The 47,165-nt window shown below is 56.7% G+C and carries 46 protein-coding genes, 4 pseudogenes and 1 riboswitch; of the genes and pseudogenes, 20 read left to right on the top strand and 30 right to left on the bottom strand.

Annotated features, from left to right (window positions below; genetic code table 11):
• Positions 1–43 precede the first annotated feature (43 nt).
• Positions 44–813 (top strand): annotated as a pseudogene (locus HA48_RS14215) (heavy metal sensor histidine kinase).
• Between the two features lie 39 nt (positions 814–852).
• Here the strand turns inward: HA48_RS14215 and nfsB are convergent.
• The 11 genes and pseudogenes from nfsB to HA48_RS14270 form a co-directional block, all read right to left on the bottom strand.
• Positions 853–1,506, bottom strand: a complete 654-nt coding sequence (gene nfsB, locus HA48_RS14220) for an oxygen-insensitive NAD(P)H nitroreductase (protein ID WP_128601900.1) — start codon at positions 1,504–1,506, stop codon at positions 853–855.
• An 89-nt stretch (positions 1,507–1,595) separates the two neighbouring features.
• A complete protein-coding gene (locus HA48_RS14225; RefSeq protein WP_128601901.1) occupies positions 1,596–2,597 on the bottom strand; it encodes a zinc-binding alcohol dehydrogenase family protein in 1,002 nt (333 codons plus the stop codon).
• A 652-nt stretch (positions 2,598–3,249) separates the two neighbouring features.
• Complete coding sequence (locus HA48_RS14230) at positions 3,250–3,714, bottom strand: hypothetical protein (protein ID WP_128601902.1); 465 nt, start codon at positions 3,712–3,714, stop codon at positions 3,250–3,252.
• 168 nt (positions 3,715–3,882) lie between these two features.
• Positions 3,883–4,805: pseudogene (locus tag HA48_RS22950) on the bottom strand (ABC transporter substrate-binding protein).
• A gap of 15 nt (positions 4,806–4,820) precedes the next feature.
• Positions 4,821–5,555, bottom strand: coding sequence for an ABC transporter permease (locus HA48_RS14240; protein ID WP_128601903.1), 735 nt, complete (start codon positions 5,553–5,555; stop codon positions 4,821–4,823).
• A pseudogene (locus tag HA48_RS14245) lies at positions 5,539–6,204 on the bottom strand (ABC transporter ATP-binding protein); the annotation flags it as partial. The pseudogene HA48_RS14245 and the gene HA48_RS14240, both read right to left, overlap by 17 nt.
• A 44-nt stretch (positions 6,205–6,248) precedes the next feature.
• Entirely contained in the window at positions 6,249–7,217 is a 969-nt protein-coding gene (locus tag HA48_RS14250) for a HesA/MoeB/ThiF family protein (protein ID WP_128601905.1), read from the bottom strand.
• A gap of 9 nt (positions 7,218–7,226) precedes the next feature.
• Positions 7,227–7,985, bottom strand: coding sequence for a thiazole synthase (locus HA48_RS14255; protein WP_128601906.1), 759 nt, complete (start codon positions 7,983–7,985; stop codon positions 7,227–7,229).
• 3 nt (positions 7,986–7,988) lie between these two features.
• A complete protein-coding gene (gene thiS, locus HA48_RS14260; protein WP_128601907.1) occupies positions 7,989–8,186 on the bottom strand; it encodes a sulfur carrier protein ThiS in 198 nt (65 codons plus the stop codon).
• Positions 8,170–9,114 carry an FAD-dependent oxidoreductase gene (locus HA48_RS14265; RefSeq protein ID WP_128601908.1) on the bottom strand — a complete coding sequence of 315 codons (945 nt, stop codon included), beginning with the start codon at positions 9,112–9,114 and terminating at the stop codon, positions 8,170–8,172. Before HA48_RS14265 ends, thiS begins: the two co-directional genes overlap by 17 nt.
• A gap of 115 nt (positions 9,115–9,229) precedes the next feature.
• Positions 9,230–9,349: riboswitch (TPP riboswitch) on the bottom strand.
• Positions 9,350–9,386: 37 nt separating this feature from the next.
• Positions 9,387–9,884, bottom strand: coding sequence for a helix-turn-helix domain-containing protein (locus HA48_RS14270; protein WP_128601909.1), 498 nt, complete (start codon positions 9,882–9,884; stop codon positions 9,387–9,389).
• A gap of 403 nt (positions 9,885–10,287) precedes the next feature.
• On the opposite strand from HA48_RS14270, the gene HA48_RS14275 reads away from it, so the two are divergent.
• The 3 genes from HA48_RS14275 (at position 10,288) to HA48_RS14285 (ending at position 12,816) form a co-directional block, all read left to right on the top strand.
• Positions 10,288–11,199 (top strand): LysR family transcriptional regulator, encoded by a 912-nt coding sequence (locus tag HA48_RS14275; RefSeq protein WP_167377153.1) that lies wholly within the window; start codon positions 10,288–10,290, stop codon positions 11,197–11,199.
• Between the two features lie 284 nt (positions 11,200–11,483).
• Positions 11,484–12,140 carry an isochorismatase family protein gene (locus HA48_RS14280; RefSeq protein ID WP_128601910.1) on the top strand — a complete coding sequence of 219 codons (657 nt, stop codon included), beginning with the start codon at positions 11,484–11,486 and terminating at the stop codon, positions 12,138–12,140.
• A gap of 238 nt (positions 12,141–12,378) precedes the next feature.
• Positions 12,379–12,816 carry a 6,7-dimethyl-8-ribityllumazine synthase gene (locus tag HA48_RS14285; protein WP_128601911.1) on the top strand — a complete coding sequence of 146 codons (438 nt, stop codon included), beginning with the start codon at positions 12,379–12,381 and terminating at the stop codon, positions 12,814–12,816.
• A 195-nt stretch (positions 12,817–13,011) separates the two neighbouring features.
• Here HA48_RS14285 and HA48_RS14290 read toward each other — a convergent pair whose 3' ends face one another.
• Positions 13,012–13,221, bottom strand: a complete 210-nt coding sequence (locus HA48_RS14290; RefSeq protein WP_128601912.1) for a glycine zipper 2TM domain-containing protein — start codon at positions 13,219–13,221, stop codon at positions 13,012–13,014.
• 285 nt (positions 13,222–13,506) lie between these two features.
• Here HA48_RS14290 and HA48_RS14295 point away from each other — a divergent pair, with 285 nt between their 5' ends.
• The gene (locus tag HA48_RS14295) at positions 13,507–13,674 is read left to right on the top strand and encodes a DUF2256 domain-containing protein (RefSeq protein ID WP_128601913.1); all 168 of its coding nucleotides are present in this window, start codon (positions 13,507–13,509) and stop codon (positions 13,672–13,674) included.
• Positions 13,675–13,687: 13 nt separating this feature from the next.
• On the opposite strand, the gene HA48_RS14300 is transcribed toward HA48_RS14295, so the two are convergent.
• Entirely contained in the window at positions 13,688–15,139 is a 1,452-nt protein-coding gene (locus tag HA48_RS14300; RefSeq protein ID WP_128601914.1) for a sugar porter family MFS transporter, read from the bottom strand.
• Positions 15,140–15,347: 208 nt separating this feature from the next.
• Here HA48_RS14300 and psrA point away from each other — a divergent pair, with 208 nt between their 5' ends.
• Positions 15,348–16,247 (top strand): L-proline-binding transcription factor PsrA, encoded by a 900-nt coding sequence (gene psrA, locus HA48_RS14305; protein WP_128601915.1) that lies wholly within the window; start codon positions 15,348–15,350, stop codon positions 16,245–16,247.
• Here psrA and HA48_RS14310 read toward each other — a convergent pair.
• Entirely contained in the window at positions 16,222–17,028 is an 807-nt protein-coding gene (locus HA48_RS14310) for a substrate-binding domain-containing protein (RefSeq protein ID WP_128601916.1), read from the bottom strand. The two genes, psrA and HA48_RS14310, sit on opposite strands and share 26 nt — an antisense overlap.
• Before the next feature lie 14 nt (positions 17,029–17,042).
• Positions 17,043–18,338: an MFS transporter gene (gene tcuC / locus HA48_RS14315; RefSeq protein ID WP_128601917.1), complete on the bottom strand. Its 1,296-nt coding sequence runs from the start codon at positions 18,336–18,338 to the stop codon at positions 17,043–17,045.
• A gap of 484 nt (positions 18,339–18,822) precedes the next feature.
• Here tcuC and HA48_RS14320 point away from each other — a divergent pair, with 484 nt between their 5' ends.
• Positions 18,823–19,830: an alpha/beta hydrolase gene (locus HA48_RS14320; RefSeq protein ID WP_128601918.1), complete on the top strand. Its 1,008-nt coding sequence runs from the start codon at positions 18,823–18,825 to the stop codon at positions 19,828–19,830.
• A 116-nt stretch (positions 19,831–19,946) separates the two neighbouring features.
• Here HA48_RS14320 and HA48_RS14325 read toward each other — a convergent pair whose 3' ends face one another.
• Positions 19,947–20,672 carry a pirin family protein gene (locus tag HA48_RS14325; RefSeq protein WP_128601919.1) on the bottom strand — a complete coding sequence of 242 codons (726 nt, stop codon included), beginning with the start codon at positions 20,670–20,672 and terminating at the stop codon, positions 19,947–19,949.
• Between the two features lie 123 nt (positions 20,673–20,795).
• On the opposite strand from HA48_RS14325, the gene HA48_RS14330 reads away from it, so the two are divergent.
• A complete protein-coding gene (locus HA48_RS14330) occupies positions 20,796–21,677 on the top strand; it encodes a LysR family transcriptional regulator (RefSeq protein ID WP_128601920.1) in 882 nt (293 codons plus the stop codon).
• Between the two features lie 2 nt (positions 21,678–21,679).
• Here the strand turns inward: HA48_RS14330 and HA48_RS14335 are convergent, their stop codons facing one another.
• From HA48_RS14335 to HA48_RS14370, 9 genes are all read right to left on the bottom strand, one after another.
• Positions 21,680–22,426, bottom strand: a complete 747-nt coding sequence (locus HA48_RS14335) for an anti-sigma factor family protein (protein WP_128601921.1) — start codon at positions 22,424–22,426, stop codon at positions 21,680–21,682.
• On the bottom strand, positions 22,423–22,584 hold the full coding sequence (locus tag HA48_RS22880; RefSeq protein WP_341864981.1) for a sigma factor-like helix-turn-helix DNA-binding protein: 162 nt from the start codon (positions 22,582–22,584) through the stop codon (positions 22,423–22,425). The genes HA48_RS14335 and HA48_RS22880 overlap by 4 nt, the downstream gene beginning before the upstream one ends.
• Complete coding sequence (locus HA48_RS14340) at positions 22,575–22,925, bottom strand: sigma factor (RefSeq protein ID WP_341864982.1); 351 nt, start codon at positions 22,923–22,925, stop codon at positions 22,575–22,577. The genes HA48_RS22880 and HA48_RS14340 overlap by 10 nt, the downstream gene beginning before the upstream one ends.
• Complete coding sequence (locus HA48_RS14345; protein WP_128601922.1) at positions 22,922–23,476, bottom strand: cytochrome b; 555 nt, start codon at positions 23,474–23,476, stop codon at positions 22,922–22,924. The genes HA48_RS14340 and HA48_RS14345 overlap by 4 nt, the downstream gene beginning before the upstream one ends.
• Positions 23,476–24,522, bottom strand: coding sequence for a catalase family peroxidase (locus HA48_RS14350; protein ID WP_128601923.1), 1,047 nt, complete (start codon positions 24,520–24,522; stop codon positions 23,476–23,478). Before HA48_RS14350 ends, HA48_RS14345 begins: the two co-directional genes overlap by 1 nt.
• A gap of 148 nt (positions 24,523–24,670) precedes the next feature.
• Positions 24,671–25,615: an ROK family protein gene (locus tag HA48_RS14355; RefSeq protein ID WP_128601924.1), complete on the bottom strand. Its 945-nt coding sequence runs from the start codon at positions 25,613–25,615 to the stop codon at positions 24,671–24,673.
• Entirely contained in the window at positions 25,612–26,457 is an 846-nt protein-coding gene (locus HA48_RS14360; protein ID WP_425270669.1) for an ABC transporter permease, read from the bottom strand. Before HA48_RS14360 ends, HA48_RS14355 begins: the two co-directional genes overlap by 4 nt.
• 20 nt (positions 26,458–26,477) lie before the next feature.
• Entirely contained in the window at positions 26,478–27,398 is a 921-nt protein-coding gene (locus HA48_RS14365; protein ID WP_128601926.1) for an ABC transporter permease, read from the bottom strand.
• 19 nt (positions 27,399–27,417) lie between these two features.
• The gene (locus tag HA48_RS14370; protein WP_128601927.1) at positions 27,418–28,953 is read right to left on the bottom strand and encodes an ABC transporter substrate-binding protein; all 1,536 of its coding nucleotides are present in this window, start codon (positions 28,951–28,953) and stop codon (positions 27,418–27,420) included.
• A 300-nt stretch (positions 28,954–29,253) separates the two neighbouring features.
• Between HA48_RS14370 and HA48_RS14375 the strand changes: the two genes are divergently transcribed.
• From HA48_RS14375 to HA48_RS14385, 3 genes are read left to right on the top strand one after another with little or no spacing between them, the layout of a single operon-like run.
• Positions 29,254–30,387, top strand: coding sequence for an ROK family transcriptional regulator (locus HA48_RS14375; RefSeq protein ID WP_128601928.1), 1,134 nt, complete (start codon positions 29,254–29,256; stop codon positions 30,385–30,387).
• An 11-nt stretch (positions 30,388–30,398) separates the two neighbouring features.
• Positions 30,399–31,841, top strand: coding sequence for a M81 family metallopeptidase (locus tag HA48_RS14380; protein ID WP_128601929.1), 1,443 nt, complete (start codon positions 30,399–30,401; stop codon positions 31,839–31,841).
• Entirely contained in the window at positions 31,838–33,631 is a 1,794-nt protein-coding gene (locus HA48_RS14385) for an ABC transporter ATP-binding protein (protein WP_128601930.1), read from the top strand. The genes HA48_RS14380 and HA48_RS14385 overlap by 4 nt, the downstream gene beginning before the upstream one ends.
• A gap of 77 nt (positions 33,632–33,708) precedes the next feature.
• Here the strand turns inward: HA48_RS14385 and HA48_RS14390 are convergent, their stop codons facing one another.
• Complete coding sequence (locus tag HA48_RS14390) at positions 33,709–34,878, bottom strand: ROK family transcriptional regulator (RefSeq protein ID WP_128601931.1); 1,170 nt, start codon at positions 34,876–34,878, stop codon at positions 33,709–33,711.
• 262 nt (positions 34,879–35,140) lie between these two features.
• Here HA48_RS14390 and HA48_RS14395 point away from each other — a divergent pair.
• From HA48_RS14395 to HA48_RS14415, 5 genes and pseudogenes are all read left to right on the top strand, one after another.
• Positions 35,141–36,375 (top strand): annotated as a pseudogene (locus HA48_RS14395) (extracellular solute-binding protein).
• A 9-nt stretch (positions 36,376–36,384) separates the two neighbouring features.
• The gene (locus tag HA48_RS14400) at positions 36,385–37,296 is read left to right on the top strand and encodes a carbohydrate ABC transporter permease (RefSeq protein WP_128601932.1); all 912 of its coding nucleotides are present in this window, start codon (positions 36,385–36,387) and stop codon (positions 37,294–37,296) included.
• The gene (locus tag HA48_RS14405; protein WP_128601933.1) at positions 37,286–38,125 is read left to right on the top strand and encodes a carbohydrate ABC transporter permease; all 840 of its coding nucleotides are present in this window, start codon (positions 37,286–37,288) and stop codon (positions 38,123–38,125) included. Before HA48_RS14400 ends, HA48_RS14405 begins: the two co-directional genes overlap by 11 nt.
• Positions 38,125–39,075, top strand: coding sequence for a carbohydrate kinase family protein (locus HA48_RS14410; RefSeq protein WP_128601941.1), 951 nt, complete (start codon positions 38,125–38,127; stop codon positions 39,073–39,075). The genes HA48_RS14405 and HA48_RS14410 overlap by 1 nt, the downstream gene beginning before the upstream one ends.
• Positions 39,076–39,077: 2 nt before the next feature.
• Positions 39,078–40,160, top strand: coding sequence for an ABC transporter ATP-binding protein (locus tag HA48_RS14415; protein WP_128601934.1), 1,083 nt, complete (start codon positions 39,078–39,080; stop codon positions 40,158–40,160).
• Positions 40,161–40,245: 85 nt separating this feature from the next.
• Here HA48_RS14415 and HA48_RS14420 read toward each other — a convergent pair whose 3' ends face one another.
• The gene (locus HA48_RS14420) at positions 40,246–41,655 is read right to left on the bottom strand and encodes an MFS transporter (RefSeq protein ID WP_128601935.1); all 1,410 of its coding nucleotides are present in this window, start codon (positions 41,653–41,655) and stop codon (positions 40,246–40,248) included.
• 116 nt (positions 41,656–41,771) lie between these two features.
• On the opposite strand from HA48_RS14420, the gene HA48_RS14425 reads away from it, so the two are divergent.
• The 3 genes from HA48_RS14425 (at position 41,772) to HA48_RS14430 (ending at position 43,279) form a co-directional block, all read left to right on the top strand.
• Positions 41,772–42,623 carry a helix-turn-helix transcriptional regulator gene (locus HA48_RS14425; protein WP_128601936.1) on the top strand — a complete coding sequence of 284 codons (852 nt, stop codon included), beginning with the start codon at positions 41,772–41,774 and terminating at the stop codon, positions 42,621–42,623.
• A gap of 106 nt (positions 42,624–42,729) precedes the next feature.
• Positions 42,730–42,903, top strand: coding sequence for a hypothetical protein (locus tag HA48_RS22200; RefSeq protein ID WP_167377154.1), 174 nt, complete (start codon positions 42,730–42,732; stop codon positions 42,901–42,903).
• Positions 42,904–42,931: 28 nt separating this feature from the next.
• Positions 42,932–43,279, top strand: coding sequence for a thioredoxin domain-containing protein (locus HA48_RS14430; RefSeq protein WP_128601937.1), 348 nt, complete (start codon positions 42,932–42,934; stop codon positions 43,277–43,279).
• 37 nt (positions 43,280–43,316) lie between these two features.
• Here HA48_RS14430 and HA48_RS14435 read toward each other — a convergent pair whose 3' ends face one another.
• Positions 43,317–44,510: a zinc-dependent alcohol dehydrogenase gene (locus HA48_RS14435; RefSeq protein ID WP_128601938.1), complete on the bottom strand. Its 1,194-nt coding sequence runs from the start codon at positions 44,508–44,510 to the stop codon at positions 43,317–43,319.
• A gap of 264 nt (positions 44,511–44,774) precedes the next feature.
• On the opposite strand from HA48_RS14435, the gene HA48_RS14440 reads away from it, so the two are divergent.
• Positions 44,775–45,482, top strand: a complete 708-nt coding sequence (locus HA48_RS14440; RefSeq protein WP_167377155.1) for a phage antirepressor KilAC domain-containing protein — start codon at positions 44,775–44,777, stop codon at positions 45,480–45,482.
• Between the two features lie 160 nt (positions 45,483–45,642).
• Here the strand turns inward: HA48_RS14440 and HA48_RS14445 are convergent, their stop codons facing one another.
• Together HA48_RS14445 and HA48_RS22060 are read right to left on the bottom strand one after the other, a co-directional pair.
• Positions 45,643–46,824, bottom strand: a complete 1,182-nt coding sequence (locus HA48_RS14445; RefSeq protein WP_128601939.1) for an NAD(P)/FAD-dependent oxidoreductase — start codon at positions 46,822–46,824, stop codon at positions 45,643–45,645.
• A gap of 112 nt (positions 46,825–46,936) precedes the next feature.
• Positions 46,937–47,165, bottom strand: a 229-nt coding sequence (locus tag HA48_RS22060) for a hypothetical protein (protein WP_158086968.1), incomplete at its 5' end; no start/stop codon positions are given.

A 47,165-nucleotide genomic window follows, 5' to 3' on the forward strand; every position in this document is an offset into this window, starting at 1 on the left:
GGCGCCGCTGCGCCGGCTGGCCGCCGAAGTGGATGAGATAGATGTGCGCCGTCTGGCGCATCGCATTCAACTCGAACGGGCACCCGGTGAACTGCAACCCTTGCTGGCTGCGTTTAATCAGATGCTGAGTCGTCTGGAGACGGGCTATCAGCAGCTGAGTCAGGTGTCAGCGGATATGGCGCATGACCTGCGCACGCCAATCAATACGCTCATTGGCCAGACCGAAGTGGCGCTGACTCAGCCGCGCAGCATCAGCGACTACCAGGCGCTGCTGGGCTCCAATTATGAGGAGCTGGAGCGGCTGGCGAAGATGATCGACAACATGCTCTTTCTCGCTAAAGCGGAAGATGCCAGCCAGGCGATAGATCGACAGCCGATCGATCTGGCGCAGTTGGGTGAGAAATTGCAGGACTACTTCGAGGGGATGGCAGAGGAGCACAGCATGCCGCTGGTTATGGCACTGCAGGGTGAGCTGCATGCCGATCCGCTGCTGTTGCAGCGCGCGCTGGCCAACCTGATCGCCAATGCGCTGCGCTATGGCGAACCCGGTACGGCGATCTGCGTCTACAGCCAGACACAGACCACGAGCATGGCGCTGGTGGTGGAAAATCAGGGTCCGCCTCTGAGCGATGCACATCAGGCACGTATCTTCGATCGCTTCTGGCGCGCGAGGCGTCCCGCCATCAGGGCAGCAGCGGCCTCGGTTTATCCATCGTGCGTACGATTATGCAGCTGCATCAGGGCCGCTGTACGGTGAGCAGCTCGCAAGGCGTAAACCGCTTTAGTCTGCTGTTCCCACAACAACTGCCCTGAATATGCCCGGTGCGCAGGCGGGCGCACCGGAGCAGGGGATCAGATAAAGGTGAACACGTTATCCTGCGGCAAGCGCGATTTTGGCAGGGTGGCGTTGAAATCCGCATCGCTACGGTAGCCAAGCGAAACCAGCACCACGCTGGTAAAGCCCTTCTCCCGCAGGCCCAGCGCCTGATCGAGCACGCGCTGATCAAACCCCTCCATTGGCGTCGCATCGATTCCCAGCATCGCTGCGCCCAGCAGCAGGCCGCCCAGCGCCAGATAGACCTGCTTTTCCATCCACTGCGGGATATCTCGCTGCTCATAACGGTGCATATCGACATAGCTGCGACGGCTCTTATCCTGTCCCGCTTTCGCTTCAGGTTTGGCAAAACGACCATCACTCTCCTCCTGCGCCAGCACACTTTGCAGGTGAGCTTCATCCAGATCGGTGCGCATGCACAGGGCGATAACATGCGAAGCGTGCAGCACTTTTGGCTCGTTATAGACGAAGGCGCCACGAGTCGATTGCGCCATCAGCTCACGCCCTTCCGGCGTGGCGGCGACAACAAAGTGCCATGGCTGGGAGTTTACCGATGAAGGGCTGTTACGCAGCAGATTAAGCAGCGTGTCAATCTCCTCCTGCGGCAGGCTCTTACCGCTTTCAAACGCTTTCACAGTATGGCGACGGATAACAGCATCATTGAGTGTCATAAAATTTTTCCTGAGTAGTGAGCGTAACAGCGAGCCGCTACGATAACTGCCGTAGCGGGCTGCCGGGTAAAGCAAAGTGTTTCAACCGGTTAAAAGCCGCTAAGCACGATTTTTCCGCGCGCGCGTCCGCTCTCAATCAGCGCATGCGCTTTGCGCAGGTTTGCCGCGTTAATGGTGCCGTGATGCTCGCCGGCCGTCGTCTGCAGCGTCTGGTTATCAATCAGCTGGCTAATCTGCTGTAAAATCTCATGCTGACGCTGCATATCGCCGGTCTGGAACAGCGAACGGGTAAACATCAGCTCCCAGTGCAGCGAGATAGCTTTGCGCTTCAGCGGTACGGCATCCAGGGTTTCCGGATCGTCAATCAATGCCAGCTTGCCCTGCGGCGCCAGCACATCGATCAGCTGCGTGTAGTAGCTATCCGTATGCGTGAGTGAGGCGACGTAGCGCACCTCTTTGTGTCCGATGGCCGCCAGCTGCTCGCCCAGCGGGCGCTGATGATCAATCACATGGTGCGCCCCGAGCGCGCGTACCCACTCCGCGGTTTCCGCACGCGACGCGGTGCCAATGACCGTCAGGCCGGTCAGTTTTCGCGCCAGCTGTGTGAGGATTGAGCCCACGCCGCCGCCAGCACCGATGATCAGCAGTGCCGCATTATCCCCGGCTTTCACCTCAAGACGATCAAACAGCAGCTCCCACGCGGTCAGAGACGTCAGCGGCAGCGCAGCGGCATCCGCATCGCTGAGTGAACGCGGCTTGTGTCCGGCGATGCGCTCATCCACCAGCCCATATTCGGCGTAGCTTCCGGCGCGGGTAATATCACCGGCGTAGAACACCTCATCGCCCGGCTGGAACAGCGTGACGTCGGCACCCATTGCCTCTACAACGCCAACCGCGTCCCAGCCCAGGATGCGCGGTTTGTCTGCCGGTGAACCGGCACGCACTTTGGTATCCACCGGATTGACCGCAATGGCGCTGATTTTTACCAGCAGATCGCGCGGGCCCGGCTGCGGTTTAGCGAGATCCACCTCGTACAGGGCTTTTTCATCAGCAATCGGCAAGCCGTTTTGGGTGTAAACAATCGCTTTCATATCAGAGATCCTTTTTCTGTAGTCTTATGGCCGGTGACAGGCAGCATATCGGGGCGTGGAGAGCGAAAACATAGCGCTTGCAGGTGAACACTTTCACTCGCGGAGTGAAAATCTTTTACCGCGAAGCGTAGCGGCGGGATGCGCACCGCCAGGACGCTGGCGTTTATCGTGCACGCAGCAGTAAGAAATTAATTTTGCCGCCCGGAATGAACAGGGGAATTTAATAATTTCTTTGCGAAGCATCACATTAATCAAGACCAACCATTTATAAAGCGGGCCCTGGATTAATCTTTAAAACATAAAACTATTGCCATTAAAAATCATAATAAACTCAACGATTAGTATCAGAAATGATTTCGTAAGACTTGACGCAACTCTATGATATTAGTGGCATAGCATAGTAATCCTTATCTTAATCGGTAATAGTTAACAACACCTCTTACCGCTAATGTTAATTTTGGATAGATAATGTTGCGCACCAAAACCATTTCAATAAATCTGCTCAGCCATATCATTTTGTTCGTTGTGATGATTAATGCCATCGAGATGGTCTATGCCTTTCTGGAATAAACACCTGGCCGATGCAGATTATGAGTAACACGCTTAATAAGCCGGACGAGGCAGTGCTGGCGTTATGCCAGCACCGGAAATATCAGGAGTTGTTGGGCGCAGCGGCGGTTTCGCTGAACTGGGGTTTCTGACGGGTAACCGAGTAGACCACGTTTTTCGGGGTATTGGCGTCGGTGGTAATATCGACAGCCTGAATGGTTACCTTGCCAAAACCAAACAGCGTCTGCACATATCCTCCCACCTGATGCTTACCAGCCGGGACGTGGATCAGCCGGTTTTCACCTTTTTGCAGCATCCCCGCATCCTGACCGTCGACGGTCAGGTATACCGATGAGCCATCATCGGTGCGCGTAACCAGGTGCGAAACATTGATCACCGTAGGGCCGCTGGCAAAGGGCGAGGCGGAATCCTGATTCTCAATCGGTGCAGCGGCGGTAGCGGGAGCCGGGGCATCAGCTGATGCGCTGTTATCGGTAGCGGCGTGACGTGCACAACCGGAGAGCAGTAATGCGGCCGTTAATGTGGCCAGAGAGAAACGCGAAAACATCGTGACGTAAAAACCTCTGCTGAATGAGAAGTATTTATTTTAGCGTGCCTGCCGGAGTGATGACAGTCACAAAATTCCAGTATTATCCGAAAACCGTTTAGAATTCGTTTAAAAAGAGGCTGTTTAACCCAGCCTCTCGTTCCATCGCATCCTGAAACAGCGTAACTGCTACAACGAATAGCGCGTCATCGGTGCTACGTGCGTGATCAGCCCGTTCGCCTTCATATATTCACCGAATGCCTGGTAGCGCGCCTGGTCGAACTGCGCGCTGTGCGTGGCGAACCAGGGTAACGTCGCCCGCCAGGCCTGCTGATTCAGCGGCGTATTGAGCTCCGGATAGTGTTTAATAAATGCCTGCCACGCTTCATCAGGATGCGCGCGCAGCCAGGCAACGCCCGCGTCAAGGCCGCGCAGGAAGGCGCCAATGCGTTTGTCCTGCGCAGCCGAGTGCTGGTTCGCCAGAATGATCAGTTCATCATAGGCCGGTACACCGTAATCTTCCGGTCTGAACACCTGCGGCGTGGCGCCTCTGTCTTTTAAATCCAGTAACTCATAGTTACGATAAACCGTCATTGCGCCGTCGATTTTATGCGTCAGCAACGCCGATACCGCATCCATATTCAGGTTAATCAGCTTCACCGAATCCACATCAACGCCCTGAGACTTGAGCATGCTGCGGATCGCCACATCCTCAAAGCCCGGAATGGCGTATCCCAACGTTTGCCGGCAAAATCCCTGATCGAGTGGATATCGCCAGAGAGCGTTGTCAGCGTATTGAGTGGCTGATTGATCAGTGTGCCAACCCGTATTACCGGCACCGCTTTATCCACCAGCGTGTAGAGCTGCGGCTGATAACTGATGGCGAGATCGGCTTTGCCTGCGGCCAGCAGCAGCGGAACAGAGGCCGAATCAGCCGGTGCAATCATCTCCACCTCAATGCCCTGCTGCTTAAAAGCACCGCTGTATTGCGCCGCAAAGATTGCCGCATGGTTCGGATTCACAAACCAGTCCAGCAGCAGCCGTACCTTCTCCTCTGCGTGAGCGCTGGCGGTGATGAATAACAGGAGTGCCGTAAAAAGCGTACGTAACATAGTCAAAGTGCGTCCTTAGGATGAGTGCCAGAGAAATTTTTTGCGCAGCAGCGCGACGCAACCTGAAAGCAGCAGCGCCAGAGTCAGTAGCAGCAGCAGTGAAGCGAAACTGGTGGCGGTCTCCAGTCGGGCATTGGACTGCATCATCAGATAACCCAGCCCTTCGCTGGCACCGACCCACTCGCCTATTACCACGCCAATCGGTGCCAGCACCACTGCCATCTGCAAGCCGGAGAAGAAGTGCGGCAGCGCTGCCGGCCAGCGGACGTGCCAGAACAGGCGCCAGCGTGAGCGGTGCAGAGTCTGCGCCAGCTCCAGCCAGCCGCCAGGCGTACGGCACAGTCCGTCAAACAGTGATAAACAGAGAGGGAAGAACAGAATCAGCGCCGCCACAACAACCTTGGAGGCGACGCCAAACCCCAGCCATAACACCAGCAGCGGCGCCAGCGCAAAGACCGGGATCGCCTGGCTGGCCGTTACCAGCGGAAACAGCAGCCGGCGCATCACCGCGCTGGACGCCATCAGCACGGCCAGGCCGACCCCGCCCCCTACGCCAAGCAGCAAAGCAAGCACAATTTCCGCCAGCGTGAACAGTGCGTGATGCCACAGCAGCTGCCGCTTGTGCCACAGCGCGTCCAGTACCGCCTGCGGTGCGGGCAGCAGAAAATCGGGCACACCGTTGTGACGCGCCAACAGCCAGGCACCCAGCAACACGGCGATCAGATAGATTGCGCTACACAGTTTTTTCATAGGTATTGAGTCGGGAGAAGAGTTCGCTTTGCGCCTGTAACAGCGCTAAATCATCGATATCACGCGGCACGATACCTTCCGGCACCGGCCAGCGCTCAATCTGCAGCGGCTGGCCGTGCAGCAGCAGAATGTCGTCGGCCAGGCGGCAGGCCTCCAGCGGATCGTGCGTCACCAGCAGTACCGTTTTGTCCTGTAACAGCCTGGCGGTCAGGGTTTGCAGCCTCAGTTTGGTCATCACGTCCAGCGTGGCGAACGGCTCATCCATCAGCACCACATCGCGCTGTGCATAGAGCGTGCGCGCCAACGCCACCCGCTGCCGCATCCCGCCTGAGAGCTGGTGCGGCGCAGCCTGCGCCACCTCCGCCAGCTTCACCTGCGCCAATAGCGCCAGCGCGCGCGTGCGATCCGGTTTGACGCCCTGTAAGCGCGCGGCCAGCATGACGTTCTCCAGCACGCTAAGCCACGGATAGAGCAGGTCCTGCTGCCCCATCCACGCCACGCTGCCGCTCACACCGCTGATGCTGCCCTGCTGAGGCGACAGCAGGCCCGCCACCAGGCGCAATAGCGTGCTTTTACCGATGCCGCTACAGCCAAGCAGGACCGTGGTTGTACCGCCGCGCAGTTGCACATTGAGCTGCTGACAGAGTGGCACGTCACCCCAGGCAAAGCTGACGTCGTTAAACCGGATGTCACTCATGAACGTCCGGCCGCCAGGATCGCCAGCCGGGCACAGCCGCGCGCAGACAGCGCCGTCGCCGCCTGCGAGGCGCGTATTCCGCTGGCACACACCAGCACGATGCGACGATCTTCAGGAGGCTGCCAGTGCGTCAGGGCCTGCGGCAGAATGCGCTGCACGTGCTGTGCCACGCTCAGCGGGGCTTCTTCGTGGCTGCGCAATTCAACAATGCAGTCCTCCGCGCTGAGCTGTGCCACATCAATAAAGGGGATCACCGGCTGTTCGGGCTCTGCCGCATCATCAAAGCGGAACTGACGAAAGTGCCAGTGAACGAAGTCACAGTTCACCAGACAGCCGAGCGGCGAGGGCTGAAACTCCAGCAGCACGCTAAGCGCCATCTGCGCCTGCATCGCGCCCAGCGTCGCTACCGCCGGCCCCATGACGCCAGCGGTATTACAGTTCGCCGCCGATGCGGGTAAACGCGGAAACAGGGCGCGATAGCTCGGCGCGCCGCCGCAGAATCCGCCGACATAGCCCTGCCGTCCCAGCACCGAGGCACTGATCAGCGGGATGCCCGCGCTGTAACAGGCGTCGGATAATTGATAAGTCACCGCAAAGTTATCGGCGGCATCGATCACCAGGTCGCACCCAGCAATCGCCTGCGTCACGTTGCTGGCGCTCAGCGCCTGTTCCATCACCGCAACCTGCACCCCGGGATTGCGCTGTTGCAGGGCCTGCTGCGCGCTCAGCGCTTTTGATTTACCGATATCCTGCTGGGTAAATAGTGTCTGCCGATGCAGATTGTGCAGTGCCACCTTGTCGTCGTCATACAGATGGATAAAACCGACGCCGGCGCCCACCAGCTGAGGCAATAGCGTGGCGCTCAATCCGCCTGCTCCGGCCACCAGCACCCGCGCTTGTGCCAGTCTGCGCTGGCCGGACTCTCCGATTTCCGGCAGCATCATCTGCCGTTGATAGCGTTCCATGGTTGCCCCTTAGCTCAGGTTTGCCAGGCCAAAGATTGGCGTTGAGGCCACCGCCATATCGCGTCTCTCCATCAATCCGGCAGCGCGTGCAGCTTGTCCGGCCTCTATTGCCAGACGAAACGCCTGCGCCATGCCAACGGGATCGCCCGCTTTCGCCACGGCGGTATTGAGCAGGATGCCATCGAACCCCAGCTCCATCGCCTGCGCAGCCTGCGAAGGGGCGCCAATGCCCGCATCAATGATTAAAGGGATATCACTGAACCACGCCCGCATGGCGCGCAGGCCATCAATGTTGCGCAAGCCCTGGCCGGAGCCAATGGGTGCGCCCCACGGCATCAGCACTTCACAGCCTGCCTCCAGCAGTTTTTCCCCGACGATGAGATCTTCCGTGGTATAGGGGAACACCCTGAAGCCGTCAGCACAGAGAGTGCGAGCGGCTTCCACCAGGGCAAACGGATCGGGCTGCAGCGTATCGGCGTGACCAATCACCTCCAGCTTGATCCAGTCGGTATTAAACAGCTCACGCGCCATGTGCGCGGTCGTCACCGCCTCTTTAACGGTATGGCAGCCTGCCGTATTAGGCAGCACGCGGATATTCAGCCCGGTCAACAGATCGCGGAAGGCGGCGCCCGCCGCGCCCTCCCGGCGTAAACTGACGGTAATAATTTGCGTGCCCGCAGCGGCGATCGCCTGCTGTAAAATGGCAGGTGATGGGTAGCCCGCCGTGCCCAGCAGGAAGCGTGAGTGCCCTTCGAAATCGTAAAACATGCCTTAGCCCCCCTGCATCGGTGACAGGACTTCAAGCTGACAGCCCTCCTCCAGCTGGAGGGTGTCGTACTGACTTTTAGGAACAAAGTTGCCGTTGCAGGCGCTGGCAACGCACGCTGCGTCAATCTGCTGTTCCATCAGCAGTTCACTGAGGGTATGCGCCCCGGTAGTGACGGCGCGGCCATTAAGCTGAATGTTCATGATGAGTCTCCGCAGAGAGGCGCTGCATCAGCTGTTCTGCCATCATGGGAGCCAGCAGAAAACCGTGACGATACATGCCGTTAAGATAAAAAGTGTGTTGGTGATAATGGATCTCCGGCAGGTTTGCCGGATAGGCCGGACGCAAGCCGCTGCCGCTTTCGATAATGCGTGCTTCCGCCAGCGCCGGATGGATGGCATAGGCCGCACTGAGCAGCTCCATCATGGCGCGGGCGCTGATAGGGCTGGCATCGTCGCTCTCAACCATGGTTGCGCCGAGCATAAAGTGCCCCTCGCGGCGCGGCACCAGATAACAGGGGAACCGCGGATGCAGCAGGCGGATGGGCCGGTCGAACTGCACTTCATGACTCTGGAGAATCAGCATCTCCCCGCGCACCGCCCGCAGGCGCGGCAGCTGGGTTCGGGCATGAATGCCACGACAATCGATAACCTGCCCGGAAGGCTGGCGTGCATCAAAACGGACGCCGCACTGCTGTAAGGTTTGCCGCATCTCGGTGAGTGCCCGACGCGGATCAAGATGCGCTTCACCGGCAAAAAACAGCCCGCGGGCAAAGCGCCCCGCCAGCGCCGGTTCAATATCAGCCGGATTGACCCATTGATGCTGGTCGGTCATGCGGGCAAAGCGGTTCAGCTCCTGGCTATCGCGCGGCGGCGCAACCACCAGCGTACCGTTATGCTGCACGCCGCTGACGCGCTGTTGCCACCAGGCCGCTGAATATTGCCCAAGCGTGATGACATCCGCTGGCGCACTTTCAGCTTCACACCAGGGGGCCAACATGCCGCCGGCAAACCACGAGGCGGGAAGGCGCGCATCATCGCCAATCACTTCAACCGCTTCGCCCTGCTCCGCCAGCAAAGTGGCAACGCAAAGGCCGGCCACGCCGCAGCCAAGAATGCTCCAGCGGCTCATGCAGCCAGTTCCGAAATTTGGGGGGAGTTCACATCGGCCTCTCAGTTTCACTGAGACCCGCAGATACAGGAGGAGGGAAACGCACGATCCCGCGGACCTTGCGCCAGACGATCCGGAAGCGGACCGTCAGTCTTCCTACGCCAGTATCAACTGGGTCAGGTTCAAAGGGTCGCTAAGCCGCGCAGTGCGCTATTAGCCTCTCAGTCTCTTTGGCGAGACTCCCCCGACGGCTCTATTTGTATTGCAGGTGCTGGCTGGCGTCAAGCGGCGCGTTAACATGCGCACCGACCAGGCTCTCGGTTTATGGCGGAAACGGCGAGCCGCGTTCGTAAGCAATGGCCTCTTTCCACCTTGCCCGTCGCGGTTGGGTTATGTCTGTGCTGCTTCAGTAATGCCCCGGTAAAAGAGGAGAGAAAATCAGGATTATCGCGTGCACTGCGCCGGAACTCCGTTGGCGTACAGTGACAATATTGTCGAAACAGTCTCGCCAGCGCCTGCTGGCTGGGAAATCCATGGTCGAAGCAGATGTGGGTAATCTTTAAGGGCGAGGTCGCCAGCGCATGAGCCACCATCAGAATACGCGATAAACGTATATAGTCCGATAACGTGTAACCGGTGACTTCGCGAAACAGGCGCTGGAAATGCCAGTGGGTATATCCGCTTTGCCGGGTAACATCTTTAGCCTGAATAGTCCGATCGAGGTTCTTATTAATCCAGTGGATCATTTCAATGACAACCGAGAGGCGAATATTAAATTTTTCCGCGTACATCTGTGCACCTCATTAGTCAGGTATTAACGGACTCGGGTGAAGCCGGGATAATGACTTCCCGCAGGGCTTTAAAATATACGCATGGCGGAAAGTGAGTTGTTTGAAATTTTGCAAAGCAGAGTTTGTACTGCGGGAAATTGTCACAAAGCGTACATTCAGTAACATTACGCTGCCGCTTTCGGCGACACTGTTTATCACCTTGTTAATCTATGTTTTCACCATGCGTTGACATGTGGAATAAAACGAACCACCCCGCAAGTTAGCGCGCTGAATCGCCCTAAACGCCACGTTTAGCGGAAAATTTTATGCAAGATCGGAGGCCGAATTAGCACCAGAGGGAGACAAAATAAAATGATAAATTTATCACCGCGCGCGCATGCGCCACTAACGAAAGGCATCAGCGATGCAAAACATCATTAATCGCTTTTCGTGGGATGATTTAAAGGTTGTCCTCGCCGTGGGTGAACATGGAAATCTCTCCCGGGCTTCTGAAGCGCTTGATATGAACCACTCAACCCTGTTTCGCCGGTTAGGCGCTATCGAATCGGTCCTCGGGCTCTCTCTCTTCTTACGCCGGCGCTCGCAATATGTGCCCACCGTACCCGGCGCTGAGCTGATTTCGCTGGCGCATCGCGTAGAGGATGATGTGAACGGTGTTCTGCGCAGCATCACAGAAGAGGTGCGCGGGTTTTCCGGGGTGATTCGCATCACCACATCCGATGCGCTGCTTTACGACTACCTCGTACCGCTGATTGCCACGTTCACTGATAAAAACCCGAAAATTTCGTTCGTGGTTTCAGTGGGCAATGAATCGGCTAACCTCTCAGAAGGACAAGCGGATATCGCGTTTCGCGCCACCTATAATGTGCCCGAACATTTGTCTGGCCGAAAAGTGGGGTCGGCCACGTGGGCCGTGTATGGCAGCCGCACAAAGTGGACAGGCAAACACGCAGAGATGGCGCAACTTGGCGAGCTGGAGTGGTCTTCATTCAGTCACAGCCTCTCTAAGCTCAAGGCTTTTACCTGGGTTGAGGAGAACATTGCGCCGGAGAAAGTTCGCTTCCGCGGTAACTCGATTCTCAGCGTGGCCGCTGCCGTCGCTGGCGGTATCGGCGTAGGGCTTCTGCCCTGTATGCATGGTGATGAGCAGGAGAACCTGGTGCGAATTTCGCCGGTGTTTGCGGAAATCAAAGAGGACCTGTGGTTTCTTGCGCATCCGGATGTCAGAAAATCCGCCAAGGTGCGCGAATTCATGAACCACTGTATTCAATATTTAACTGACGAACGCGAAAATATATTTGGCATTGTCCCCTGAGACGTCAAACTTTATGCTTCCCTGAATCCACAATTAATCCACACTGACGCAAATCTGATAATTTTATTCCCGACCCGGCACTTGCCGGGTTCTCTTATTTATCCATCTATTCAGAATAAGCTCTCCGATACTTTTCAATGTCCCTTACAATCCGGAAATAACAATGTGTATTTTTGCAAAGTGCGTTTTCCAACAGCGCACAGACACGGACCGGCTTATTTTTTATAGTCTTCTGCGTCGGGAACAACGACATATTAATCAACCTCCATAAGGATTAAAAAAGCATGACCATCAAAGCAATCGCCGCTGAAGGTAAAAATCTGTTAAATCCCCATAACCATGCACTGATCCTGCTGGATCATCAGGGGCAAATGGCCTTTAACACAAAAACTATCAGCATCGGCGATCTTCGCGCTAACGTGGCAATTCTGGCTGAAACCGCAAAAGGCTTCTCTGTTCCGACATTGATCTCTACTATTTCGCGTAACGACTTTGCCGGCCCGGTATTTCCTGAGCTCTCGGCGGTATTCCCTGAATCTGAAAAACCGTACATCAACCGCACCACCTCTAATGCCTGGGAAGATCAAAACTTTATCGATGGCGTCAATGCACTGGGCCGCGACCGCCTGGTGTTTGCTGGCCTGTGGACATCTGTCTGCCTGAATGGCCCGGTACAGAGTGCCCTGGAGCAGGGTTTTGAGGTCTATATCGTTACCGATGCCAGCGGTGATATGACAGAAGAAGCTCACCAGATGGCTATTCAGCGCATGATCCAGGCAGGCGCCCGCCCGGTTACTGCGGTTAACTATCTGCTTGAACTGCAGCGTGACTGGGAGCGCAAAGAGACCTACGACCTGACCAGTGCCATCAGTCAGAAACACGCGGGCGCTTTTGGTATTGGTATCCAGTACGCCTACGATATGGTGCACGGCCAGAAATAAGTGGTGCAATAAAACCTGCCTCACTCATCGCTCATCCTCCATCAGGCAACGAGGTTTTCCCCCGCGCGCGCGGGTTTTTGCGTTATGCCTGCGCACTTATCATGCTTAGCCCAACGCTGTATGAATCACTAATGGATCAAAATCGCAACATATGGTATACCAAACCAATTATCGATAATGGATAAAACCAGAACGTTATTATCCACTTATAAATTTTTCAGCTAATTATGGAAGTATTATGACTCATTTCAGAATTGCCTTTATTAAAGCGGGATGGCATCAGGAGATCGTTAACAATGCGCTGGTTGGCTTCCGTCAGGAGCTGGCCGATCAGGCTGTTGACCACAAACTTAAAACATTCGATGTGCCGGGTGCTTTTGAGATGCCTTTACTGGCGAAGCGTCTGGCAGAAACCGGTAGCTATGACGCTATCGTCTGCGCCGCGCTGGTAGTGGATGGCGGCATTTACCGTCACGACTTTGTTGCACAGGCAGTGGTAGATGGCCTGATGAGTGTGCAGCTCAGCACGAATGTGCCGGTGTTCTCTGTTTCATTAACGCCGCACAACTTCCAGCCGGTAGAGGTTATTGAAACGTTCTACACTGATCACTTCATTAAAAAGGGTAAAGAAGCTGCCCGCGCGGCTCTGGCTATTCATCAGCTGTCGATTGATTGATTATTCCGGGCGGCACGTTATTTAACGTTGATAACGGGCCGTCTCTGCACGTCAGCCGATGGAGGTTATTTTTGGTTGAGTATATTAGCGTTTGAAAGGACGTCTGCTGTTACGTGAAAAATTGCCGTGAATAAGAAAAGATATTAACGGTTTCATCGTTTGTCCGCCGGATGAAACCGTTTATAAAAACGGGGATTAACGGCTTACTTCGTGACCAATCAGGCCACCAATCGCTGCACCGCCCAGCGTTCCGAAGGTGCTGCCCCCGGTGAGTACCGCGCCACCGACCGCGCCAACGCCGGCACCAATAGCAGTGTTTCTGCCACGGTGTGACATGCCACAGGCAGTGACAGATAAGGTCACCAGTAATACCACGGCAATACTAAAGCTGCGTTTTAAAAGCATCAAAATCCTCATTACCATTAATTTTAATGGAATGTAATAGTGTTAAATTTGATTGTTGTTTAAACACCTGTTCCCTGGCGCACACTGCTCCTTACTGGACGCAAATTTATGGTGCTTTTCGATTTTGCGAAAGGTAAATATTCCTATTTTGGTATGGCCCTGCCAGCCCTGCTGGATAATTAAGCAGCGACCACGTTTCTGGCCCGCATTAATAAAAACCGGTCAGGGGTTATCATTAGAACGTGATGTAAAGTGCGAGAGGTATCTCCTGCGGAGTAAACGCACATGAAAGATTTTAAAGGTAATAAACAGGCCCTGCCGGTGCGCTACTGTAAACAGTGCCAGCGGCCGATGACATGGCGTAAAAAGTGGGCGAAGTGCTGGGATGAAGTGCAGTACTGTTCAGAACGTTGTCGCCGTGAGGCAAAGCGCCGCACGGACGACAACGGTTAGCAGCATGGGTTGATTACGCCGCCGGCGATGAGGCCTCCTCCCCTTCACCGAAGCGCTCACGCATGTGCGTTTCGATCTGCTCAAGCGATTTGCCGCGCGTTTCCGGCAGAACCCGCAGCACAAACACCAGTGAACCGACGTTGATGGCGGCAAAAATAAAGAAGGCGTTATTCCCTACCAGCGACAGCAGCGGCGGGAAGGCAAAAGCCACCACGGCGTTACAGATCCACTGAAACGCCACGGCAGAGCCGGTCAGCACGCCGCGCACTTTCATCGGGAACAGCTCCGACATCAGCAGCCAGTAAACCGGTGAGATGCACATCTGCATAAAAAACAGAAATACCAGAATGCAGCCCAGCGCCAGCAGGCTCTGCATCATGCTGTTTGGCATAAATACCAGCACGGCGCCGAGCGCCAGCTGCATGGCGATGACAATCGATAAGCCGGTCATCAGCATCGGACGGCGGCCAAAGTGGCTGATAGCTTTTATGCCGGCAAAGGTCGCCAGCACGGAAACCACGCCATTACCGATGGTGGCAGCAATCGAGGCGCTGGTGCCCAGGCCGGTGCTTTTCAGGATAATCGGCGTGTAATACATAAAGGCGTTAACGCCGGTGAACTGCAGCACAATGCCCATGCCGCAGCCCATCACGAACAGGCGAACAATCCATTTCTCTTTCAGTAGCTCACGAGCGGCAGGCCCCTGACGCGCTTCACGCGCATTTTGGCGCATCTCAGCCATCTCTTTTTTGATATCGCGTGGATTCTCACGCAGCTTACGCAGAATACGCAGCGCCTCATTGAACCGGCCCTCCGCCACCATCCAGTGCGGTGAAGCCGGCACAAAAAAGGTGCCGATAAATAGCAGCACGCCCGGCACCATCGCCAGCGCCAGCATATAGCGCCACATGTGTGCATCGTGCAGCAGCAGGCTCATGGCGGCGCTCACGATATACGCCAGCAGTTGGCCTGAAACGATCATCAACTCGTTGCGGCTGACCAGCGGTGCCCGTTTTTTCGGGCCGGCAATCTCCGCAATGAAAACCGGCACCGTTGAGGAGCCGCCGCCCACGGCGATGCCGAGGATAAAGCGCATTACCACCATGATTTCGATGTTCGGCGCCACCGTGGTGCCCAGCGCGCCCGCGACAAACAGCAGCGCCAGGCTGCGCAACGTAATACGGCGACCAAAGCGATCGGAGACATAACCGCTAAGGAATGCCCCCACCGCAGAGCCAAACGTCAGCGATGAGGTGACCAATCCTTCGGTAAAAGGTGTCAGATCAAGGCCGCCCTGTGAGGCGGGCAGCGTCATATAGGGCAATGCACCTGAGATGATGCCGGTGTCGTAGCCATACGCCAGCGCGCCCATGGTGGCGACGAGTACGACAAAGAAGAGGCGTTGCTGGACGGAGAGGTTAAGCGCTCCACTCTCGTCCGGGGCGTTTTGTGATGTGTTCTGCATAATGCATCCCTGTTTAACGACAAACACAGCCTGCTGCTGTGTAAAGAAAGGTATGAGTATAGAAGTGAATTCAGGAATGGGATCTTAATCACATTAATTCAGACACAGGCAGCATCACTGCCAGCAAAACAGATAGGGTGACAGGAGAATCGGGGTTTGGGTTGCCTCCTGGCGCCTGCCTGCCACTTCAGAAAGGATGCACATCGCCATGCCGGTTAATTTTGATCTCAACGATCTGTATGCGTTCCGCGCGCTGGTTGAATACGGGAACTTTCGGCTGGCAGCCGAATCCATCTGCCTCTCCCAGTCGGCACTGAGCCGCAGAATTGAGAAGCTGGAGGGCGCACTTGGAACCAAACTGTTTGACCGGACCACCCGGCGCGTGACGCTAACGCTGTTCGGACAAAGTTTTGCCGAACGCTCGGATCAACTGCTGGCGAATGTCGAGGCGATTCTGGCCGATGTTAATCAGGTCAGTCAGGAGCGTACCGGGCTGGTGACCGTTGCCACGGTACCGTCAGCCGCCTACTACTTTATGCCGGATGTGATCCGGCGCTTTCAGGCGCGCTACCCGCGTGTGCGCATCAAGCTTATCGACAGCAGCGTTGGCAATGTTATTGAGGCAGTGAGCAGCGGTCAGGCGGATTTTGGTATCTGTTTTGCGAAAAGCCTGCAGCCGGATATCGAGTTCCTGCCGCTGGTTGAAGATGTTTATGTGGCAGCCTGTCGCCACGACCATCCGCTGACGCGCAAGCCTGCGTTGACCTGGCAAGCCTTCTTTGAACAGGATTATATCGGGCTGGATAAGGTTTCCGGCAACCGCACGCTACTGGATCAGGCGCTGGGGCATATTGTGCCGGCACGGCCCAGCATTTGTGAAACCCGCCACGTTACCACTCTGCTTGGGATGGTTGAAGCGGGGATAGGTATTGCGGCCGTCCCGGCTATGGCACTGCCGGCATCCGGGCATCCGGTGCTGACCCATTTGCCGCTGATTGAGCCGGTGGTCACACGCTCGGTCGGGTTGATTCGCCGCCGCGGGCGTACGCAATCTTACGTCGCGGCGGAGCTGGAGAAGCTAATTACTGAACAGTATCACGCGGCTTAGCGGTAGTGCCCGCCGCGACGGTGTGCATGCCGGTGGCCGTCACCACTTTTTGCGCCGCTGGCGATGCCAGGAAAGCCAGCAGCGCCTGTCCCGCCTGACGGTGGGCAGCATTGGCCGTGACCGCACCGGCGAATCGGGTGATGTACTGGACGTTATCAGGCAGCTCTCCCACAAAGGTTACGCCCGGCACCGGCAGCAGCTCACTCACCTGCTGAAACCCCACAGCGTATTTGCCGTTTGCCACTTCGGAAGCCACAGGGGTGCGCTCAACCACCTGCGCTTTCGTTTGCATCTGCTGATCGATACCCAGCTTTTTGAACAGCGTATTACTCACATAGCGACCGCTGGCGCTGTCCGAATAGGCAACGGAGCGCGCATTGAGCAAGGTGCTGCGCAGTGTATCTGCACTTTTGATATCCGGTACAGGAGCCCCCTTTGGCACCACCATGCCGATCGGCGAATCGGCCAGCTCTACACGAGAGCCCGGCTGAAGGCGGCGATCTTTTGCCAGATTATTGAGCGCATCACCGACCATAATCACCACATCGGCCTGCTCTCCCCGCGCCAGCCGGTTAGGTATCGCCTGCGGCGTTTTACCCATCGAAGGACCCGGTACGATCACTACATGGTTCCCGCTCTGCTTCTCATACAATGGCGAAAGCTTTTCCAGTGCGGCCTTGAAGCCGCCGGAGATCATTACCGTCACATCCTGCGCCAGCGCACTGCTGCTCAGCGAAGCGAACACCACGACGGCGCTAAACGTTAAAATCTGATTAAGCATGGACAACTCCTTGATTAACGGGCAGTTTGCAGGGTTAAAGCGCTGCGACGATAGAGATAAAGCGTTGCCAGCAAGGCGCAAAGCGCAGCGAAGCTCATCCAGTAGCCGGGGGACGCTTTATCGCCGGTGTACTCAATCAGCGCGGTAGAGACGACCGGCGTAAATCCACCAAACAGTGCCGTCGCCAGGCTATAGGCAAGCGAGAAGCCGGCCACGCGCACTTCCGCAGGCATGATTTCAGTTAACGCCGGAATCATCGCGCCGTTGTAAAGGCCATACAGGAATGAGAGCCACAACAGCACGCTTAGCATCATGGAGAAGCTGGGGGCATTCGCCAGCAGAGTCAGCGCCGGCCAGGTTGTCGCCAGCGCCAGCAGCGTCATGCAGACCAGTATGGGCTTACGACCAAAACGATCCGACAGCGCACCGCCGATAGGCAACCAGATAAAGTTGGAGATCGCCACCAGTAGCGTGACCAGCAGGCTATCCGAGGCGCTAAGCAGCAGCACTTTTTTACCAAACGTCGGGGCATAGACGGTAATCAGGTAGAACGCGGTCGTTGTCATCGCCACCATCAGCATGCCGGCAATCACGACGGGCCAGTTGCTAAGCAGCGTAGTGAAGACTTCGCGCATCTCCATATGGTGTTTTCGCTTACTGAACTCCTGTGTCTCCTCCAGCTTGCGGCGCAGCAGGAAAATGAACGGCACAATCAGGCAGCCAAACAGGAAAGGAATACGCCAGCCCCAGTCGCTGATGGCGCTCTGCTCCAGCGTAGCGTTCAGGGCAAAACCCATTGCCGCAGCCACCATGATTGCCACCTGCTGGCTGCCTGACTGCCAGCTGGTAAAGAAGCCTTTACGTCCCGGCGTGGCGATCTCCGCCAGATAAACCGATACGCCACCTAATTCAGCGCCGGCGGAGAAGCCCTGCAGTAAACGCCCCGCCAGCACCAGCAGCGGTGCCCACAGGCCGATGCTCTGATACGACGGCACCATAACGATCAGGAAGGTGCCGGTTGCCATGATCGACAGCGTGACAATCAAACCTTTGCGCCGCCCTACCTTATCAATGTAGGCCCCGAGCACGATCGCGCCGATGGGGCGCATCAGAAATCCGGCTCCGAAGACGGCAAAGGTCATCATGAGCGAGGCAAACTCGCTGCTGGCCGGAAAGAAGGTGTGCGCAATATAGGTGGCATAAAAGCCGAACAGGAAGAAATCAAACTGTTCGAGGAAGTTGCCTGAGGTGACGCGCAGGATCGCGCCAATTCGCGACCGGGTATCTGTAGGTGAGGTAGAGGAATGCATGAATATCTCCAGTATGTTATCAGCGCTTGTCGTTGCACCTGTATCGCAGACTGGATCAGAAAAATGCCGTTAATAAGCGCAATAAAATCATCGACTGATGCGTTATGCACATCAATCACACTTCAACAGCCAGTTTGACGTTTCCTTACAATGATTTAACGCGTTTGCCCCCGGCACTTTACGCCATGCAAGGCCTGAGCATGATGTTACTGATTTGTGATCCGCCTCATTCCGCTTATCGCATAAGCTGCCTGCCAGCATGAACCCGCCATTATTACCTGCGAGGGCAAATCCATATCGATGTTGAAAAAATAATAAGACTAAAATCAATTACATAACAAAAATCAAAATATCAGACTGAAAAATAACTTGCTATCATATAGCGCGCTATATAAATTCCTCCTCAGACCATGATGTAAGTAACATCAGCCTGCATTTAAATAGCACGCGATATAATCGCATAAAATATTAAAGGAATAACACGATGAAAATTAAGCTCACTCTGCTGGCAGCCGCACTGGCGACGATATCTGCTAATAGCTTCGCTGAAGCCCCACAGCCGGAACGCCACGTTGCACAATTTCTTCACGCCCTGAACGCCAGCGGCGGTAAACCGATCGAGCAGCTCTCACCCCTGGCTGCACGTCAGGTGCTGATCGATGCGCAGAAAGGTGCGCAGCTGCCTGCTGCGGATGTCAGCGAAAAGATCATTGACGTGAACGGTGAGAAAATTACGCTCAACATTGTGAAACCACAGGGTGCTCAGGGTCCGTTGCCGGTGTTTATGTTTTTCCACGGCGGTGGCTGGATACTGGGCGATTTTCAGACGCACGAGCGTCTGGTACGTGATCTGGTCGCTGAATCCGGTGCGGCAGCGGTGTTTGTTAACTATACCCCGTCCCCGGAAGCCCACTTCCCGGTTGCCATTAATCAGGCTTACGCCGCTACCCGCTGGGTGGCTGAACATGGTGATGAGATTGGCGTGGACGGTAAACGCCTGGCGCTGGTGGGTAACAGCGTGGGCGGCAATATGGTGGCAGCCGTGGCCCTGCAGGCGAAACAGCAGCATACGCCAGCGATACGTTATGATGTCATGCTGTGGCCGGTGACCGATGCCCGTTTTGATACCGGCTCCTATCATCAGTTTGCTAATGGCTACTTCCTCTCGCGCAATATGATGAAGTGGTTCTGGGATGCCTATACCACTAAAGAGAGCGATCGTAACAACATTCTCGCCTCACCGCTGCGCGCCACGCGTGAACAGCTGCAGGGCTTACCGCCAACGCTGATTCAGACGGCGGAGCTGGATGTACTGCGCGATGAGGGTGAAGCATTTGGACGTAAGCTGAGTGCCGCTGGCGTGGATGTGACGGTTACGCGTTACAACGGCCTGATTCACGACTATGGCTTGCTGAATGGACTGAGCGATGTCCCGGCTGTGCGCACCGCAATCCGCCAGGCAGCGGAAGAGCTGCAGACCCATCTGCAATAAACGCTTAAGGCCAGGCGCAACAGGCGACTGGCTGGCAGTGAATCAGCAGTAAATACGCACTGGCCCTTCTGGATGAGGGCCAGTGCAATATGCGCTAACGATAAATACCCTGAGGCTTAACGTTGTGGGTGGTTCACCTCTACCGGGCGCAGATCAAAGACCAGTACCTCGGCGTTATCCCCGTTAGCAAAGTGCAGTGCCGTCTCCTCGCGAACGCGTGCGCCGTCACCTGCTTTAAAGCTGATGCCGTTCACCTCAATGCTACCGCGCGCCACATGAATATAGGCGTAGCGATCGTTATCCAGCGTCAGCGTCTGCTGCTCGGCACCATCGAAAAGGCCGGCATAGATACGCATATCCTGACGCACACGCAGCGAGCCGTTATCACCCTGCGGTGAAACAATCAGGCGTAGCTGACCGCGCTTTTCACTCTCAGCGACAGAGACCTGCTGATAGCCCGGTGCAGTGCCACGCTCGGCGGGCACAATCCAGATCTGCAGGAAGTGCACATTCGCCTCTTTCGAGTGGTTGAATTCGCTGTGCGTCACGCCGCTGCCAGCGCTCATCAGCTGTACATCACCGGGAACAATCACGGAACCGGTGCCCATGGAGTCCTCATGCGCCAGCGCGCCTTCCAGCACGTAAGAGATAATCTCCATATTGTTATGCGGATGCGCACCAAAACCACGGCCCGGCGCCACCTGGTCATCGTTGATCACCAGCAGGTCGGAGAAGCCCACCTGTTTCGGGTCGCGATAGCCTGCAAACGAGAAGGTATGGCGTGAGTGCAACCAGCCGTGGTCGCCTAAGCCGCGCTGTTCTGACAGTCGTTGTTCAATCATATTCTGCTCCTTAGATGTAGGGGTAGAAAGGGGTTGCCCTTCCCGATAAGAACCAGTATACGTAAACTTATTTGCTCAACAATGTGCCGTTATGACAATGACTGTCACCAAAAAGTGGACAATATGCAGATTGAAGATCTTCGCATCTACGTTGCCGTGATCCAGGCGGGCAACTTTACTGCCGCTGCCGAACAGCTCATGCTCTCCAAGCAGTATGTCAGCCGTCGTATTGCTGCGCTGGAGGAGTCACTGGGGGCGCGTCTGCTGAACCGTAATACCCGTAAGCTCTCGGTTACCGACAACGGTCAGCTGTTTGCCCAGCATGCGCAACGCATTCTGGATGATGTGCAAGAGGCGGAGCTGGCCGTATCAGGCCGCCGCCAGGCACTGCGCGGCAGTTTTCGCCTCAGCGTGCCGATGTCCTTTGGCATCAGCCATCTCTCACCCTTTATCGCTGAATTTCTCAGCCTGCACCCTGGGTTACAGTTTCAGGTGGAGCTGGCGGATCGACACGTTGATATGGTGGGTGAAGGGTTTGATATGGCTATCCGTATCGGCACGCTGCCTGACTCCAGCCTGATCGCCAAACGGCTGGGGGAGTATCGTCGTGTGGTGTGTGCCAGTCCATCCTACCTGCAGGGCGCCGGTGCACCCTATACTCCTGACGACCTGCGCGAGCATCGCTGTTTACGCTACGGCCGCGAGGGCCAGACCGGCTGGGAGCTGTTTCAGGGAGAGCAGCGCCACGTGGTAACGGTGCAGGGCCCGATGGTGAGCAACAATGGTGAGATGCTGCGTGACGCCGCCGTGGCCGGTCTGGGGCTGGTGCTGCTGCCCGAGTTCATCGTGGCGCCTGCGCTGGCGCGTGGTGAACTGGTCACGGTGCTTGATGACTGGCACCCTGCATCGCTCAATCTCAATGCCCTCTATCCACAGCACCGTCAGCGCAGCGAAGTTAACCGGGTATTTATGGCTTTTTTACAGGATAAGCTGGCAGCGGGTTAAGCTCAGCCCACCTCCTGAGCGATTGCCGCGCGCAGAGCCGGTATCTCATCGCCCTGTAACGGGCTCACCAGCGCATAGTTGTAATGGCTATCGCTCCAGTACTGCGCCATCAGGTTGTCGCTCTGACGTGCGCCGGTTTTGAGATGCACCGTCTGCGGGCGGATATACCAGGCAACGCGCTGGCCGCTCTGTGTTTGATAGAGCACCAGCGCCGACGCGCCCTGCTCGCTCGCCATCAGGCGTGCGCCCATCAGCTGGTAACCAAAACGTTCAAGATTTGGCGGTACCGTTCCGTTAATGAAATAGCGGCTGAGCCAGCTGGCCAGCTGCGGCTGCTCGCTGGTTTCAATATCCATGCTGGCCATTTGAGCCCGACTGAAGAGCCGATAGGCCTGCACGGCATCTTCCATCGGCAACACGTGAGGCTGCATATGACTTTGCATATGCCAGCCTGCCACGCTGCCCACGCTCAGTGCCAGAACCAGCGAACAGGCCAGTGCCAGGCGCTGATATCGCTGCTGCTGCCGACGCTGACGCAACTGCGCTGGCTGCGGGGAGATGAAATCGCTGCGCGACATGCTGCGCTGCATGGCCTGCTGCAGACGTATTTTATCCTGGCGCCAGCCCTCAACCTGCTGTGCAGTCTCCGGGTGCTGTGCCAGCCACGCGGCGATCAGACGGCTGCTCTCCGTATCCAGTTCGCCATCCAGCCAGGCATGAAGCTGTGTCTCATCAGGGGGCATATTCATTTCAGTCTCCTCAGCTCAACCGGCGCAGGCAGGTTGCCAGTCAATTGCTGTAAATGTTTGCGTGCACGCGACAGGCGCGACATCACGGTGCCAACAGGGATATCCAGCGTATCCGCCGCCTCCTGATAGCGCATGCCCTCGACATTAATCAGCAGCAACAGCGCGCGACTATCGGCGGCAGCCGGGCAAACTGCGCCAGCATCTGATCGGCCATCGCCGTCTGCTCAGCCGAGTCCGCCAGCTGCTCCGCGCGGCTGAAGAGTGTCATCACCCGCTGCCAGCGTTTGCGGCGACGCTCACCATCCAGAAACTGATGCCACAGGATGGAGAATAACCAGGCGCGCAGGCTGCGCGTTTCGTCGTGCGCACCGCTTAAGGCTTTCAGCAGAGTATTCTGCACCAGATCCTCAGCGGCCATGCGCTCGCGCGTCAGACCGAGCGCAAAGCGCTGCAGATGCGGCAACAGGTCGCGAATCTCGCTATCACTCAGTGTTGTCACTGTTTTTCACTCCGTCCGCGGCGCCAGCCGGTCATGCTGCTCAGCACCCCATCACGCAGAAGCAAACCGTGCAGCAGTGCCGCTGCCAGATGAGCAAGAATACACGCGAAGAGGCTATATGCCAGTAGCGTGTGCAGCGGGCGCAGCACCGCGTAGTGTTCAACGCTCACCGGTAGTAGCGGCGGCAATACAAAGCCATGCCAGAGGGTAACGGGATAGCCTGCGGTTGAGAGCATCGCCCAGCCGGTCAGCGGTTGCGCCACCATCAGCAGATAGAGTGCCAGATGCGAGAGATGCGCCAGCGTTCTCTGCCAGCCGGCCACCGAGGCCGGCATCGGCGGTACACCAAGATAGCCGCGCAGCACAATGCGCAGGATAACCAGGCCGCCAATCGCAACGCCCAGCGGCTGGTGGATAGCCAGCAGAACAGGCCGTGCGGCTGAGATATCCATGACCATCGCTACGCCAATAAACAGCATTGCCAGCACGGCTAATGCCATAAGCCAGTGAACTACACGTAATGCAGGATGAAACAAAGCGGAGTTGTGCATCAGTTCTTCTCCTGCTGCTGCGCCTGTTCCGCAGTGCGTAAATTGAAAGAGCGGGCATAGGCTGCCGAGCGCGCGGCCAGCAGCGGATCGTCCGAGCCGCTAATCCCGTCAGGCAGAATTAACGGATCATAATTGATGTCATTGCAACGACCACCCTGCTGCGCATGGGCCTGACGAATCGTCAGCGTCCCGGCCACCCTTCTCTGACGATCGGCTGGCCACGCCTGACTGGCGTCGTTCACCTTATCACCCGGCTCTGCCAGCGTGACGACCAGATCCCACCTTACCGGGCCTGCATCCAGCTGGTGTTGCAGCTCAGCCTGCAGATAGTTGGGCTGCTGTTTTTGTTCAGCGCCGATAGGCTGCCAGAGCGCGTGCGGCACTAATCCCCAGCGCACAAAGTGACTTTCACCCTCAGCGTTGGTGAAACGGAATGCATTCAGGCTGTTATAGCTCTCCTGCGTCCAGCTGGCGGCGAGCACATGATTTTTTGCCCAGGCGTAAAAAGCCTGCGATTCCGGATGCGCCTGCATAAAGGCACGAATTTTTTGCGGATCGGGTTTACCCGTCTCCGCCTGCGGCTGGCTGGCGATCTGCTGATCGTAGAATCCCTGCGGTGTACTGACGGCAAAAAAGGGTAACGCGTTCATTCCTGTACGCCACTGTTCACCATGAGGAAGCTGAAATTCAAGCGCAAAACTGCGGACCGGCACGCCGTAATCAGGCGCATGGGGATTACCACCGGCGATGGCCAGCCGGCCAATAACAGGATAGGTGCCTGTCCGGAATACGCTGGCGCGTGACAGTGAAGCAAGCTGGCCGTTTGAGGTGAAATCGCCAATGACGCACACGCCTTTGGCATGGTTGCGGCGAAAACTGGGGTGCACTCCGCTGGACTGCTCCAGTGACTGCACCAGGGTTTGTGCGGAGAGGCGTTGTGGCGTAAGCCATCCGCCGGCGCCAATAAACAGTAACAGCAGCACGCCGGGAATGCCGCCAACCAGCAGCAGTAACAGGAGATGCCGGACGGTCAGTTTTTTCATCATTATTGCCCGCTTCAGGGGAGAAAGTTGGCATAAGACGAACCAGCCCGGCGTTTATTCCCACGCGGTAAAAATATTTTTTGCTGTGCGGTTACCCCGGGCGTTTGCTGAGGCATCCATCATTACCTTCGCGCAACGCCCGGCGCTTTAGTCAGCGTCCCGCAGACTGTCGCGCCAGCAGTGCGGCGCCCATCATGCCGCCGTGGTGGGCGAACGTCCCCGGCACCACCAGCGCATGCGGCGTACTGCGTAACACGCAGCGCTGCACCGCATCGTTGAGTGCGGCTATCAGTGGGGTGACCGATGCCAGCCCGCCGCCCACGGCAACCAGGGATGCTCCCGTAATGTTGATGCTGTAGGCCAGCGGCTCGCTCACCAGCTGCAACCAGGCCTGAATAGTTTGCTGCGCGCGCGGCTCCGGCTGCTGCCAGCGCGTAATGATCTCTGTGCTGCTGGCGCGCTCGTCGTGCAGCACACGGTGCAAATTCTCCATACCGCGCGCACCGCCTAAGGTATCAAGGCAGCCTTTTTGCCCGCACGGACACGCCTGCCGCGGTATACGTACGGGGGAGCCATCGATCTCCACCTCTGTCAGCGTGATAGGGCCGTGGCCCCACTCTCCGGTTAATCCATTTTGCCCGATGACCAGTCGCCCGTCTGACACCAGCCCGCCGCCCACGCCTGAGCCGAGGATCGCACCCAGCACCACTTTATGGCCCTTGCCGGTACCTGCCAGAGCTTCCGCCAGCGCAAAGCAGTCCGCATCGTTATGCACGATTACCGGCCGCTGTAACGCCGCCGCCAACTCTTTAGCCAGCTGGCGCTGGTGGAAAGCCGGAATATTACTGGCAAACATCTCGCCCGTGAGCGGTGCCACAATACCGGCGGTTGAGATAGCGACCGGTGAATCAGGTGCAAAGTGCGCTTCATGTTGCACAATCATCGCGCTGACCCGCGCGCAGAAAGCGGCCCAGTAATCGGCAGGAATGGGTTGCTGATCGAGAATCTCAAGCGCATCGCGCGCACTCATCACGCCCAGCTTAATAAAAGAGCCGCCGAGATCGAGGCAAATCACCGGGGAATGCGGGTTGGTCATAAACGTTTATCCATTACATCGCGCAGGCCATCGCCCAGCACATTAAAGCCCAGCACGGTAATCAAAATCGCCAGTCCAGGGAATAGGGAAACATAAATATTCAGGCCCAGAAAGTTGCGACCGTCGCTCATCATCGTGCCCCATTCGGGCATCGGTGGCTGAACGCCAAGCCCCAGAAACGACAAACTGGCCGCCGAGAGCACGACCGCGCCGGCCGTTAGCGTCGATTGCACAATTAGCGGGCCAATCGAATTGCGTAAAATGTAGTGCGTGATGATGCGCGGATAGCGCACGCCCAGCATGTGCGCTGCCTCAATGTACTCCATATTTTTCAGCCCCAGCGTCAGGTTACGGCTCAGGCGGGCATACACCGGGATGGAAAACAGCGAGATCGCAATCAGCATATTGGTCAGCCCCTCACCCAATACGCTGACAATCAAAATGGCCAAAACAATGCCGGGAAAAGCGAAGATGATATCCATCACCCACATGATCAGCGCATCGATTTTACGCCCGGCCAGACCGGAGATAATGCCCAGCGGAATTCCAATCACCATGGATATCGCCACGCTCAGACACACCTCAAACAGTGTAATGCGCGCGCCATAGATAACGCGGGCAAAAATATCCCGGCCGTAGTCGTCGGTGCCAAACCAGTGTGCCGCCGACGGCGCCTGCAGGGTGTTGATCAGATCCTGTTCTATTGGGTCCCAGTGGGTTAAGAGCGGCGCAAAAAGCGCCGCCAGAATAACCAGCAGTACCAGTGCGCCACCGAAGGCAATAGAGGGATTGGCGACGAGGAGTTTCACTACCTGCCTGCTTCGCGAGCGCGGCGGCAGCATCGGAGCATCAAGGCTATTCATCAGTCGAACCTTATTTTGGGATTGAGCAGGCCAATGAGGATTTCGCCGACCAGGTTCATCAACACCACGCCTGTTACGGCCACCAGCGTAACGCCCTGGATCACCGGATAGTCGCGATACTTCACGGAATCCACCAGCAAGCGGCCAATCCCGGGCCAGTTGAACACCGACTCCGTCACCACCGCGCCGCCAATCAGGCTGCCGAAATTGAGCGCGACGATGGTGACGATGGGGATAAGCGCGTTACGCAGCGCGTGTTTCCAGTGAATGCTGCCGGAGGACAATCCCTTCGCTTTCGCGGTGCGGATATAGTCCTGGCCCAGCACGTCCAGCATGCTGGAGCGTGTCATGCGCGCAATCATCGCCATCGGCAAAATCGCCAGCGTCACGGTTGGCATGATGTAGTTCTTCCAGGTGTCCGCGCCCAGCAGCGGCAGCCAGCCCAGCTGTACTGCGAAGTAGTTCATCGCCAGCAGCGCCAGCCAGAAGTTGGCAATGGACGCCCCGGCGATGGTCAGTACCATGACAATCTGGTCCGGAATACGCTGGCGGTAGATTGCACCCGTCATGCCTGCCGGCACGCCAATGGCAATCGCCAGCAGATACGCCAGGGCCGCCAGCGACAGCGTATATGGCAGGCGCTCAGCGATCTCCGTGATGACCGGACGCTGCGATTGCAGCGACAGCCCCAGATTGCCGTGCAGCGCTTCACCGGCAAACTTTACGTACTGCACCGGTAACGGCAGATCCAGCCCCAGCCGCACGCGCATGCTGTCCACCGCTTCCTGCGGCGCCTCCGGGCCCGCCATCAGGCGCGCCGGATCGCCCGGCAGCGCGCGAATGGCAATAAACACGATGATCGACACGCCGAAGATAATTAACGGCAGCGAGAGAATCTTTTTCGCGACATACGCTTTCATATCACTTCAGCCATTAGCTCTATTGCTTCACCGCATCGCGCACCACGATCTGGCCGCCAGGCTGCATGGTCACACCGCTGATATTCTTGCGGGTAGCGTAGAGATCGTCCTGATAATAGAGCAGCACCTGCGGCGCTAAGCCGCTGATGCGCTTCTGGGCCTCAAAATAGAGCGCTTTACGTTTGCCATCGTCCAGCGTGGAGGCCGCACTGTCGATCAGCGCGTCAGTCTGTTTATCACTGAAGAAACCGAGGTTTGCGCCGCCCGGGGCAAAACTGCTGCTGTGATAGAGCGGACGCAATTGCAGATCGGAACCGTATAAGCCCGAGGACCAGGACGCCAGCACCGAGTCTGTGCCCTGTGCCGCTTTCTCTTTGACATCAGCAAAGGCCGCTTTAGCCCAGACGCCGCTCTCCATCTGACGAACGCTCAGCTTCACGCCGATTTTGCTCCACATGCCCTGCAACACCTGTGCAGTGCGCGCATCCGGCGCCTGCACCGCAATCGACATAGCAAAGCCCTGCGCGTAGCCTGCGGCTTTCAGGAGATCTTTGGCCTTCTGCAGGTCATACGGATAGTCATGCAGGCTCTTGTCGTAGTTAGGGTCAACCGGTGCCAGCGCGGAGTTCGCCGGCTGGGCATAACCAAACATCACCGCTTTAACCAGCGCCTGCTGGTCAGTGGCGAAGTTCAACGCCTGTCGGACACGCACATCACTGAGCGCTTTGTTTTGTGTATTGAGATCAATCCAGAAAACCGCCGCGCCCGGCGACTGTTTCAGCGTAACGTTACCGTTATTTTTTAACATTCCGGCGAATTGCGGCGGCACCGGGTTGATAATATCTACCTGCCCGGATTGCAGTGCCATATTCATTACTGACGGCTCGCTGCTCCAGGTCCATTTAATTTCATCGGGGCCGCCAGCAGTGCCCCAGTATTGGCTATTCTTTTGCTCCAGCACGAACTCACCGGATTTATACTGCACCAGTTTATACGGCCCGGTGCCGTCAGCTTTATTATTCAGCGTGCCCGCTTTATCCGCCTGAGGACTGACCATTAATCCCGGCCCCGACGCTAATACGGTTAAAAAGGCCGGATTAATTTTTTTCAGCGTGAAGGCCACGGTGAGATCATCTTTTTTCTGCACGTCCTGAATAAACGTGCGAATTTTGCCGCTTCCGGCCAGACCACGTTTGCTGTCCAGGTGGCGCCGGAAGTTCTCCACCACCGCATCGGCGTTAAAGGGGGTGCCATCGTGGAATTTTACGTTAGGGCGCAGCTTAAATGTCCAGTTAAGACCGCTCTCATCCGCCTGCCAGGAGAGCGCCAGCGCCGGCACGATTTTGCCGTCGTCGCCAATACGCGTCAGGCCTTCATACATCGGGTCCAGCACGGTGCCGGTAAAGGTCGCAGTCTGATTACCCGGATCCATGCTGCGCGGCGGTTCGTTTTGCATAATCACCAGTTGAGCGGCGAAAGCGGATGCGCTTGATAGTGATGCCAGAATAACGCCTGCAAGTGTCAGTACCCTGAAATGCTTACTGTTGCTTCTCATAAAGGCCCTCATTATTTAGTGACACAATGAATATCAGAAAAGTCGACATTCACTCTCTGCACGTCCGCGCTGCGTTATTGCTGATGTTGCGATGCATGTACGTTAAGCGCTATCCGTTTATGCTCTGACTGTCCGGCATGGCGTTATATAAGGCACATTCTCAGAACAAAAGCCAAGATGCTTGTTCATATATTTTACTTATACTTCGATCTGGGTTCAGAAAATTAACTAAATACCGTTGAATTTGTTTTCACGGCTGATTATTGTCAGCCTATTACGGCTATTGCGATGAGAACCCTGATGCTTAATGTTCATCAGCAAACAATCCTGCGCTTATTAATCGCTTCTCACGGTATGAGCCGTACGGCCATTGCAGAAAAAATGAAGCTGAGTAAAGCCGCCATCAGCACATTAATTAAAGAGATGCTGCATGCCGGACTACTTGAAGAGAGCATTCCGGAGAGCAACGGCCAGGGTCGCCCATCTGTACTGTTGAAAATGCGTGCAGACAGCGCCTATTTTCTTGGCGCATCGCTAACGGGTGAGGATGTGCATCTGGTGCTGATCGATATGCACGGGCGCGTGCTCGCCAGCACTAAAATGGCACTGAATCTGGATCCGGCCGCGCTGGCTCACACCATCGCCGTCGCCATTCCGCCCCTGCTGGCGCAAAAACAGCTATCGCCGGACCAGCTGATTGGCCTTGGCGTCACCCTTTCCGGCTTTGTGGATGAGAACCAGGCGGTGTGCGTACAGTCCGCCCTGCTGGGCTGGAGAGACGTGCCGCTGGCTGCGCTGCTGCATGAACAGACCGGACTGGAGATCTCACTGGAGAACGACGCTAAAGCGCTGGCGGTGAGTGAGAAAATATTCGGCGTGGCGAAAAAAGCACGCAATTTTACCTTGATAACGCACGGTGACGGCATTGGCTCCGCTCACTTCTTCCAGGGCCAGCTGCATCGTGGCGCCCATGGCGGCGCAGGGGAGATTGCCCATTGCACGATCGAACCGGGCGGAAGGCCGTGCCGTTGTGGCAAGCGCGGCTGTCTGGATACGCTCGCCTCACTGACCGCCCTGCGCGAAAGCATGCGCGATAAAGCGTTGCCGTGCCGTGATGTCGCTGAACTGGAAGCGCTGGCGATGAAGGGCAACAGCGCCGCCATCGCTATTTTGCATCAGGCGGGTCATGCGCTCGGTCTGTCGATAGCCAATATCATTCAGATGAACGATCCGGAGATGATCGTGATCGCCCATCAGCCGAATGCCTTTGACGGCCTGCTAAAAACCGTGGTGATGCAGGCGATCGACAGCCATGTACTGCCGGCCATCATAGGCAAAACCCCTATTTCCAGCATCGTTATCCATCAGGAGAGCTGGGCCCGGGCTGCAGCCAGCGTTGCGGCTTATCGTTTTATCGTTCAACTACCCGACTAACGGAGGCTGTGATGCGCATTGCTTATGGTGGAATTCATACCGAGTGCAGTACCTGGAACCCGGTGCTTAACTATGCCGACGACTTCCGCATTGTGCGCGGCGATGAGATGGCAGCCAACCCCTACTTTGCCTTTCTGCAGGATTATGACGCTGAGTTTCTGCCAACCTTCCATGCACGTGCCATTGCCGGTGGCCCGGTCGCACGCGTAACGTACGACGCGTTTAAGCAGGAGTTCCTTAGCCGGCTACAGGCGCATCTGCCGGTAGATGGCGTCTATTTGGCCATGCACGGCGCCGTCTACGTTGAAGGCATGGAAGATGCTGAAGGCGACTGGATAAGCGCCACGCGCGAACTGGTCGGCGCGGCGTGCCCGATCACCGTCAGTTATGACCTGCACGGCAATGTCACCCAGCGCATTATTGACGCCATTGATATGTTTTCTACCTATCGTACTGCGCCACATATTGATGTTGAAGAGACCATGCGACGTTCAGTCTCCATGCTGGTGAAAAGCCTGCAGACCGGTGTCAAACCCGGTGTGGTCTGGGCACCGATTCCGGTCGTGCTACCCGGTGAGCGCACCAGCACCGAGGATGAACCCGCGAAAAGTCTCTATGCCAGCCTGCCCGGCATTAATCAGCTGGAAACTATCTGGGATGCATCGCTCATGGTGGGTTATGTGTGGGCCGATGAACCGCGTGCGACGGCCGCAGCGATCATGACCGGCACTGACATTAACGTGCTGTCCGCGCAGGCTGAAAGCCTGGCACAGGCTTACTGGCAGGCGCGTGACAAATTTGTATTTGGCTGCACCACCGGCAGCACTGAAGAGTGCGTCCGGATGGCGATAGCCAGCGAAACGGCGCCCGTTATTCTTGCTGACTCCGGTGACAACCCAACCGGCGGCGGCGTGGGCGATCGCGCGGATATGCTGGCTGAGCTGATACGACAAGATGCGCAGGACGTTATCGTGGCGGGGATCACGGATAAACCGGCAACCCAGGCCGCTTTTGCAGCCGGCCCGGGGGCCAGGCTGCAGCTGACGATCGGCGCCACGCTTGATCCATCAGGGGGGAAAGCCAGCGGTGAGTTTGAAGTTATCCATCTTAGCGACGATGCGCGGTCATTAGCGAAACAGGCGCTGCTTAAAATCGGCGGTATTACGGTGGTCGTCGCCGATCGCCGCCGTCCGTACCACAATCTGGCGGATTTTGCCCTGCTCGGTCTCGATCCTGCTGCAGCTAAAATTGTGGTGGTGAAGTCCGGCTATCTTTCACCTGAGCTGGCACCCCTGGCCAATCCCAATCTGATGGCGCTGTCGGAAGGCGTCGTGGATCAATACGTAGAGCGCCTGGAACGTAAACGTAAACTGCAGCCCGCCTATCCCTTTGATACCGATTTTGACTTCCAGCCGGTCAGCACGCCGTCGGCCCGTTTTGTGGTAAAACCATGAGCAGCGCAACCGAACCGACATTACGTATTGAAAACCTGACCGTTGCGTTTCGCACGGACGATCAGTGGCGCGAAGTGGTGAAAAACCTCTCACTGACCCTCAATGCCGGTGAAACGCTGGCTATCGTCGGCGAATCCGGCTCAGGCAAGAGCGTTACCTCTATGGCAATTATGCGGCTGCTGAATATGCGCCACGCGCGCATCAGCGGCAGCGTGCTGCTGAATGGGGTTGATCTGCTGAAATTGAGCGAGAGCGCAATGCGGGATATTCGCGGCAACGCGGTGGCGATGATTTTTCAGGAACCGATGACCAGTCTCAACCCTTCATTTACCATCGGGCACCAGATTGCAGAAGCGCTGATCAATCACCGTCGGATTAGCAAACGTGCCGCACGTGAAGAGACAATTCGTCTGCTGGATAAGGTACGCATTCCTGATGCCGCTAAGCGCTTCGATGACTATCCACACCATTTTTCCGGCGGTATGCGCCAGCGCGTAATGATTGCCATGGCGCTGGCGCTGCGCCCGAAGCTGCTCATCGCCGATGAACCTACCACTGCGCTTGATGTGACGATTCAGGGGCAGATCCTTGACCTGATAAAGACACTGCAGGAGGAGGAAGGGACGGCGGTGTTATTTATTACCCATGATATGGGGGTTGTCGCCGAAGTCGCCGATCGCACCCTGGTGATGTATCAGGGCGATGTGGTGGAGACAGGCACAACGGCGGCTATCTTCTCCACACCCGCCGCGGACTATACCCGCACGCTAATCGCTACCGTGCCGCAGCCCGGCGCGATGCGGGGCATCAGCGGGCCGCAAAAATTTGCGCTGCCGGGTGCAGAATTGGAGGCCACTGCCCCGTCCGTCACGGCCCAACAGCCGCTGCTATCGGTAAAAAATCTCAGTACCCGTTTCAGCGTTCATGAAGGCCTGTTCAGCCGCAAAACCGGCGCGGTTCACGCGGTGGAGAATATCTCTTTTGATTTAATGCCAGGTGAGACGCTCTCGCTGGTGGGCGAATCCGGCTGCGGGAAATCCACAACCGGGCGTTCACTGACGCGCCTGGTTAAGGCCAGCGCCGGACAGATTAACTTTGACGGGCACGATGTTCTGCAGCTGTCAAACCCCGAGCTGCGCCAGCTGCGATCTGCCATGCAGATGATTTTTCAGGATCCTTTTGCCAGCCTTAACCCACGCATGTCGGTGATGGAAGCGTTAACCGAACCGTTTTTGCAGCATCGTTTAGGGGATAAAGCCGCTGCCGCGCATAAGGCCGGCACCTTACTGGAACGCGTTGGTCTTTCTGCCGGCATGCTTAAGCGCTATCCCCATGAATTTTCAGGCGGGCAGCGTCAGCGCATCTGCATTGCCCGCGCGCTGATGCTCGATCCTAAAATGATCATTGCTGATGAGTCTGTCTCGGCGCTCGACGTGACGGTGAAAGCGCAGATCATCAACCTGCTGCTGGATTTGCAACGCAGCCTGGGCTTGTCGTATCTGTTTATTTCGCACGACATGGCAGTGGTCGAGCGTATCAGCCATCGTGTGGCGGTGATGCTGCTGGGTGAAATTGTTGAAATTGGCCCGCGTGTGGCAATTTTCGAGAATCCACAGCATGAATATACCCGCAAGCTGCTCTCTTCGGTGCCGGTGCCCGATCCGGCACGGCGGCACCTCAAACGTAACGTGGAGATTCGCGAGCTGACAAGCCCGGTGCGAGCGCTGGGGTTTGTACCTGAAACGCGCCATTATCGCGAAGTCAGTGCCGGGCACTGGGTGATGCAGTAAGCTGGAGAGAGCTAGTGACGACGATAAACACTTAATAGACGGGAGCGGCCATCAGCGGCATAAATTGCAGTACTTCCTTACTTCATCAGTACCTGGAACTGTGGATTAAACTCATCAAAAATAGGCAGTGCCGCAGCGCCCAGTGCTGCAGTATCGCTGCCCGTCATACCGCTCTTGACACGTATGCCGGTGAGATAGCGACCGCGTACCGATTGATACAGGGGCGGCAGGCGCTGGATGATTTTTTCCAGCAGTGCGGCGGGCATCATGCCGCCTATAATCACGCTTTCAGCATCAAAAATGCACTCCAGCATGTTAATCGCCTGACGCAGCGGCGTGAGCATGGTTTCGATCCAGCGATCAAACAGAGCCGGATCAACGGCCAGAAGATCTTCCGGTAGCGCCGTCATCGGGTCAAGGCCGCAAAACTCATACGCTGCCTGTAGCGAAACATAACGCTCAAGGCAGCCGTGATTACCGCAGTAGCACGCGCGCCCGCCCGGCTCCACTACCACGTGGCCTACTTCACCGGCGTTGTGCGCATGCCCACTGTAGACGTGTCCGTCCATAATAATGCCCGCGCCCAGACCGGTACCGATATAGAGATAGATAAACGAATTAAGGTGGCGCGCCACGCCGTGGAAACGCTCGCCTATTGCTGCAACCGTGGCATCATTTTCCAGCGTGACCGGCAGATTGCTCATCTCGGCCAGCCGGGCGGCAATGTCCACCTCTTTCCAGCCATGCAGCGTGGTTGGCCCCACTGAAGAGATCCCCTCAACGCCAAATGGCCCCGGCATAACCACACCGATGCCTAGCACTTTTTGCCAGCGAGCGCCGAGCTGCTGTTTAATCTCCGCCAGCACCTCAGCAATGCGCGCTAATGTGGCATCCGGCTGCGGCTTCTGCACCAGCATAAGGCGTCTGAAATGTATCTCACCGGTAAGATCCACCAGCACAATCAGTAATGTTTGATGATCAAGATGAATGCCGATGGAGAAAGCGCTGGCCGGATTCAGCGTAACCGGGATGGCCGGTTGACCGCGCCCCTGCTTACGCGGCTGGCGGCTGGTCAGCAATTCTGCCTGTTCCAGCTCAGCCACAATATTCGAAACGGTTTGCGGCGTCAGCGCGGTAAGGCGCGCCAGCTCTGCGCGAGTCAGCTCGCCGTGCAGGCGGATGGCTTCAATGATGACGCGACGATTATGCGCCCGGGCGTGTTCCAGGTTCGTTCCTGATGTTTTCATGGTGCCCGCATCCCTCTTCTCACACTTGCGGTAAATCGCCGCATCAATATCTATGATCGGCCACACATTTTACAACCCATTTACAAGACAAGCGTAAAAATCTGTGCAGAGTAGAGTCCAGCGGCAATCCGGTTGTATGCCCTGGCACGTCACTTGCTTTAGCTCACTGCTGTCAGTTGCTTCTCTGACAATCTGTGCGCTTCATTAAATCAATCAAATTGATTTAATTAAACACCTTTAAAGCCTTAATACGGGAAACATCATGAAAACGTTAATGAAAGCATGTGTTACAGCCGTACTGTTAGCCAGCGCAGGCAGCGCAGCAGCAGCGACCACCCTTAATGCGCTGTTTATGACGCAGGCGGCTTACAGCGAAAATGATATTCGCGCAATGACGCAGGCGTTCCAGAAAGCGCACCCGGATGTGCAGGTCAACCTGGAGTTTGTCCCTTATGAAGCCCTGCATGACAAGATCGTGGCGGCGCGCGGTGCGGGCGGTAATGGCTATGACGTGGTTCTGTTTGACGCTATCTGGCCGGCAGAGTTTAGCAAATATGATCTGCTGCAGGATGTCAGCAGCCGCATCAGCGCCGATGAAAAAGCGAAGATCTTCCCGGGCGCAATGAACACGGTGGTGTTTAACGGCAAAACGCTGGGCATGCCGTGGATTCTGGATACCAAATATCTCTACTACAACAAAGCGATGCTGGAGAAAGCCGGCATTCACGACCTGCCGCAAACCTGGCAGCAGGTTATGGACGATGCACGCATCATTAAACAGAAGAACATTGTTAAATATCCGCTGGTATGGAGCTGGTCGCAGGCAGAAGCGCTGGTGTGCGATTACACCACGCTGGTGTCAGGATTTGGCGGCAAGTTCTACAACAACGGCAAACTCGATTTCTCCAGCCCGGCCTCTTTAAAGGCGGTAGCGCTGATGAAAAGTTCGCTGGATGAGGGGTTGAGTAACCCGGCATCGCGTGAATATCTGGAGGAGGATGTGCGCAAAGCGTTCTCCAACGGCGACGCGGCCTTCGCGCTTAACTGGACCTACATGTACAACATGGCGAATGACCCGAAACAGAGTAAAGTCGCGGGTCAGGTGGGTATTATGCCTGCGCCAGGGGATGCCCCGGATAAAGCGGCGCCGTAAACGGTTCGATGGGGCTCGGCATTGCTAAAGGTAGCACCCATGCTGAACAGGCCTGGCAGTACATCAGCTATATGACATCCCAGCCGGTGCAGAATAACTACGCCACGCTTAGCCTGCCCATCTGGAAAAGCTCTTATCAGGATCCTGCCGTGCTGAAAAATCAGGAGAGCCTGATTGCCGCAGCGGATAAATCACTGAACGTGATGCTTTCACGCCCGGAAACAGCCGACTATTCGCGCCTCTCCAATACGCTTCAGCAGCAGCTGCAACAGGTGCTGGTGGGCAGTGCGAAGCCCGATATTGCGCTGCAGGCGGTGGATAAAAGCGCGGCGCGTCTGCGCTAAGGGGTCAGCATGCTTAGTTTGCGTCAACGCGAACAACGGCAGGCATGGGTGCTATTAGCACCCATGTTACTGGTGATGCTGTTGCTCACCGCATGGCCGCTTCTGCGCACTATCTGGCTCAGTTTTACCGATGCGGCCCTGATCGGCAGCGGTGGTGGCGCGCCTGCGTGGGTTGGGCTGGAGAATTATCTCTACGCCATAACCGATCCCGATTTCCAGACTTCGCTGTGGCGCACGCTCTACTTCACCGTGGTGTCAGTGGCCTGCGAAGGCGTGACGGGCGTGCTGGTCGCGCTGCTGCTGAATCAAAAATTCGCCGGACGCAACGTGCTGCGCGTACTGGTGATTCTGCCCTGGGCGCTGCCAACCATCGTCAACGCTATGATGTGGCGCCTCAATTTTAATCCGGACTACGGCAGCATTAACGCACTGCTGACCCAGCTCCATATCATTGACGGCTACCGTAGCTGGCTTGGCTCGCCGGACTCTGCGCTCAACGCGGTGATGTTTGCTGATGTGTGGAAAAACTATCCGCTGGTGACACTGCTGGTGCTGGCGGCGCTGCAGTCGGTCCCGGACGATCTCTATGAAGCGGCACGGCTGGATGGTGCCTCAGCGTGGCGGCGCTTCCGGGCGATCACCTTTCCGGCGATTGTCGGCTCGCTGAGTGTGGCACTGGTGCTGCGCACCATCGATGCCTTCAAGATATTCGACATCATCTATGTGATGACGCGCGGTGGCCCGGTTGATAGCACTAAAACGCTTAGCTTTTATGTCTATCAGGAGTCGTTCAGCTATCTGCGCGCCGGCAGCGGTGCTGCCTATGCCATGCTGATGACGCTCTTGTGCGCGGTGCTGATCACGCTCTACATGTTGTTACTGTGGCGGCAGCGCCGCCGGGGAAGTGCTCATGAAGGTTAAATTGCGCACCATCGCGAAGTATACCGCCGCGCTGCTGGTGGGGCTTTCCGTGCTGGCGCCGATGGGCTGGCTGTTTTTAATGAGCGTAAGCGCCGCCAGCGATCTCACGCGCATTCCGCTGGAGTGGCTGCCGCGACAGTGGGATTTCAGTCGTTACGGTCGGTTGATATCGCTGGAACCCGGCCAGCCCGGCACGCTCTTCCTGCATGCGCTGGGCAACAGTTTGCTGGTCGCCACAGGCGCAACTCTGATCTGCCTGCTGCTGGCGATCCCGGCCGCGTTTAGTTTTTCTCGCTATCGCGGTCGCGACGGCTGGCTGTTTGCCTCACTGGCGATCTATATGGTGCCACCGGTCGCGTTTGTGCTGCCGCTCTACTTCCTGCTCCAGCAGCTGGACCTGCTCAATACCCGTCCGGGTTTAATCATTGTCTACTGCTCACTGATTCTGCCGTTCCTGACCTGGATGCTGAAAAATCAGTTTGATGCACTGCCGCAGGATATCGAACAGGCGGCGCGACTGGACGGGCTGCGCATCTGGCAGGTCCTGCTGCGGATTACTCTGCCACTGGCCAAACCGGTGCTGGGTGCTGCGGCCCTGTTTGGCTGGCTGCTGGCCTGGGATGAGTTTTTTTACGCGCTGCTATTCACCAGTAATATCGCCGCGCAGACGCTGCCGGTCACCATTGCCGGATTTACCGCCGGTCGCGCCACCGATGACGGATTAATCGCCGCCGTCGGCATTCTGGCCTCGGTGCCACCGTTATTTATTGCTATCTGGCTGCAAAAGACGCTGGTCAGCGGCCTTGCCAGTGGCGGGAGCAAAGGATGATGACGAAGAGGGATGCCAGCGCCACGCTCTACGTGGCAGGCAATATCAATGTTGATCTCATTATGGGCACGCTCGATAGCTGGCCGCAGCGCGGCACTGAGGTGATGCTGAATCACAGTGAGCTGCGCCCCGGCGGCTCCGCCGGTAATTGTGCGCTGGCGCTGGAGGCCATGCAGGTGCAACACCGTGCTATCGCCAACCAGGGCGATGACGGGCTGAGCGCCTGGCTGGCGAGCCATTTCCCGCACAGCGCAGCGTACTGGACGCGCTACAGCTGCGAGACATCGCTAACCGTCGGCGTAACGCACTCTGACCATGAACGCTCGTTTTTGAGCAACCTCGGCCACATTGTGCGCCTTAGCGCGCAGGATGTGCTGGCACAGCTGCCAAAACAGGCCAGTCCCGGCGATATCGTCCTGTTGTGTGGCACATTTCTGTGTTTACAGCTTTATGAAGAGTATCCGGCGCTGCTGGGCGAGCTGCAACGGCGCGGCTACATCACGGCGGTGGATACCGGCTGGCCACCTCAGGGTTGGAGCGACGCGGTGCGGGATCAGCTCGCCCGCTGGCTGGCGCTGTGCGACTGGCTGCTACTCAACGAGGTAGAGACGCTGGGGCTCAGCGCACAGGACGATCTGCCGCGTGCCGCGCAGCAGTTGGCAAGCCAGTTAAGCGGCCGCGGCGGTTGCGTAGTAAAACGCGGAGCAGAGGGCGCGGCTTGCTGGCACAACGGCGGCGCATGGCATCAGCCGGCCCGACCTGTGACGGTGGTGGATACCATCGGCGCAGGCGACAGCTTCAATGCCGGTTTTCTCGCGGCGCTGGTGCATCAGCAGGAGATCCCCCACGCGCTGCGATGGGGCATTGCGGTGGCGTCTCTGGCCATCAGTACTCAGCCGCGTCGCTATCCCGACTGGCATCAACTGCAACTTTCCGCACAGGAGTTTTAATCATGGCCAGTGTTGAACTCGTCAAAGTGGCCAAACGCTACGCCAGACAGACGGTGCTGCATCCACTTGATCTCACTATTCCCGATGGCAGCTTTACCGTGCTGGTCGGGCCGTCGGGCTGCGGCAAATCGACGCTGCTGCGCCTGCTGGCCGGGCTGGAGAGTTTGTCAGATGGCGAGATCTTGATGAATAACGTACAGATCACCGATCGCGATCCCGCCGACCGCGATATCGCCATGGTGTTTCAGAGCTACGCGCTCTATCCGCATCTGACGGTGGCAGAGAATCTGGCGTTTCATATGCAGGTAAAAAAGGTGAAGCGCGAGGAGCAGCAGAGCAAAATCGAGCGCATCGCCGCTATTCTGGGAATCGATAAACTGCTGCAGCGCTATCCGCGCGCCCTCTCTGGCGGACAGCGTCAGCGCGTAGCGATGGGCCGCGCGATGGTGCGTAATCCACAGGTATTTCTCTTCGATGAGCCTCTCTCTAACCTTGATGCGCAGCTGCGTATGGAGTTGCGCGCTGAGATCAAGTCTCTGCACCAGCGTTTCAAAACCACTATGGTCTATGTGACGCATGATCAGGTTGAGGCCATGACGCTGGCAGACCAGATCGTGGTGATGAAAGAGGGAAGAATCGTGCAGCAGGGCGCGCCGCTGGCTATTTACGATCGCCCGGCAGATACATTTGTCGCACGGTTTATTGGTTCGCCACCGATGAATCTGCTTTCAGGCCAGTTGCTGATGCGCGACGGCGTGCCTGGCGTGCAGTGCCAGGATCTGTGGCAACCGCTACCGCCACGCTGGCACGCCACCGCGCGCCAACAGGAAGGTACGCCCGTCACGGTGGGCGTGCGTCCGCATGATCTGCTGGAAGCGGCGGAAGGCACCACTGCGCAGGTGAATGTGGTAGAGATCACCGGTGAATCGACGCTATTGCACCTTACGTGGTACGGCCAGGCATTGCATATGCAGATAGGTGGCCGGCATCCCGCGATGAGCGGTGATGCTATCGGTTTAAAATTTAATGCAGAGAAGATACATCTGTTTGATGCAGCGACAGGCGCGAGGCTGGCGGAATCGTAAGTCGATAATAACAGCGCGCCCGGTGTGACGACCCGTCAGGGCCGCCACGCCGAAATCTGCAAGGGGCTGTTTTTTTAGCCCCGCATTATCCTTCCGCTGACAGCGGCTGGAAGGTGCGGCGATTCAGACTGGTGAGCACCACCAGCAGCCCCATCATCGCCAGCTCAGCCAGCAGCGTACCTGAAATGGCCGTCAAATGATCGCCGTGCTGATTTATCTGGGTAAACACGCCGCCCAGCAGCATCGGCCCCAATCCCAGCGCCGATTGCTGCACCGTCGATAACACCGCGCTCCCGGCGCCGGCCTGATGATGCGGTACGCCGCTCATGCCGATACGATAAAAGGTGCTGACAATAAAGGACTGACCAAAACCAATCAGCACGGTAGCAGGGATCAGCGTCACAATGCCCACATCCGGCCAGGCAAACTCAAAGGTGCCGATCAATGCCAGCAGCCCGGTCATCTGAATGCCGCAACCGATAAGCAGCGTTGCCCGGCGCCCATAACGCTCGACCATCTGTGTTGAACGCATGGAGCCGATGAAATACGCCGCCCCCAGCGCAATAAAAGCATTACCAGACTGAAATGCCGTCAGCCCGAGGCCGGTTTGCAGGGTAAGCGCCACGGCGAACATAAAACCACTCCAGCAGGAGAAAAACAGTACCGCCAACGTCAGGCCAAAACGTACGCTTGGTAAACGCAGCAGCGAAGGTGGCAGAAGCGGGGCTCCGCCTGTTGCTTCCAGTCGCAGCGAGGTGCGGCGCAATCGGTGCAAAAAGAGCGGAAACAGTAACAGCAGCAGAATGCATGGCCATGACCAGTGCAGCAGCGGCCCAAGCGCCAGCGCCAGCATCAGGCAGCCAATCGCGCCCGCCAGTAACAGCGTACCGTTAATGTCTACCGCTACGCGCTGAGGGTTGCGCGTTTCCGGCACAAAGCGCCGCGCGCTAAACAGCACAAACAGGCAGATGGGTAAATTGATCAGGAACACGCTGCGCCAGCCATAGCCGCCGATATCGGTTTTGATCAGAAACCCGCCCAGTACCTGGCCGATGATAAATGCCAGTCCGCCGATGCCGCCGTACAAACCAATAGCCCGTGCGTGCGCCCTGCCCTGCAACGTTACATGCAGCGTCGCAAGAATCTGCGGCACCATAAATGCAGCGCCGACTCCCTGTAAAGCCCGCGCAAACATCAGCATTCCTGTGCTGCCTGCCACGCCACACAGTAATGAGGCGATACCGAAGATCATCACCCCGATAAGAAACACCCGACGGCGGCCGTAGTTGTCGCCAAGGCGGCCGCCCATCGCCAGACAGATAGCAAAGGCAATGCCATACACCGCAACAATCAGCGCCAGCTGAATTGGCGTGGCATGTAGCGAGAGCGCCATGGCATCAAGCGCCACGTTGACGATGGAAAAATCGATCATCGGCAGGAGTTGTCCGGCCAGCAGAACCAGCAGTCCTGCGCGTTTAAGTTGTGACATTTGCATCGGTTTACCCTTGTTTTTGCTTCCACTGCGGCATAGCATCACTGAACTGTTAAACGGGTACCAGTGCTTGATTATCATGGTATAAATACTACCCGCCTCGTCTGGAGTCACTGCTTATGAGCACGGCGCAAGCCCCCACTTTGGCTGAACATAACAACCGCAAATTGCTGGGTACCTTCCTGAGAACGCGTCGTGAAAGCCTGGATCCCAACCGGCTCGGTTTACCGCGCATGCGCCATCGCCGTACGCCGGGCCTGCGGCGTGAAGAGGTGGCGCAGCTGGCTGATGTCGGCGTCACCTGGTACACCTGGCTGGAACAGGGGCGCGATATCAATGCCTCGCCGAAAACCCTGACGGCCATTGCTACCGCGCTACAGTGCAATGATGTAGAGACGCAACACCTGTTCTTCCTGGCGGGCCATACTCTGCCCTCAACGCGCGTGGCCGCAGCCTGCTGCAAAATCGCTGAACACAATCAGCGGATGCTGGATGCCATTCAGCTGCCCGCTATCATTGAAACGCCGCGCTTCGATATTCTCGGGTATAACCAGGCCTGGTGTGGGCTGATGGGGGTTGATCTGGCGGAGATTGCCCCGGAGGACCGTAACTGTATCTGGCTGGCCTTTACCCATCCGGCATGGCGCAAGGTTATGCGTGACTGGGATGAAGTAATGCCGCAGATGGTCGCCATGTTTCGCGGTCAGATGGGCGAGCATCTGGGCGATCCGCACTGGGAGAGTTTTCTGGCACGCCTGATGAATGGTTCGGATGAGTTTGCCCACACATGGCAGCGCTATGAATTGGGCAAGGTGGAGAACCGCGTAAAGCGTTTTTATCATGAAGAGACCGGCGAGCTGACGCTTCGCCAGAATAACTGGTGGTCCGCCTCACGTAATGGCGATCGCCTGCTGGTATATGTGCCCGACGATGCCGCCAGCGCTGCTGCATTACATAAGCTCATGCCTTAAATAAACCTTATGAGACCCGCAGGGTCTCTGTTCCTGTTTCTGATATCCCTGCCAGAACCCATTATTCTGACTATGCTTATCCTGTGATTCTGACTCAGGAGAAGGCATGAAAATACTCTATTTCGTTTCGCTTATTGCCTCTGCCGGATATTTACTGGCGTTTCTGCCGAAATTACGCACGCGACGTGAGCCGGTCGCTTATTGGGGCTGCTGGGCTTATTTAAGTATCAATGCCATATACTGGGTAATATTCGCGCTGCGCTACTATTTCATGCGCTGATATTTTACCTTAATCAGGGAGTTCTGTTATGTCTGAAAATAACCGCGATAAAATGCCGTACCTGCTCTATTTAGCCCGTCAGCGTTTACTGCTGGAAAATATTGATGGCCATATCGTTGATATTGGCGGAGCGGAAACCACTGGCGATCGCTACCGCTGGAAACTGGATGGGAAAGAGGCGCAGGGCGAAACGCTTAATGAAGTTGATGCGCTACTGGAAGAGGTAGAAAAACATCTGAGCTTTCTGTTCGTTGACGGGCAGTTTACCAGCCTGCCCGATGTCAGTGAGGATTATGGCGATCGACTTGATAATGCGCCGTCACGCCAGATCGCGCTGCCGGAACTCAGCGACAATGATGAAAATATTGTGCGCTAACGTATGAACAGGCTGCCTGCAGGCAGCCTGCTGAACCTTATACCGCTGGCGTGGTGCTTGCCATTCCTGGCACGAGAATAACTTTGCGACAATCCTCTTTGCGCTTCTCAAATATTTCATAGCCACGCGCCGCATCTTCCAGCGGCATATGATGGGTTACAATCTCTTCCGGGGTCAGTAAACCTTGCTCGATCAGTGACAAAAGACGCGGCAGATAGGCCTGTACATGCGTCTGTCCCATCTTGAATGTCAGCCCCTTATCGAACGCATCGCCAAACATAAAGCCGTGGATGAAGCCGGCATATACGCCCGGTACACTCACCACGCCACCCCGCCGTACAGCGGCGATACACTGCCGCAGCGCTTTACCGCTGCTGCCTTCCAGTTTGAGGTTGCTCAGCACCGTCTCAGTCAGGCTACCTTTAGCTTCAAAGCCCACCGCATCAATCACGGCATCCACGCCACGATTACCTTTCGTGTGGTCGATGATCCAGGCGGCAGGATCGTCAATCTCATCAAAGTTGATCGGAATAACCCCATAGCGCTGGCGGGCAAAATCGAGCCGGTAAGCGTTATGGTCAATCATGAAGATCTCTTCCGCTCCCGCCAGACGGGCGCAGGCCGCACTCAGTAAACCTACCGGGCCGGCACCAAAAATTGCCACGCTGGAGCCTTTATCCAGACCGGCATTCTGTACGGCCTGCCAGGCGGTCGGCAAAATATCTGAAAGGAATAACACTTTGTCATCCGGCAGCGTCAGCGGCACTTTAAAGGGCCCGGTATTGGCCTTCGGCACGCGCACATATTCCGCCTGCCCACCCGGCACGCCGCCATATAATTTGCTGTAGCCAAACAGCGCTGCCGGTGCGGTAATATTCTTTTTATTTAAAATTGCACCCCGTCCGCTATTGGTTGTTTCACAGGCGGCATATTGGTGCAGGTGACAAAAGAAACAGTCGCCACAGGCAATAACGAAAGGCACTACAACGCGATCGCCAATTTGCACATTGGTAACGTCGCGTCCCGCTTCCACCACTTCTCCCATAAATTCATGACCAAATATGTCGCCATGATCGGTGCCGGGAATTTTTCCCCGATAAAGGTGTAAATCGGAGCCGCAAATGGCCGTGGCCGTTACCCGCAGAATAATGTCATCCGGCTGCTCTAATATTGGATCGGGTACGGTTTCTACGCGCACACGATGCGGGCCGTGATAAGTCAGTGCTTTCATAATCTCTTCCTCATAAATAAACGTAGCGTGCGCCCGAAACTTTTTAAGGCGAGTGAAGTAAGCCTGGTGATAATCATTAATTAGGCAAGCGCATCGGTAACGGTATTTGGGATGCTGCGCTTAGTTGAGGAGAGTTGCGAGGCATCTCGCAAGTCGTTACCTGGTACAACAATGGTTAAAAAAAACACTGGATATAACAACAGTAAACTGTATACTTATCCAGCGGCCTGATTGACTGATTTACGTTTGTAAGAGGTGATACTGATGATGATCTCAACTGAGAGTTTGTCTGCTCTGAACGCTAGCCTGCTGATGAGCAGCCGTGAAATCGCCAGATTGACTGGCATCACGCATGGCGAAGTGAAGCGCCTGATTAAAAGTCTGGAAACCGCGCAGCGCCTTTCCCAGCCTGTCACGGTGAATCTTTACGAGCATGAAGGGGAGCAACGTCAGGAGTTTCAGCTCAATAAACGTGACTCCCTGCTGGCGGTGGCACGTCTTTCGCCGGGCTTTACGGCTGAACTGCTCGATCGCTGGCAGGAGCGGGAAAAATTTACCCATATCCCTGATTTCACCAATCCGGCTGAAGCCGCACGCGCCTGGGCGGAACAGTTTGAACAGCGTCGTGCAGCAGAGCAGCAGCTGGCGCTCTCTGCCCCAAAGGCGGAGTTCTTTGACCGCCTCGTTGACGTGCATGAGTCGCTGGGTTTCCGCCAGCTGTGCAAGATGCTGAAGGTGAAAGAGACAGATTTCCGCCAGTTCCTGCTGGAACGCAACATTATGTACCGCGATAAGGGCGTACTGGCGCCGCAGAAACACCATTTGCAGGCTGGCTATTTTGCGCTGCGCTGTGGTACCGGAGAGAACCAGCATGCGTTTTCTCAGGCACGTTTCACGGCTAAAGGGGTGAAATGGGTCGCCAGCCTGTGGGCCGGTCATGTCGCTACACGGCCTGATGGCGTGGCGGCATAACGCTTAACAGCCACCTGTGCGCAGCTGGCCTCGGGGTTTTTTAGCCTGCAGGCCATCTGCACAGGTTGCGCATAATTACTGCACTTCGCCTCCCCCGGAGAGGCTTTGCGCTTCGGCGCACGACACGCAGGCACTTCCTGAATCTGTTTGTCACCCGATATTACTGTGCCGCCGGAAAGTTTCGTACAATCGGCGCAAACTCATCAGCCTGTTTCCCAAACAGTCGCTGTGGACGAAAGTCACTGAGTAGATCGCTTGCCGTATCGTTAACCATCTCTTCCGCTACCAGCCTGCCCAGCAGCGGCGAAAGCGTAATGCCGCTGTGCGTTACCGCTACATATACCCGCTGATGCGGAGTCACATAGCCAATGGCCGGCAAGCCATCAGCAGGACGTGCACGCTGCCCGACGACAATCTGCTCAATGCGTAACTTGCCGGCATCATCAAAGAGCGCCTGATAGCGCTCGCAGAACTGCCGGGCGATCTCCCCTTCCGGCGCTGGCGGTGCCGCCGGATCGGCCAGATGATCGAGATCCAGCGCTTGTAACAGCAAACGCCCGCCGCCGTCTGGCCGCACATTTAACCGCGGCGAAATTAAGTTGGTGCCCAGCGGTAGCGGTTGCGGTGCAGTGCGCGCCAGGAAGCTGCAGGCGACCGGGTCAGGTTTACTGGTATCCAACAGGGCAATATGGATGTCCAGCGTATGCAGTAGCTGATTGGCCCAGCGCCCGGTGGCCAGCACGATACGGTCGCCGTGCCACTCCTCCCCACTCTCCAGCTGCAGGGTAACGCCGTCACGGTTTTCACTTATATGCCGTATCGCCTGGTGCTGCTGCATCACCGCACCATGTGCCTGCGCTTCTGTCCAGAGTCGCGCGAGATAGAGCATCGGGTACAGCAGCGATTCGGTCGGGAAGTGCCAGATACTGCCGCTGACCGCCTGCGGCCGCAGTGCCGGGATCTCCTGCTGTAGCTCCGTTAGCGTTACCTGACGGACCGCATAACCGGTTTGCTGCAGCGCAGTAACGCGCTGCAGTAGCCGCTGCTGCGCGTCGCCCGTACCGGCCCACTCCCAGGTGCCGCAGCTCTCCAGCCAGCGCAAACTGTTCGGCTGCGTCAGCTGCAGGCGGGCGTGATCCTCCATTGCCAGAGCATTGAGCCGTTGATAGGCGGGCGGCGGCTTGCCATTTGCATTAACCCAGGCAAAGGTCGTGCTGCTGGTGCCAGCCCCCATATAGTCCCGATCGAATATCGTGACCTGTGCGCCCTGCAGCGCTAAAGCACGCGCTACGGCTAAGCCGATCACACCTGCGCCAACTACCGCAATCTGTTGCGTTGCCATACCCTCATCCCCCTGTTTGATGCATCAACCCGTACTTTACCCTTACATAACCGCCGTCAGCGTCATACGAATAAATTCTCTCACCCCTCGGCATCGGTAAACCGTTAACGGATCAGGCGAAACTCGCTTCGCTCGCTGGCGTACTTTCCTTACCGGGTCTACGGTTAATCAAAAAGCACAATAATTTAACCAACCGTGGAAAGCCTGTATGACCGTCCATGTCGACATTGCAGCACATCAGCAAAGCGAATTTCTTCAGCTGCATCAGGATTTGCAGACTCACCTTGAGTTGCTCCTGCCCGCCGGCCAGCAGGCCGATCGCGTGCGCGCCGCCATGCGTG

The organism is Pantoea wallisii (assembly GCF_002095485.1).
Taxonomy (GTDB): domain Bacteria; phylum Pseudomonadota; class Gammaproteobacteria; order Enterobacterales; family Enterobacteriaceae; genus Pantoea; species Pantoea wallisii.

Coding starts and splice junctions, on each gene's coding strand:
- nfsB (WP_128601900.1), bottom strand. CDS start 1,506: ATGACACTCAATGATGCTGTTATCCGTCGCCATACTGTGAAAGCGTTT.
- HA48_RS14225 (WP_128601901.1), bottom strand. CDS start 2,597: ATGAAAGCGATTGTTTACACCCAAAACGGCTTGCCGATTGCTGATGAA.
- HA48_RS14230 (WP_128601902.1), bottom strand. CDS start 3,714: ATGTTTTCGCGTTTCTCTCTGGCCACATTAACGGCCGCATTACTGCTC.
- HA48_RS14240 (WP_128601903.1), bottom strand. CDS start 5,555: ATGAAAAAACTGTGTAGCGCAATCTATCTGATCGCCGTGTTGCTGGGT.
- HA48_RS14250 (WP_128601905.1), bottom strand. CDS start 7,217: ATGGAACGCTATCAACGGCAGATGATGCTGCCGGAAATCGGAGAGTCC.
- HA48_RS14255 (WP_128601906.1), bottom strand. CDS start 7,985: ATGTTTTACGATTTCGAAGGGCACTCACGCTTCCTGCTGGGCACGGCG.
- thiS (WP_128601907.1), bottom strand. CDS start 8,186: ATGAACATTCAGCTTAATGGCCGCGCCGTCACTACCGGGGCGCATACC.
- HA48_RS14265 (WP_128601908.1), bottom strand. CDS start 9,114: ATGAGCCGCTGGAGCATTCTTGGCTGCGGCGTGGCCGGCCTTTGCGTT.
- HA48_RS14270 (WP_128601909.1), bottom strand. CDS start 9,884: ATGTACGCGGAAAAATTTAATATTCGCCTCTCGGTTGTCATTGAAATG.
- HA48_RS14275 (WP_167377153.1), top strand. CDS start 10,288: ATGCAAAACATCATTAATCGCTTTTCGTGGGATGATTTAAAGGTTGTC.
- HA48_RS14280 (WP_128601910.1), top strand. CDS start 11,484: ATGACCATCAAAGCAATCGCCGCTGAAGGTAAAAATCTGTTAAATCCC.
- HA48_RS14285 (WP_128601911.1), top strand. CDS start 12,379: ATGACTCATTTCAGAATTGCCTTTATTAAAGCGGGATGGCATCAGGAG.
- HA48_RS14290 (WP_128601912.1), bottom strand. CDS start 13,221: ATGCTTTTAAAACGCAGCTTTAGTATTGCCGTGGTATTACTGGTGACC.
- HA48_RS14295 (WP_128601913.1), top strand. CDS start 13,507: ATGAAAGATTTTAAAGGTAATAAACAGGCCCTGCCGGTGCGCTACTGT.
- HA48_RS14300 (WP_128601914.1), bottom strand. CDS start 15,139: ATGCAGAACACATCACAAAACGCCCCGGACGAGAGTGGAGCGCTTAAC.
- psrA (WP_128601915.1), top strand. CDS start 15,348: ATGCCGGTTAATTTTGATCTCAACGATCTGTATGCGTTCCGCGCGCTG.
- HA48_RS14310 (WP_128601916.1), bottom strand. CDS start 17,028: ATGCTTAATCAGATTTTAACGTTTAGCGCCGTCGTGGTGTTCGCTTCG.
- tcuC (WP_128601917.1), bottom strand. CDS start 18,338: ATGCATTCCTCTACCTCACCTACAGATACCCGGTCGCGAATTGGCGCG.
- HA48_RS14320 (WP_128601918.1), top strand. CDS start 18,823: ATGAAAATTAAGCTCACTCTGCTGGCAGCCGCACTGGCGACGATATCT.
- HA48_RS14325 (WP_128601919.1), bottom strand. CDS start 20,672: ATGATTGAACAACGACTGTCAGAACAGCGCGGCTTAGGCGACCACGGC.
- HA48_RS14330 (WP_128601920.1), top strand. CDS start 20,796: ATGCAGATTGAAGATCTTCGCATCTACGTTGCCGTGATCCAGGCGGGC.
- HA48_RS14335 (WP_128601921.1), bottom strand. CDS start 22,426: ATGAATATGCCCCCTGATGAGACACAGCTTCATGCCTGGCTGGATGGC.
- HA48_RS14345 (WP_128601922.1), bottom strand. CDS start 23,476: ATGCACAACTCCGCTTTGTTTCATCCTGCATTACGTGTAGTTCACTGG.
- HA48_RS14350 (WP_128601923.1), bottom strand. CDS start 24,522: ATGATGAAAAAACTGACCGTCCGGCATCTCCTGTTACTGCTGCTGGTT.
- HA48_RS14355 (WP_128601924.1), bottom strand. CDS start 25,615: ATGACCAACCCGCATTCCCCGGTGATTTGCCTCGATCTCGGCGGCTCT.
- HA48_RS14360 (WP_425270669.1), bottom strand. CDS start 26,457: ATGCTGCCGCCGCGCTCGCGAAGCAGGCAGGTAGTGAAACTCCTCGTC.
- HA48_RS14365 (WP_128601926.1), bottom strand. CDS start 27,398: ATGAAAGCGTATGTCGCGAAAAAGATTCTCTCGCTGCCGTTAATTATC.
- HA48_RS14370 (WP_128601927.1), bottom strand. CDS start 28,953: ATGAGAAGCAACAGTAAGCATTTCAGGGTACTGACACTTGCAGGCGTT.
- HA48_RS14375 (WP_128601928.1), top strand. CDS start 29,254: ATGCTTAATGTTCATCAGCAAACAATCCTGCGCTTATTAATCGCTTCT.
- HA48_RS14380 (WP_128601929.1), top strand. CDS start 30,399: ATGCGCATTGCTTATGGTGGAATTCATACCGAGTGCAGTACCTGGAAC.
- HA48_RS14385 (WP_128601930.1), top strand. CDS start 31,838: ATGAGCAGCGCAACCGAACCGACATTACGTATTGAAAACCTGACCGTT.
- HA48_RS14390 (WP_128601931.1), bottom strand. CDS start 34,878: ATGAAAACATCAGGAACGAACCTGGAACACGCCCGGGCGCATAATCGT.
- HA48_RS14400 (WP_128601932.1), top strand. CDS start 36,385: ATGCTTAGTTTGCGTCAACGCGAACAACGGCAGGCATGGGTGCTATTA.
- HA48_RS14405 (WP_128601933.1), top strand. CDS start 37,286: ATGAAGGTTAAATTGCGCACCATCGCGAAGTATACCGCCGCGCTGCTG.
- HA48_RS14410 (WP_128601941.1), top strand. CDS start 38,125: ATGACGAAGAGGGATGCCAGCGCCACGCTCTACGTGGCAGGCAATATC.
- HA48_RS14415 (WP_128601934.1), top strand. CDS start 39,078: ATGGCCAGTGTTGAACTCGTCAAAGTGGCCAAACGCTACGCCAGACAG.
- HA48_RS14420 (WP_128601935.1), bottom strand. CDS start 41,655: ATGCAAATGTCACAACTTAAACGCGCAGGACTGCTGGTTCTGCTGGCC.
- HA48_RS14425 (WP_128601936.1), top strand. CDS start 41,772: ATGAGCACGGCGCAAGCCCCCACTTTGGCTGAACATAACAACCGCAAA.
- HA48_RS22200 (WP_167377154.1), top strand. CDS start 42,730: ATGAAAATACTCTATTTCGTTTCGCTTATTGCCTCTGCCGGATATTTA.
- HA48_RS14430 (WP_128601937.1), top strand. CDS start 42,932: ATGTCTGAAAATAACCGCGATAAAATGCCGTACCTGCTCTATTTAGCC.
- HA48_RS14435 (WP_128601938.1), bottom strand. CDS start 44,510: ATGAAAGCACTGACTTATCACGGCCCGCATCGTGTGCGCGTAGAAACC.
- HA48_RS14440 (WP_167377155.1), top strand. CDS start 44,775: ATGATGATCTCAACTGAGAGTTTGTCTGCTCTGAACGCTAGCCTGCTG.
- HA48_RS14445 (WP_128601939.1), bottom strand. CDS start 46,824: ATGGCAACGCAACAGATTGCGGTAGTTGGCGCAGGTGTGATCGGCTTA.